Raw genomic sequence first — 57,671 nt, forward strand, 5'->3', positions numbered from 1 at the left:
CAAGTGAATCGAAACAAACTCAAAGAACCGGACAAGACAAAATACCAGATACACCAGGCGGTTTCAGCCGCACTGGTTAAGTCCAAAAACTGGGAAGAGTTTATAAAGGCGGTTTACAAACAGGGAGTGAAAATGCAACCCAAGTTTAAAGGAAATACAAAAGAGATACAGGGAATCTCTTTCGAGAAAAACGGTTATTCTTTTAAGGGTTCGGAGATAGACCGGAAATTCAGTTTCGCCAATCTCGATAAACTAATTAAAAGGAATGCGGAGAAAGCCGCGACCAAAACCGAACGAGTGTCCCGAATCGGACAAGATGGAATAATATACGAATACCTGCAAAAGGAATATACTCCCCCATCCACAGAAAACATTTCTCTCGTATTTGCCGCCCTTATCACCGGGTCGTTTGAACCGTATTATAATAATATGCCGGATGATTCTTTAATCAGAAAGATGAAGATAAAAAAGAAAAAGAAAATAATGAGACTGTAAATATTTAAAATATCTTTGTAATAAAATTTAAAGACACATTAGATTGTTTTTTAAATGTCATTTAAAGCATGATAAAGTATGAAAGTTAAATTAAGTAAAGCTGTAAAAATGTTCTTCGGAAATTCATCATTAGAAATGGTGTACTTCGAGGCGATTGCGAATGCTTTAGATGCAGAAGCCAATAAAATTTCAATTAAAATTTTTACACAGGCATATAATCAACCTGAAACTTTAAAGGTCGAAATAGAAGATAACGGTATCGGATTCACAGATGAAAGATTTAGTAAATTTTGTAATCTATTTGATGTAGAAGAATCTTCACACAAAGGTCTTGGAAGATTGGTATATCTTTGTTATTTTGGGAAAATTTCAGTTCAAAGTTATTTTAACAATGGTTTTTGTAGAAATTTTGAATTTTCTAATGATTTTGATGAAAAATCAACCGTTATAAAAAGTCAATCAACTACAAATGGTACAAAATTTTCCATGTCAAATTACGTATTATCCAGACTTGGACAATATAATTATATTCAGCCCAAATATCTAAAAAACAGAATATTAGAAGAGTTTTACCCTAGATTATACCAATTAAAACAAGAAAATAAAGAAATAACTATTACTATAAATTTAGAAATAGAAAATCAACTTATAACTGAAACCTTATCTACAAATGATATACCAAATCTTGAAAAAATAGAATTAGATTATTCTGTCTCAGCTTTTGATAAAATATATCTATATTATTCTATCGAGGCATCCAATGAACCCTCTATTATAACAGCTATATCTGTAGATAACCGAAGTCAAAAGATTGAGATTATTGCAAAAGAAAATATTCCGTTAGGATATAAAATGATATTTCTTCTTTATTCTGATTGGTTTATTGGAAAAGTAGATCATGCACGTCAAAATCTTGATATTTCAGAATCTGATATGCAACAAATAAAATATAGTTTTAGAAATAAAGTATCCCAATTAATATCTGAGAAAATACCTAAAATTGCAGAAAGTAATAAAAAGGTTAAAATATCATTAATTAGTCGATACCCCCATCTTAATGGATATTTTGAAGAAAACTGTATTGGATTTAGTTCTCGTGTGGAACTATTGAAAAGAGCACAGGATAAGTTCTTTAAAGCTCAAAGAGATATTTTAGATGCTAATTCTCTAACTGAAGAGCAATATAGTAAAGCTTTAGAATTATCATCAAGAACGTTAACAGAATATATACTATTTAGACAACTATCTATTGAAAAATTAAAAAAAATAAACAATAAAAATTTGGAATCAGATATACATAGTCTTATCATTCCTATGAAACAAGAATTTACTAAAGATGATTTTTCAAAAGATTTATATAGGAATAATGCGTGGATATTAGATGACAAATATATGACCTATAGCTCTATTTTAAGTGATAAAGAAATGACTGATGTCGTTAGAGTAATAACAGAAGGAGAAATAATTGAAAAGGATAATGATAGGCCTGACATTGCCATCGTTTTTTCAAATGATCCAAATAAAAATAAAGTTGTTGATGTTGTAATTGTAGAATTAAAGAAAAAAGGATTGACTCATAATGACAATATGAAAGTAATTACCCAATTGGAAACAAGAGCCAGAAGATTGATGAAGTATTATAAAAATAAAATTCAAAGAATATGGTTCTATGGCATAATTGAGTTTAACGATGAAATAGAATTGGCATTATTGGGAGAATATACAGAACTTTATTCTACGGGAAAAATGTTCTATAAAGAAACATCTGTTGCAATACAGAAAGACCCAAAGATAACACTTCCTGTAGGAATCTTCATTATGGATTTAAACTCATTAATAAACGATGCAGATGCAAGAAATTCAACATTTTTGAATATTATAAAAAATAGGATTCTTCAATCTCAATCATAAAAATACGGTTCAAATTAAGAAAATATCGACAGCCATAATATTTATACAATATTAATCTTATGCCCATTAATTCTTTGATATATCTCAAATAAATCTTACTATTTTAAGTGATAGTCAGTTAGTTAAATCAAAATATTGCAAGGCAAGCAAATATAGATTTTGCTTATTCGTGGAGTTAGATAAAACTTATTTGTAAAGCATTGATATACTATTGCTTATATATCTTTTTTTAATATTGACTGCATAAAAAAGATTCCATTTTATTTTGTGGTATATATAAAAACAACTATCTTTGTATCAGTATTCTACATGATGAAAACTACTGCAAAAGGGTTCAAAAAAATTAGTGGGATAAATCATGGGATATGCTTGAAGCAAAAAATATAAAGTTTTAAATATCAGCGTGGTAACTCCTATTGGAGAATCCCAGGCGGATCACAAGTAAATTATCTAAAGCGCTTAAAATCAAGGTTTTAAGCGCTTTTCTTTTGTTCCTATTTTGCCATAAGAAGCCATAAAAAGACATGTTTAAGCCATATTCGGGTACACGTTAGGTACACAAAAGGGCAATTTGAGAAGGTGTACCTGAATGACGCTTATAACTCTGTCAAACAGCCATTTGCGGACATCGTTAACTGATGTTCGTATTTCGTGTCCGATTTTTTTTGTGACGTTTTGGTTTCGAAATGGCTTTAGTCGTTTTTTTTCTGTTTATTGGTGCTACAAGTCTCCTCTTGGCTAGGCATACTTTCGCCACAACGGTAACGCTTGAACATGGTGTTCCGATTGAAACGGTGTCTAAGCTTTTGGGGCATACGGATATAAAAACGACTCAGATTTATGCGAGGATTACCAAACGGAAGATAGAGTCGGATATGAACCGGCTGAAAAAGAAATTGTCCGATTATTCTGAAAAGTGTGTGGTATAGTTTTTGGGGTATATGCTTTAAAGGACAAGAAACGGAAGGGTATCAACTTCGTTTGTATTTTGTTTTATTTTCTCTTTTATTGTGTGTTTTTCTATATCGATTAATAAATTGTATAGAAACTTGGTTTTACAGTATTTAGACGTAATAATCACTTTCATTACTTATAGAAACGAACGAGAAAAGGCGTGTCTCTTGAATATTTAAACAAGTAGGATAAAAAAAGATTTTTGGTTATTGGGCTTCTTTTCGTAGAAATCTTAATATCGATAACGGCATTTTTTTTTGATTTGTATTTTGATTTACCGAAATGATTTGATCGATAAGTTTTATTTTTTTCCTCATATTATATCTCCATGATATAAATTTTATTTTTAGCCATAAATAGGGAAAGTGCTTTGTATAAACATCTTTTGAATTTTTATGAAAAATATAGCTATAACATATTTATGTATAAGCAATACAAAACCAGAACTTCATTATGTTTAGTTCCGGTCACTTTTCTGCAATGTAATCGTAAACGATTTTTGAGATAGTCGCTATTATATCAGCATTTGTTTTATCGTCTTCTTTCGAATCACGTACAAAAACAGTAATGCAATACTGTTTCCCGTCGGGTAACTGCACAAAAGCCAAATCATTATCTCCCGCTTTTATACCTTTAGCGCTTCGGTCGGAACTTCCGGTTTTGTGTCCAATAATCACTTCATTTGGAAGTCCGGCTTTTATTTTATCGTTCCCGGTGGTCGTCTCTATCATGATCTTTTTCAGATAATCCCTATATTCGTTTCTGAACAACTCTTCTTTTAAAAATTTACCTAACAAAAGAACTGCAGAAGATGGTGTAGCCGTATTACTGTATTGCTTTTCGAACGCTTCATGCATCATCGCTTCCGTTGCAATAACAGACATACCCGAAATACCTAATTGCTTAATATAATTATCAACCACTTTTGTTCCACCGATATACCTGAATAGTATATCACACGTATTATTATCACTTAATGATACGGTGTAAAAAAGTAACTTTCGTATTGATATTTTAATATTTCCCAGTGGATATCGGTCCCTTAAAGGGCTGTATGTGTCGGGTAACAAATCTGATTTACGAATGAATATTTCCGTATCGAGAGAAAGATTATTTTTTTGAAGATAATCGAGAACAGCAAGAGCTAATGGAAATTTACAAACACTCATCATCGGATAATTGCCTTTATTTAATTCAAAAAGCCGGTTATTTTCATATAATACAGCAACTCCTACGGTTGCCTTTTTCCCTTCAAGAACAGAATTTATACGTACTTTTAATTCTTTTTCTTTTTTTGAGAAAGCCGTAGTAACAGTAAAAAAAGCAGTTAAAATTCCAATAATAAAATATTTCATAATTATCCGGCATTTTATTGGGGAACAAAAATATGAAAAATTTAATTTTTTCCTTATCAGGATTAAACTATATACATTTTAGTCTGCTTAATGAGTTCTTAAAAACAAAAATCATCCCCATATAGAGACTGATCTAACGGGGATGAAATCGTAAAAATGAATTTGTTCAACAAATTCATTTTTACGGATATACTGATATTGAACTTGATATTTGCAGTTTACATAATAAAACAAGATCTTGTTTTATTACTAAATATTTTCATGAATCCTGTCTTTGACATTAATTTCTTCTTGTTTGCTGATGTGTGCATTTTCAGCAGGATGACCAATTGCTGTAAAACACGGGAACTTATAACCGGCAGGTGTTCCGACAAGAAATTTCACATGTTCTGCCTCTTGTTCAATCGGGATATGTAGGGCGTAGGAAAGACTTTCTGCTGTTGTGGTAAGCAGTATATTTTCTATAGCTGCCCATGCTTGAAGCGAAATAGTTGAGAGAACTTAAACAAGTCGGTTTAAGAGGAGGATATCCATTATGAGAAAAAATGGCAATATCAGATATTCTGATTGTGTGAGCATCTTTTGCTGTTTGGGTATTGCATCCACAAACATAGCATATTCTTAAGAAGATATTGCGTCAGATATAGGTATGAACTGTTCTGCATTTTGCACTTACTTTAAAAGATGCAAAAGAATGACTTTCTCTCAATTTGTGACTCAATACCGTTTGAATACAGCTTGTGAACTTCTAAAATATTCGCAAAAGCATATTTCTGAAATTAAATTTGCTGTAGAGTTTAATGATATACTGGATTTCAGCAGAGTTTTAGAGCACAGAAAAGAATGTCTCTTAAAGAATACAGAAACCTAAAATCATGCTTCGGAGAGCATCTGAAATAGGATAGGTGATAAAGGTGTTTCGATCATGGCTTTTACTTATATTCTTCTTTCAATTATTTCAATTCTGTTTAATAGCAAAAATACCAACAGTGTTAAAAAAAGCCGATCTTTTATAGTATTTGTAAAAGATCGGCTTTAGAGCGGTAAGCGAGACTCGAACTCGTGACCCTCAGCTTGGGAAGCTGATGCTCTACCAACTGAGCTACTACCGCATCTATATTGTAGATGCAAAGGTAGTAAAAATTCTTGTTTTTGCAATATTTTAGTTCTAAAAATTGAATGAATGGTTGCTTGTCTGTATATATAAAAAGTAAATGAGATACGGTGTATATGCGAGAAAGATTTATCTTTGCGGCCGAATCAGTAGTAGTATCGAAATGATAGAATTCAGAGATGTTACATTCATATATGACGGAAAGCCGTTGATAGAACATTTTACCGAGACTATAGAAACTGGGGAAAAAGTTGTATTATATGGGTCTTCGGGGACGGGTAAAAGCACATTATTGGGGGCCATTGCCGGGTTTGTAAGGCCCGACAATGGAGAGATAGCGATAGACGGTAAAATAATGAACGGGGAGAGTATTCAATTGTTTCGGCAACAAATTGCTTGGGTACCGCAAGAGTTCACATTGCCTTATAATACAGTACGTGAAATGATAGATGCACCGTTTCTTTTTAGAATAAATCGCCAGAAAAGACCTTCTCGGCATAAAATTTTAAAAGAGTTTGAAAAACTTGGTCTTGAAGAAATTTTGTACGAAAAAAAAGCAAGTGAAGTCTCTGGCGGGCAACGACAGCGTATTATGATTGTTATTGCCCGTTTACTCGGTAAGGAATATACTTTAGTTGATGAACCTACCTCGGCTCTCGATGAAAATTCTATCGGTTCGTTAATCAATTATATACAAAATTTCGGATCTTCGGAAACGGTAGTTATGGTATCGCATGATAATCGTTTTATTTCTGCTTTCGACCGTAAAATAAAAATAGGGGTGTAAATGAAATGATGAACGCAACGATAGATATCGGTTGGTTACATATGTTTTTGGGAATATTGTTATTGGTGATTCCCACATGGTTTTTGTATTATTTTCGTACCGGTTTGGTGCGAAGTACTCTCGTTGCAGCCTTGCGTATGATTATACAACTTTTTTTTATCGGTTTTTATCTCGAGTATTTGTTTAAATGGAATAATACATTTATAAATCTACTTTGGGTTGTACTTATGACAGGGATAGCCGCCTATACGGTTTTACAGAGAACGAGTCTTCCGAGTCGTAAACTTTTCTTACCGGTAATTATGGCTTTTTTGTGTGCTATAAGCGTTATCGATTTGTACTTTCTGGGTGTTGTAATATGTCTTGATCCACTCTTCGACGCACGTTATTTCATTCCCATCAGCGGTATGATTTTAGGAAATATGTTGTCGTCAAATGTAATTGCCCTGAATGCTTTTTACGGCAGCATCAGGAGAGAAAGGCAACTTTATCTTTATTTACTCGGCAATGGAGCCAGTAGAGGAGAAGCAACAGCTCCTTTTATGCGGGAGGCGCTTATAAAGTCGTTTAATCCGACTGTAGCTTCAATGGCTGTTATGGGACTTATTGCTCTTCCCGGTACGATGACCGGTCAGATTTTGGGAGGTAGTAGCCCTAATGTGGCTATTAAATACCAGATTCTGATTATGATTACGATTTTCTCTTCGTCTCTCATTTCGGTATTACTAACCCTTTGGGCTTCTAAAAGGAGAGCTTTCGATGATTTCGGGCTCGAAAGATAATAGGCGGTATTGTACTGCATTTTATCGGTCATACATACGATATTCTGAATAAAATATATTTTAGGATGTCGGATAAATTAATCGGTTTTTGGTATATTCTTTACACTGTTTTGGCGATGTAATGATCATTTATGATAAAAAATAAAATCAATGAAGATTTTATTTCTCTTAAGTAGAGGCTTAATTCTTTATAAAATCATTAAAAATTGGCATGTTAAATTAACAAAAAACATTAATTAAAATTTGAAAGTTTCCGTGTTTAACGTCGTTTATTGTGATAATACTTATGTCATTCACATTATTCTTTTTACATGGAAAATTTCAATCTGTGTAACGAGTTGGTAAAAATACAAACTCGTTTATTTTTAAAAGCTTTATATATTACTCGTAATCCCGAAAGAGCAAAAGATCTTTTGCAAGAAACAAATCTGAAGATTCTCAATAATGTAGATAGCTATAAATATGATGAAAACTTTATAGGTTGGTGCTTTTCTGTTATGAAAAATGTGCATAACGATATTTTACGAAAAGAAAAACGGATTTTCACTGTTCCGTTAGATGAATCCTTAGATGCCGGATATTGTATGCATTTCGGTTCGGAAATCGATATGGAAATTTTGAATAAAGAGTTGAGTAGTCTTAGCGAAGAAGATCGTTTATTATTAACTTTCAGAATTATGAAAATGAAATATAAAGATATAGCTAAGAAACTCGGTATTCCGGTTGGAACAGTAAAAAGCAGAATGTTCTATCTGAAAACGAAATTGAATTATGTAAAAGAGTGGTTCGAGTAATCATGTAATACCGGAAAAGTAAAACGGGGTAACAGAATTCGCTCTGTTATCCCGTTTTTAATATTATAAAGGTACGATTATTTTTTTGCAGAAGGTTTGGCTATTGCATCCCGCATAGATGTATCTGCCTCTATATTTTTCATTTTATAGTAATCCATAATCCCGAGATTTCCCGACCGAAAAGCTTCAGCCATAGCGCGGGGAACTTCTGCTTCTGCTTCGATTACTTTTGCACGAGCTTCTTGTGCTTTCGCTTTCATTTCTTGTTCGAGTGCAATAGCCATAGCCCGACGTTCTTCTGCTTTAGCTTGAGCAATATTTTTATCGGCTTGAGCCTGATCGATTTGTAATCCCGCACCGATGTTTTTACCTATATCGATGTCTGCGATATCAATAGAGAGTATTTCGAAAGCAGTACCCGAGTCGAGCCCTTTTTTCAACACCAGCTTAGAAATACTGTCCGGATTTTCCAGTACGGTTTTATGAGATTCAGAAGAGCCGATAGACGAGACAATACCTTCTCCCACACGGGCCAAAATCGTATCTTCTCCAGCTCCACCGACTAACTGACGTATGTTTGCACGTACGGTTACACGGGCTTTAGCAATAAGCTGTATTCCGTCTTTTGCTACGGCTACAACAGGGGGGGTATCGATTACTTTAGGATTTACCGACATTTGCACAGCTTCGAATACGTCTCTGCCAGCAAGATCGATTGCTGTTGCCATTTTAAACCCTAGATCGATATTAGCTTTTGATGCAGATACGAGTGCATGAACTACACGTTCTACATGTCCACCTGCCAGATAATGGGCTTCGAGATCGTCTCGGGTAATATCTTTTAATCCGGCTTTATGGGCTTCGATCATAGCTCGTACTATAATTTGGGGCGGTACTTTCCGGATGCGCATCAGGAAGAGTTGCAACAGAGAAATACGGACTCCCGATACACGGGCCGAAATCCAGAGGAGGAAAGGCACGAAGTAAAAGAAAATGACCACAAGGATAATGACCGCGGCCAGAATGACGATGCTGTATTCCATAAAATTTGTTTTTAGATGATTTATAATTATTCTTTAATTTTCTTTCTTACAATGACATTTGTATGTTCTACCCGTTCTACAATAATAGGGGTACCTTCATCGATAAATTCATCTCGGGTTTTTCCTTCGATTCTTTTTTCTCCGATCAGTACGGTACCCATCGGGTTCAACCGGGATAAAGCTATTCCTTCGTCTCCAACGTGTACTGTATCATCTATTTCGGTAGGAACTTTAGAGTCTATATCGGTTTTTAAAGCCATACGGTCGAGACTTTTAGATCGCATAAACCAGATAAGACCAGTTATACAACCGACAATCGAGACAATGATCGTTACATAGCCGGCTGTTTCTCCCATATTGGAGAAGGCATAATATATGGCTCCTCCGAAAAACAAAAGAGAACCTATTCCTGCGATTGTAATACCCGGTAAGAAAAATACTTCGAGGACAACCAGAAATATTGCGGTAAGTATCAGTAAGGTGATAATAAATATATCCATATTGTTCCTTTCTGGGAATTAGCTCTTATCATTTATTTCCCTGCATTTTCAACAGTTGGTTTATTTCTTCCGCACGACTTTTAGCCTCGAAAGATTCGGGTTGCCCGTATAGTTTGAGCAGGGTCGTTTCCAGAGTATTAATCTGTGCAGTGATGTCGTTTTTGTTCCCGCTTTCGGTTACATAACTTTTCCGTAAAGAAGCTAATTTATTTTCTGTATCGGTAATTTGTTTTTGGAGATCTTGGGACTTCAGAAAATAATCGCGGGCCTGTTTGCTCTCAAAATCACTGAGGCGCGTATATACGATTTGATTATTTATAATAAAATGAAATTCGTTTTTCGGTTCTTTTATGACCTGATTTGTTGTTGTGAATATCTTATTCAATAACTGTTTATAGTCGGTACCTTTTACCCAAGTATCTTTTATTGAGGTGATTCTTCCCAAACGACGAGCCATTTCCTCATCTTCTCCCTGATATACGATTTTTTCACTGTTTGGGATAAATATATATAGGACAAGTTTTCCTTCGGGCTGATAACGATCGGAGACAAACCAGCCTACATTATTTATCTCGTCGATGGCCATCATATAATCGTTGAATGGTGAATTAAAGGGCATACCGAGATTTTCGGGATCAAGGTAATTGCCGGTGTTCAGGTTCAATCTCGTAACGAATATGTCGTATCCGCCCAATGATTCATCGCCTGTTGAAGCATAATACAAGGTTACTCCGTCGGATAATACAAATGGATAATTCTGATCGGTAGCGGTGTTTATGTTGGTCGATAATGGAATTTCTTCTCCCCAGCTATCGTTTACGAGACGGCTACGTGAAAATAGGTCATAACCGTTTTGGGCTGTTTTATGTCCGTAAAGTATTTTATCTCCACGTTGGTTTTGATACACCACCGAGTTATTGCATGCACGGTTGTTCCCGAAGAATTGGTTATAATCGAAAAGTTTACCCGATTCGGGACTCAGTTTATAATGTGAAAAAAATGTTGGTTTATCTATGATCATACTGTCTATGATTTGCACTTTTTCCACTCTTCGTAACATTTGTTCTCCTTTTCGGGCCTGTTCCATTCTTTCCGAGATATCGGTTCCAGTTCCTTTTGACCGGCGTAATGCATCCTGATATTTTTCATAATTATCCAGAGCATCTTTAAACCGGTACTGCCGGAAGTAGAGATTTCCCAGATATAGGTAAGCATCCTGTATTTTTTTTGATGCTGCTAATTTCAGATATTTCTCTGACTGATCGTAATATCCTGTTTCATATAGGCATACGCCGTACCATTGATTCAGACTTGCATTAGAAGGATTTCTTTTTATGAGGGATTCGAATATAGGTTTTGCCTCGGCATATTTGCCTTCTTTATATAAAGCTCTTGCCTCTTCCTGACTCTGACCCATCATAACCGGGCTGCTCAATAAACAAAATACAAAAAATACAGATCTTAAATATTTCTTCGACATTTCGAACATCTTTTTTACCGTATTTTACTTTTTACTCATTCAAATATACAAAGTTTTTTTAAACATAATCATTTAATCCGTATTATTTTAAAGAATACCTCTTGTCTGAATTGGTTATCATCAACTTCTGAGTCGAAAATATTACGGGGTATGGGGAATAGTCTTTTTTCATCTATAATGAGAAGATAGTATTTGCGGAGTATTTTCCCATCGGTAAATAGGTCGATGGGGAATGTTTCCCGTTCTTCATTTTCCTCTTTTTTCATTACCGTTACAATTTTTTCTTTATCTATTTCGAGATATTTTTCGGGTAGTACATAACGGTTGTGCGGTATAGTTACGTAAGAAAGATATTTCATCATAATAATTAAGGGAGCCACGAGAAATAACAGTATGAGTGCTACATACAAAAAATCGATATTATACCTTACCAGTATCACCAAAATTCCAATTAAAGCCACGATCCACATCCAACCTCGCAATATCCAGCGTTTAAATAACATGATGAAATAGTCGTTAGCCGGAATCGTAAAGCTTCGGGTAGTTATCATTGGTAACAGGTGTTTAAATTTTGCAATAAAGATAGAAATTTTATATGGGTATAGATCGGTTTGCCGGTAAAATAATGTACTTTTGTAACCTTTTTAATGATATGGAAATCATGCCGCAAAATAAAAATACGCCTGAAGACGATCGTGTGTTGTACAAACTGGGACAGAAAGTCAGGAAGGCAATTTATGATTATGCTCTGATTGAAGACGGAGATCGTATTCTTATCGCACTTTCGGGAGGTAAAGACTCTCTTGCCCTTACCGAATTGCTCGGTCGGCAGATGCGTATTTTTAAGCCTCGTTTTACAGCCATAGCAGCACATATCGGTATGAGTAATATTGCATATGAAAGCGATACTTCTTACCTCGAAGCTCATTGTAAAAAAGTGGAGATACCCTTTATCTATCGTCGGGTTACTTCATTCGACCCGGAAACCGATCGTCGAAAGTCGCCCTGTTTTCTCTGTTCATGGTATCGCAGAAAAGTCTTATTCGATATTGCCAAAGAGCAGAACTGTAATAAAATCGCCCTTGGACATCATCAGGACGATATTTTGCAAACATTACTTATGAATATGACGTTTCAGGGAGCTTTCGGAACCATGCCGCCCCGGCTGGTAATGGATAAATTCGAGATGACTCTTATAAGACCGATGTGCCTTATCCCCGAATCTGAATTGAAAAAGCTTGCTGAATTGCAGAAATATGAAAAGTTGATAAAGAATTGTCCTTACGAAAGTTCGTCGAGTAGGCCTGAAATGAAGGAAGTATTGACTGCTCTTGAAAAAATAAATCCTCAGGTACGAGGGAATATCTGGAAAAGTATGACTCATATACAATCGGCTTATCTTCCAGACCCGATAGGAGAAAAGAAATGATTTTTATACAGTGAAAATCTCCGATGAATGTAGCAGTATAAGAAGATTTACATTACTTTTGCAGCCGAAATAAAAGGTAGAACCAATATTTGATTTTGCCGTCACATTATCTCATTTAATTTAATTGTGAAATAAATATGACCGGGTTATATACGATTTTATTACTTATCGTTTCAAACATATTTATGACATTTGCCTGGTATGGTCATTTAAAGTTGCAGGAAATGAAAGTAATTTCCAATTGGCCTCTTTATGCTGTTATTCTATTTTCTTGGGGAATAGCGTTGGCCGAGTATTCTTGTCAGATTCCCGCTAACCGTATCGGGTTTATCGGAAACGGCGGTCCTTTTAGTCTCATGCAGCTTAAAGTCGTACAAGAAGTAATAACTCTTATTGTTTTTACTATTTTTACTACTGTATTATTTAAGGGGGAGAGTTTGCATTGGAACCATTTTGCTGCTTTTGCCTGCCTCGTGTTGGCTGTTTATTTTGTTTTTATGAAGTAACCTGTTTGGTTTGGCTGACTTGACGTTATAAAAAATAGCAACTTTTTGTGTCGGCATGTACTCTGCTAAGGGTATTCTGCAATAATTTTACTATCCAGACCGATAATACGAAAGGAGCTGTAAGAGTAGTTATTCCCAAATTCATGCCCGTAATTTGTAATCCGATCGATATAAGTATAGAAAGGATTGCGAATATTGCTCCTCGCTTCGTCCGGTCTGCCAGTGCAATACTACAAAGTACAGCGTTATAACCATATACTCCGGTATTAAAAGAGGTGTAATCTGTCCCGATTATCAGTGCTAATGTTAACGGAAGAGCCGCTCCGATAAATGCGTAGGTTGTATCGAGCGTCGAGTTTATCAATATCGCTATTAGAAAGAATATACCGGTTATCAAACTCCCATCTTGAAACATCACTTGTCCCAGATTGAAGCAGAAAGCTGCAAACAAATCTGTTTCTGATGATGCGGGCATGGCAGATGAAGTTATCAGAAGACTTGGATAGAGAAAATAACAACCTGATAATAAGATCCATATAACGATTATAAATGGAGCAGTATATCCGGGAAGCTTACTTTTTCGATTGAATAATCCAGCAATCAAAGTAGATAATCCCGATCCTGCGATGAGTAAAACAATCGAAATCAGATTTATTTTAAAAAAAACTCCTACGGCAATTCCTATAAGGGTGCCATTAAATCCGTATAACCCGTCTCGTATCTCTCTAATAGAATATCCAGCCAGTAAAGCAGTGAGAGTTCCGGTAAGATTTCCAGCTATTGCCAGTATTGCCAGTAACCAAGAGTTACATGCGATACCGGCCAGCATTACGGCTCCCGACCAAGCATTATTTTGCAACATTACTTGACCGATACCCCGGCATATTGTAAATATTCCTTCACGCACAATATTGAATTCGGATACAAAAATATTAAAAACATATGTGAATTTAAAGGGCAAAAAAGCAATAAAATGGTAAGATTATTCTTTCTTATTGTTTTTGGGAGGCTTTGGTGTGTCTTTTTTTTCGGTATTCTCGTGATTGTGGAGAATGTATTTATGGTAATATGCAAGTAGGAGTGAGGTCATGGGCAGCGCGATAATCATCCCGATAACCCCGAGTAATGTTCCCCAGATAGACAGGGAAAGCAGTATTATTGCCGGGTTGAGACCGGTAACATGTCCCATAATACGGGGTACCAGCACTGTGTCTTGTATGAGTTGTACTATGATATAAATACCCATACATATTGCTGCAAGCACCCAAAAATTCTGTCCGTTTTCGGCAGATTGCAAAAGGCATAATAGCAATGCCGGAGGAATGCTGATGAGTTGTAGATATGGAACCATATTGAGCAAGCCGATAAAAAGCCCGAAAATGATGGCAAGCGGCAGCCCCATGATCATAAATCCGATACTGAAAAGTATTCCTACCAGAAAAGCGACTAAGGCTTGTCCTCTGAAATAACGGTTCATGCTTACCTTGATATCGTTGACAATACCTAGAACAGGAGATTTGAATCGTTCGGGAATCAGTGCTTTAAATCCGGCTATTATTTTATCATAATCGAGTAGAATAAAAAAGAGATAAAGTAAAACGATAAACCAGCTTACAATAGCAACGAGACGGGTTACTGATCCTGAAATGAATGTCCATGCTTGTGTAAAACTCGTTTCGATGAGCTTGGACCATTCTTCACGATTAAGCATTCCGGCAATTTTTTTGAAATCGATATTTTCTTTCAGATAGAGTTGCCAGTTATCGGGTAAAAAAGGTAGTTGACGGCTACCGATGATATAATTTGAGATTATTTCGCGCATTTTATCTGTTTCGTCGATGATCGATGGGATGAATATCCACCCGAGCAACGACAGAAAAGCGATAATTGAGAGCAAAGCAATAACGATAGAGAGTGCGTGGTTACGTACATGGCATTTCTTTTTGTAAAATTCGACAAGCGGATAAATGAGATAAGCCAACAACCATGCCACGAGGAAAGGCAGGAGTGCTCCTTTAAGCATCTTAATCAAATAAAATGTACCCACACATCCCGCAATAGTGAACAGAATGCGTATGACGCGGTCGAAAGTATATGGCTGCCGGGATAGGTTCATAAGCTTGTCGTATTTAGATAGGTCGGATGTATTTCGGCTCTATTTTGTGTGTTTTTTATTGTAACAACTTCGGCATAAAGGTTGGTACTCGTCTTTTTCTCCCAGTAGTACCTGTTTTTCGTTTTCGACGAGACGGTGCGAATAATTTGCCAAATGTCCGCATTCTACGCAGATAGCATGTACTTTAGTTACTTCGTCTGCGATAGACATGAGAGTAGGCATCGGGCCGAAAGGCTTTTTTTTAAAGTCCATGTCGAGACCGGCTACGATAACTCGGGTTCCCTGGTCGGCTAATTGATTACAAATGTCTATAATCCCGTTATCAAAAAACTGGGCTTCGTCTATTCCTACGACCTCTACGTCACTCGAAAGTAGTAGGATACTTCCCGAACTTTCTACCGGAGTGGAAGCGATAGAATTACTGTCGTGCGAAACTACGTCTTCTTCTGAATAACGAATGTCTATAGCAGGTTTGAATATTTCTACCCGCTGACGGGCTATTTTAGCGCGTTTGAGTCTGCGTATCAGTTCCTCGGTCTTTCCCGAGAACATTGAGCCGCAGATTACTTCAATACGGCCTCTCCGGTGTGTTTCGTAGTTTTCTTCAGAAAAAAGCATTTTGAATGTCAGGATTTATAATTGTCGTAACAAATGTACATACACTTTTTTTATTCTGAAATGTTTTATGACATAAAATAAAATATACGATCAGAGACTGATGTTTGGCATCCCGGCAAAAAAATGTATATTTGTTTACCTGAAAATGGAAATATGAAAAGAAAAGTTTTTTTATTTTTTATTCTTTTTCTTTGTGTAGTAAAATGTATAGCTGTTACCGGAAAGGCTATGGCCAGTTTGTTACAGCTTCCTGGTCTGAAGCCGGCATCTGTAGGTTATTGTTTGCTTTCGCCTGAGGGTAAAATTATAGATGCTTATGCCGAAGAAAAGGTCTTATTGCCAGCATCGGTACTTAAATTGGTGACAACTTCGACAGTGCTCGAAATGTATGGGCCGGCTCATCGTTTTGTCACACAAGTATCCTATACCGGTGATATTTTTTCCGACGGAGTTTTACATGGTGATCTTGTAATACAGGGGGGAGGGGATCCGATGCTTGGTTCAGAGTTTGGTATTCGACCGGTAGATTCATTTTTACAAGAGTTGGTGATCGCATTAAAAGAAAAAGGAATAAAAAACATAAAAGGCCGAATTTTGGGAGATGACTCGTTGTTCGATAACGAAGGTGTATCTCATAAATGGTTATGGGAAGATCTCGGTAATTATTATGCGGCCGGAAGTTATGGATTGAATTATCGGGATAATCTTTACCGATTGGTTCTTCGATCGGGAAAATCCGGTACTAAACCGTTGATTTTAAAAACGATTCCGGTAATGAAAGAACTCTCTTTTGTGAATTATCTTGTTGCAAAAAACAATAATGCCGATAGTGTGTATATATACGGAGCCCCATTTTCCGACCGACGTTATTTATACGGATCTTTACCGGCAGGGCGTAGTTCGTTTACTGTTAAAGGTGATATACCCGATCCTGCATTTTTTCTGGTAAAGACAATTACTGATGCTTTGGTTGCGAATCATATTTCGGTTTCAGGTGCTCCCGATACTTATCGTCGGTTAGTCGAATCGGGTAAAAAGATACCCGTAGGGGGCGGTATTCCGATTCTTAGGTTCGAGTCCGATCCTCTTTCTCATATTGTTTCTATAACGAATAAACGTAGTAATAATCTTTTTGCTGAAACTCTATTGAGACAGGTTGCATTGAAAAAGTATGATACGGCATCGGCTGGTAAAGGGATTAGTGTACTTTGTGAGTATTGGAAAAGCAAAGGGTTAGATATTTCTGCTTTGCAAATGTATGACGGAAGCGGATTGGCTGTTACAAATCGGATTTCCCCTTTGCTTTTAGCCACTATTTTGAAACAGGAGTCATGCAACGATGATTTTGTTTATTCTCTGCCAGAAGCAGGAGTGGAAGGTACTGTAAAGAATCTGATGAAAAATAGTGGTTTACAGGGAACTCTTTTATTGAAAAGCGGAAGTATGGCTGGAGTGCAATGTTATGCAGGGTATTATATTATTGCAAGTAAACGATATCCGATCGTATTTATGGTAAATAATTTTACTTGTGGCAGAGCTGAGTTGAAGGCGGCTATCGAACGTTTCCTCAAATCGAGTTTATCTTTGTTGTAATTTTTATATTTATAGAATTTTATCGGGTGATTAAAATTATAATATACTCGAAGAATAATAACCGGAATATTATGTTAATTTTGTATTGAAAAAAATATAAAGGATATGTTGCAGAATAATTCTGTACAAAAGATATTGACCGATATCGATGAGCTTCGGGAATTGATGATAGTAATAGAACAAACACCTGGTGCTCCTGAAGTTTTATATAAATTGGCTGCCGAAAAAGCCAATTTAGTAGTGGATGCGATAAAAATGTTGTCTCCTTCTAAGAAAGAGAATATCTCTACTGTTAAACCGGTTATAAAAGAAAAAACGATAGAACCGGATTTTCAATCGGTTCCTGTGATGGATAAATTTTCCGATCCGGAAACAATTACAGTGAATGAGCATTTGGAAAATAATAGTCCGGAGGAGGAGACGCAGCCTCCTTTTATTCTCACAGAGGAAAGTTCGGTTAAAGAGGCTCTGGAAACAGAAATTACGGTTTCAGATGCCGGTAAAGAGTTAGCCGAAATTTCAGAAGAAAAAATTACTGATCCGATACGGCAAATTATAAAGACTGAAGAACGGTCGTCGGTAGCCGAGACGTTGGTATCGGCTGATGTTTCTCTTGATGAGGCGCTACAGCGTCGTCAGGCAAAAGATTTGCGAAAAGCGATGACATTGAATGATAAGTTTCGTTTCAGGAGGGAACTTTTTCTTAATAGTAGCGAAATGATGAACGCAACGATAGACGCTTTGAATGAAATGACCAGTTATGCTGATTCGTGCGCGTTTTTACAAAGCCAGTTTAGCTGGGATCCCGATAACCAGACTGTCAGTGATTTTATGGCTATTCTCGAAAAGAAATTTCTGTAAATAACAACCGTTATGGCAAAATTATATGTGATACCGACTCCGGTGGGTAATCTTGAAGATATGACGATGCGTGCTATACGTGTTTTGAAAGAAGTCGATTGCATATTGGCAGAGGATACACGCACCAGCGGAATACTATTGAAACATTTCGATATAAAAACCCGTATGCAGTCACATCATAAATTTAATGAACATCAGGCAGTATCCGGTATAATAGAACGTATAAAAGGTGGAGAAACGATTGCTCTTATTTCGGATGCCGGTACACCGGCAATATCGGATCCCGGTTTTCTTCTGGTTCGTGAATGCCGTCGGGAAAGTATAGATGTAGAGTGTTTGCCGGGGGCTACGGCTTTTGTCCCAGCCCTTGTTGCATCGGGATTGCCGAATGACCGGTTTTGCTTTGAAGGTTTTTTGCCGCAAAAAAAAGGTCGGGCTACTCGTTTGACCGAATTAGCTTCTGAAAAGCGTACAATCGTATTTTACGAATCACCTTTCAGGTTGGTTAAAACGCTTACGCAGTTTGCCGAGTATTTCGGTGACGACAGAGAAGCGTCGGTTAGTCGTGAAATATCGAAAATATATGAAGAAACAGTTCGTGATACCCTCTCAGGGTTAATATCTCATTTTACCGAGAACGAACCTAAAGGAGAAATTGTTATAGTTGTTGCCGGGATGTCCGGTAAAGAAAAAAATAACGAAAAGACAGAATAAACAGACATTTTAAAACGTAAGATTATGAAAAAGTTCTTTTTATCAGCCTTGACGGCTGCTTCCGTTTTGTTATTCCTGGCTTGTACCAATCAGTCGACCGAGATGAAAAAATTGCAACAGGAGAACGACTCGCTGATTCAGGTAAATGCCCAGACAAAAGCCGATTTTGAAAGTATGTTACAGGTTATGAATGAAGTAGAAGACGGTTTTAAACAAATTAAGGAAGCCGAAAACTACCTCAATGTTCAAAGCAATGCCACTGGTGAAGTGAGTAAGACTACCCGTGAACGACTTACTTCTGATATGCAACTTGTTGCCGAGACTCTAAAAAGTAATAAAGAGAAGCTGGCTCAGCTTCAGTCTCAGTTGAAGAATAGTAAATATCAATCTTCAGAATTGAAAAAAACAATCGATCGTTTAAATACCGAAATAGAGAATAAGACGGCTATGATCGTTACTTTGCAGGAAGAACTCGCTAAACGAGATATACGTATTCAGGAGCTCGATAATGCGGTGAATGATCTTTCTGGAAAGGTTAATACCTTGTCAGAAACTGCCGAGCAGCAGAAAAATACGATTTCTTCTCAGGAAAAAGCATTGAATACAGTATATTATGCTTTTGGAACAGATAAAGAACTTAAAGAACAGAAAATAATTTCTGGCGGTGGTCTTTTTAAAGCGAAAGATGTTTTAAAGGGCGATTTTAATAAGAACTACTTTACGGCGGAAGATATGCGTACATTAAAGACGATTCCTCTCGAAAGTAAAAAAGCTAAATTACTGACCAATCATCCTGCTGGTACTTATACTTTTGTAAAGAATGCCGAGGGAATGCTTACATTCGAGATTACCGATCCGTCTTCATTCTGGAGCCTTTCGAAATATCTTGTGATTAAAGTCGACTGATAAGAAAATATAAATACCGATCGTTAGAGGTGCGGAAATAACGGTAAAATGCTATTTTCGCATCTCTTTCTGTTTAAAAATTTATTTATGTCCGAATATAAAACCGTTTTTCTCGATCTTGACGATACTGTGTGGGATTTTACAACTAATTCGAAAATTGCGTTGGAAGAAATATACAGGTGTTATTCACTCGACCGTTTTTATCCTACTTTCGATTTGTATTATAAAACCTATTCCGAGAAAAATACCGAGCTTTGGAATCTTTATCATCATGGCCGCATGACGAAGGAGATATTGGTTACCGAGCGCTTCAGATATCCATTACAGCTGGTCGGAGTGGATGATACCGAATTGGCTAAGAGGCTCGATAAAGATTATCTTTCGGTATTATCCCGGTTACCCAATCTTGTTATGGGAGCCAGGGAGTTGCTCGATTATTTGGTATCGAAATATACATTAGGAATTATCAGTAATGGATTCAACGAAACACAATACCGTAAAATCGATGCTTCGGGTATAGGGCATTATTTTTCGGAAATCGTGTTATCGGATGAGATTGGCATAAATAAACCCCACCCTGATATTTTTAAAGAAGCTTTGCATAGGATGTCTATCGAAGCTGCAGATGCGATTATGATCGGTGATAATTATGATGCCGATATACGAGGAGCTATGCATTGCGGTATCGACCAGATTTATTTTAATCCTTTGTCGAAACCGATCGAAGAAGAAAAGCCGACCTATGAGGTAACGTCGCTTTTAGAGGTCATGAAAATTTTATAAATTACACCCTATAATTATGGTTACTTATATTATAATCGGTATTACTGTCGTTATTTCTTTTCTTTGTTTCAGTCGTCCGGTCTTGATGATGAAATTGTCGTTTATCCCTTATCGTGTGTTTAAGAATAGAGAGTGGTATCGTATAATTACACATGGGTTTGTACATGCCGATATGATGCACTTGTTGGTGAATATGTTCACATTTTGGTCGTTTGGTACTTATATAGAAAGAGGATTTATACAGATCGGTTTTGGTCAAACGGGTTTTATCGCTCTTTATTTTGGCGGTATGATTGCAGCATCGTTATATGATTTGGTAAAAAAACGCAACGAACCTGCTTATTCATCTATCGGGGCATCGGGTGCGGTATCGGCGGTATTATTCACATCTATCTTTTTCGATCCATGGGGTAAAATATTGTTGTTTGCCGTGTTGCCTGTTCCGGGTATACTTTTTGGTATTTTATATTTGGTATATTGCCAGTATATGGGCAAACAAAATAAAGATCATATCAATCATAACGCTCATTTCTACGGGGCGTTGTACGGTTTTATTTTTCCTATTTTGTTAGAGCCGTCGCTAATTCATGTTTTTCTGGCCCAGGTGAAAAATTTCTGAGCATGACGATTGTTAAAGTTATTATTGGCAAATACTGATCATTTCTCCATTTTTGTTGAAAAAATACCAGTCGTCGCTTTCCCAATAGTGATATTCGCCTCTTGATTCAGGAATTATTTTTTTCTTTCCGTTAAAAGTGACTTTAGTCCGGCCGTCTTTAAAGGGATAAGCAAATGCGTATTTAGGTTCGAGAATGACGTTCCCTAATGTGTCTGCAAAACCGATCATTCCCTTTTCATTAACGATACGGAATACCCCTTCTGCTGCGATATCGGGGCTGTTATCGAATGAGTAAATGGTAAATAGTTCATTGCCATTTTTATCAAAAGCGACAAATCCTTTTTCTTTAAAATAAATGACACTGAAATATGCGTTTCGATATTGGTATCGGGGTATGTTATTAGAGATAGGGATTTGCGTACTGATAGTATCGGAGTTTATTAGTTCGAGTGTTCGGTTCGATTCTGCATTTTCTTTTTTAAAGGCCTCGGTAAGTAGAATAAGTCTATTTTCGTTTTCTACCAGAAGATTGAATATTTTATGTTTATTACTGGCGATTAATTGCCAAACTGTCGCGTCGTTATTACCGGGGATGCCTCTTTGTGTATAACGTTTTCCTGAATAAGTAATAAAAGAACTGGTTTTCCTCTTTGTTTTGAAGTGAGCAATTTCGAGTGAAAAAAATCCGTCACCGCTGTATATTTTGTTATATATGGTAAGTGTATAGCGGGATTCAGCTTGTTTATTCGATGGTATGATACCTTCATAAGTTCGTAGTAGCATTTTGCATGGAGTTTTTTCTTCATGACCTATTGTAATGGAGGTACTGTCGTCGGCTTCTCCTATTATTTGTGTGTTTTTCTTAACATTGCATCCGGTAATGAGAAACAAGAATAGAGGTATTGATATAATGTAGTTCTGTATTTTCATTTTATATAAAAAGTGAAATAATGACGAAAGTATAAAATTTGGAATTCGAAACCAATAGTTATGTATTATTTGTTGACTTTTATATATTTGTTTTTTATAAGAATTTCAAAGTGTTGATAATCTTATAAAAGGGCACAACGAATAATGAATTTCGTTGCACCCTTCCGGTGTATTGTTGTTGAACAGTTTGATTTTTTCAGTTTTTCAAGTCGGGATTGGCTTCGATTGCACTTTGAGGTATTCTCAAAGTATAGCGTGTGTCATGATCTTGAAGAATATAGGTTTGTCCCTCGAGTTCTTTGGTAAGCTGTTCTTGTGTTGTACGTCTTAGATCGTACCAGCGGTGACCTTCCATTGCTAATTCACGTTGGCGTTCTTTTGCAATTTCTTTCAACATCTGATTTTTATCAGCGATGGCACTCAGTCTTGCCGCCTCCGATTCATAATAGGCCGGTTTGAGTCTGTTCTTGATCAGAGTTTTCAGATAATTAGCTGCAATATCAAGATGTCCTTCTGTTGCGGCGGCTTCGGCGGCAATGAGATAAACTTCGCTTCGACGGAATGTAACGCGTTCATCGATGGTAATACATTTATTTACGGTATATCCAGTCCAGTCGTCAAATTTATAGTAAAATGACAATCTCAGGTCATTTTCATTATACAAAGAAATAAGTGCGTTCGATACTGTGAAATCGTATCCGAAATCGCTATCGAGGATACGTTCCATCGACTGTATGGCTTCTTTCGATTTATAATTAACTGGGGTAAGAGCACCTTCTGTGTTCAGATCTTCGAGTTGACTATTGATTTCCAATGCTGCTTTAGCCTGAATTAGTGCATCTGATGCATTTCCTTTATATAAAGCGATGCGAGCTTTCATAACGAGAAGCGATTCGCGTGAAAAACGATAACGAATTTTTTCAGGTTGAGTTTCGGTTATCATATATTTATCGGCATTTTCAAGATCGCTTTCAATCTGATTATATACTTCTTGCATCGTCGATTTCGGGAAACGCTGTTCGATATCGATTTTTGTAGTCAGAGGAACTGTTTTCTGTGTCGCAGCCGTATTTTTGTCATAAACGGGAGCGTACATGTTCAGAAGTTCGAAATACATATAGGCTCGTAATGCATAAGCTTCTCCTAAAATTTGAGCTATCGGTTCGGAATTATCATCGGTCGCCTCAGGGCCGTTAGTTATTATTTCGTTGGTATAAAAAATGATTGTATAAAAATCTACCCATGGAAACTCATACGTTTTCGGATCGGGTGTCACATCATTCCAGATTGCGATATCTTTGTAACTTGAATAAGAAGTAAATCCGAATTCGTCGTAAATTGGCTGTAATTCGTCAGAACGTACTGTAAGAAAACGTTTGTGCGACGGTAATTTCGAATATGCCGAAGTAAGTAAAGCCCTGTATTCGGATGTTTTTTCGGGAATAACCTGTCCTACGGGTTCGATATCGAGGTAGTTGCAGGCGCTCATACCGAGTAAAAGACTGCCGATTATATATTTGTTTATATACTTAATTGTTTTCATTTTCTTTATTTCTTAACAGATTAAAAGGAAAGATTTACACCTACTGAAAATGTTCTGGCCAAAGGTTGTGCATAAAGACTTCCGTAGAGTTCGGGATCGAAATACCCTTTATAATTCGTACCGAATACAAAAGGATTACGAGCTTCTACATTCACTCTGGCAGAAGAAATAAATGTTTTCTTCAGAATCGATTGAGGAAGTGTGTATCCCAGTCTTATACTGCTCACACGGAGATAGCTGATGTCTTTTACCCAAAAATCGAGATACCGGAATGAATTGCCGGGATCCATTCCGTTGATCCAGTCGTAGGCATATTTGGCATTGCCAGTACTTCCGCTTCCCAATAATGCGGGATATTTTCCTCCGGGATTCTGTGGTGACCAGGCATTCAGGATTTCTTTTGTGTAATTCATACCCGGATCAACTTTAGTCGGGTCATAAAATGCATCAGCTCTTACGGTTTGTTTAATATTGAAACTACAAGAGATCGTAAGATCGAAATCCCGGTAATTGAATCTGTTGATAAATCCTCCGCTGAATTTCGGGTCGTTATCTCCGGCATAAGTGAAAAGTTTTCGGTATTCATCTGCCGAAAGCCCAGATTCTACCGTGCCCCACATTCCTTCTTTCAGATCGAAGAATTCGGTATAAGAAACTTTTTTTCCGTCTTTCCAGAACATGGGTAAACCTTGCTCGTCGAGGCCTGCTGTTTTCAGTGCGAATACAGCATTCACAGGGTATCCCTCTAATGAGGGAGTATAGGAATTTTCTTTGATGTTGATGCGTTCTACTTTGCTGATATTGCGGGAAATATTAAAGTCGGTGCTCCATCTGAAATGTCGGTTTTGTATATTTATCGTCGAAAGGGAAATTTCGAATCCTTTATTGGTTACCCGAGCCCAGTTCATATTGGTATAAATGAAGCCGTTTTCCTGAGGTAGCGTGCGTAAACCGATGAGGTCTCGGCTGTCTCGGTAATATCCTTCAGCTGTTATATTTATTCTTCCGTCTAATATACCGAAATCGAGACCTACGTTATAATTGGCTGTTTTTTCCCAGCGTAATTTCTGATTAGGAGGAGAAGTAACCGTAATGACTTGTTCGTTGTTATCCGGCAGAATCGTGGTATTATTCCATTCTCCCATAACGTAAGGGGATGTATTTTTGTCGATATTACCTTGCAGGCCATAGGAAGCCCGAAGCTTCAGATTCGAGAGCCAATTAACGTCTTGTAAAAATTCCTCTCTGTTGATATTCCAGGCTGCGGAAGCCGACCATAAAGGAAGGTATCGGTATTTGGGGTCTACACCAAACAAATTTGAACCGTCGAAGCGAACGCTTCCGAAAGCCGTATATCGGTTATCGTATGTATAGGAGAATGTTCCGTAATAAGACAAGAATCGGTTTTCGACAAAGCCTTTTTTGTATTGCTGATATAGGGCATTGTTTTTTTCGGTACTGGTTGCAGGAAATACAATCGGTTGGGTAGTCAGGGTTCTTTCGTCGAACCCGAAACCTTTGGTATGTATCTGCGTATTTTGATTTCCCCGCATTTCTATACCTATCATAACATCAAAATCATGTTTTTGTAGAAATGATTTCTGATACTGAGCTTGTGTACGCCAGTTATACTGGAAAAAATCGGTATTCCAGTTTTGAATGATTCCGCCCTCAGGTAAGAAATACTTGAGTGAATTATCTTCTTTATCGGTATAACGGGTTTTTTCACGGTATTTTCTTGTGAAATAGGTTTCTTTAGCTGCGAATTTTTCGGTACCGGTTTTATCGAGCTGTAATCCCAGTTGCGATTCTATCTTAAGTCCTCGTATAATTTTGTATTCGAGGTTGAAGACCGATTTAAACGAACTGTTTTTTAGTTCGTAATTCGTATTTTTCGATTCTTCAATGAAATTAAAAGGTACATACCGGTCGCTGTAACCATCTATATCAGGATCATAAACATATTGTCCCGATGCATCGTAAACCGTAAGGTATGGATTTACATTACGGGTGTAACGTGCCGGGTTGGTGAAAGCGTCGGTATCTGAAATATAAGATGAACGTTTGCTCTGGTTTCCGAATAAACCGATGCTGAACGTAAGGTCTTTGGTAATTTTGATGCCGGTATTCATACTTAGGTTGAAACGATCGAAGCCGGTGCCTTTTGTCGTTCCTTGTTCGTTATAGTATCCGGCTGAAAAATAGTAATTTATTCGGTCGGTACCTCCGGATATACTGAGACCGTATTGTTGGTTGATAGCGGTTCGGTACAGGAGGTCACCCCAGTTGTCACCGGAGAACCGTAATGCGTTTATTTCTTTTTGAGCATCTGCGGGTAGAGATGCAAAGTTTCCGTCGTAATTGCCGAGTACGCCGTATTTTTTCAGAATGCGTCCTATATCTCCTTTTTCTGTCCGGTATTGTAATTCGGGATTGGCTGCGAGAGCGAGTTCGAAGTTTACTTTTTCATTAGCATTCATCAGGTTCAAACGATCGAAATCGGGTTTGGTAGAAATGAACGTTGCGGCATTTACATTTACTTTCAAGCTACCTGCTTTTCCTTTTTTAGTGGTAATAACGATAACTCCGTTTGCGGCACGGGCTCCGTATATGGCTGTAGCTGCAGCGTCTTTAAGTATGGTAATATCTTGTATATCATCGGGGTTGAGACCGGCGATAGAAGAATTGGTCAGATTGTCTATATTATCTTTGTCGGAAAAGTTGCTGGGAATATCTTCCTGTTCGAGCGGCATCCCGTCTACGACCCATAATGGATCGACGGTTCCCGAAAGAGATGCGGTTCCGCGAATACGTATTCGATTGGCTCCACCGGGAGAACCGGAAAGGGGAGTAGAGACTAAACCTGCAATCTGTCCTTCGAGAAGTTGGTCGATTCCCGAAACGCCGATCTGTTGTATCTCGTCTGCATCGATTTTGGCAATCGAAGATGTTAATTTTCGGCGTTCGATACGTTGGTATCCGGTTACGACTACATCGTTAAGTTGATGGATGTCGGTACCGAGTTTTATCCGGAAATTATCTTTACCGGAAATGTTTACTTTTTCCGATTTATACCCTAAATAGCTTACAATGACGTGTTTTACTCCTGCCGGTAACTTAAACGAAAAATGTCCGTCGATGTCAGCGACAGCACCCTGTGGGGTATAATCTTTGTATTCTTTGGCTTCAGGGTCGATAAACACAGTTGCTCCTGTTAGCGGTTCGTTTGTTTGTGCGTCGGTAATCGTCCCGGTAATCGTGCGGGTATCGATTTGTGACCACGATAAAGCAGGAGTGAAAACAAAAAGCAAAAAAAGAAGATGTTTCATTGTTTTGTGGTTTAAGTCTTGTTATTATTTCCGGCTCCGGCATTTACACAATAAATGATCCCAATGCAGGCATTGTGTCTGTATTAGAATTTAGATTATATTGTATAAATCGGTTGGAAATGAACGGAAACTCAAATGATGCCGTTAATAATTTTGGTAATACTCTTGTTTGTAAATTGATAAAAATTGTCTTTTTTAGATTTTCATTATCTCGTATGCAATATATTTATCCGAAGGCAAAAATAGATAAAAAATAAATATGCAGGATGTCCTTTTGCCGTATTTTAGTGTTTTTTATTGGTTTTAGTAGTGTAAAAAAATAAAATCAACGACTTTAAGGTCGTATTTAATGATTTTTTAGTCCATAATGAAAGCTATCTGATTTTTTTTATATAAGTATTTTTATCTTGAAATTATCGGTATTTCAGTTGATTCTATAACTTTAGAGGCAGAGGCATGGAAAGAAATTTTCATTGTGGTATTAGGCGTCAGGGTGCCTCTTTTAAATGTTTTTGCCAAAATGAAGATCAGCGGTTTTCCGTTGAGTGAAGCGGTGAGTATGCTTTCTGTCGGGGTGCCCGGTTCTTAAGGGTGGGTGGCCATATACCGGCACGTCCATCTTGTAATAAAAAACGGATTTCCCGCTAAGAGCCTCGTCGGCGATACCGTTCCGCCAGACGATGTGGCTTTTGAGCTTGCCGTTGGGGTAATAGTAGATAAACGTTCCGTTTGGCTCTCCCGGTCGTTATACACCATTATGTCGTGGGGTGTTTCGTCGTTATAGTAAGACTCAATGATCCCCGGCTTGGGAATGCCTTTTTTGAAGCGCCATACCAGATAATGGTCCCCGAAGCAGACTTTGCGGTATCCCCGAACGGGGTTGCTCTTCGTCTGCATTTTTGTTATAATACCACCATGTTGTGCTTTTATCTGTGTCGATCGTTCGCGTGTAGACGTTGCAAACGGTTTTTTGAGCCGTGGCTCTAAAACAAGAATTCCCAATATGATCGAAATCAGTAGTTTTTTCATCTACTTCAAATAATTAAGTTATGGTCTAGAAATATTAAAGATACAAATTTTTCATTTATAGCAGACGGTTGTCTTGATATCCATATTCTTTCGAATCTGATTTTTCGAAATGTTCTTTTGGTTTTTAGTCCTTATAATGATAAATATAAATAAAATATAATAAAACTATACTATTATGGATTAAATAAAGAATAAATATAGGATTTTATGTATATTTTGTGAATTCCTAAAATGTTGAACCAGGCGGAAACCGCATCACTTTTCGAGGTACACGTGATAAGAAAGAATAAAGGATTTTGTAAAATAACAGAAAAATGAAAACAACCCATTGGCTTACGGCGATTATTTTGATCTCACTTTTAATGAGTATGGATTTCAGGATCACGACGGGCTTTACATTTTCAGCGACTATCATATTTTCACGCAGTACCGTCCCGATCTCGATCTGGTTTTCAAGGTGAAAGACCGAAAAGTACTCCTCGACTCCCTTGACATGGTTCCTAACTTTTACCACGCAAATCAGTATGTATTTTTCGGCAGTCCGGCCAGTTTTACTTGGCTCAAGCTCAACGATAAACCGTTTTTGTTCCAGTTGGTGCGAACATACGGATATGTCAAAGATAAGGAGCTGTTGAAGTGGGTGCTTGACAATACGGAACATAAGAAAGACTGGTTGAGGGAACGGGTAAATAATTTTCTGGCATTCAGTGGTATCCTGACCCATCGCGATTACGAGGGCCAACTGCATTTTAACAGCGAGGTACTGGAACTGTACGACGAATCGCCGGATGACTATTGGTTGGCTAACGTGTCCGAGTATCTGGACTATATAGCGTACGAGGGTTCGTACGAAGGTTGCATGATACCAGACGAGGGTTATGAGCAATTCTCGGAAAACCGGGCTTTGATTTTCTGGACTTTTGCCGAACAGGCGGAAGTCGTAGCCCGGTTGTTATATTGGACAGATCTTCACATGCAGGACCATGAGAAAACGAATATGGCGGCGTTCTACATGGTGGCCCGGAACCGCGATGAATACGACGCTGAGTTTAAACGCAAAAACTATTACGGAATCGAGGGATTCGAGGAGTTGTGGGAGCGGGCCAAGATCAGCGGGCAGGGAACTTCCGAATTAACCGTAGATTAAAAGTCTGTTTTTTTGCGGCCTGAAAGCGAAGCTTGCTTTATTTAGGGGTGATATTGTTTTCGTTAATAAGGAATGTAATTGAGTAAACCGTATGTATACGGTATAAATATAGTGCCTCGGAAGCGTTGTTATCGAAGCCTTCGTAGCGTCGATTTGCTCATAGTCTCATTTTTTATCCTTATCTTTGTACACACTTATTGAAATCATGAGGAGGGAAACATTATGCCATTAAACATTCCGGCAGAATTACCTGCAGTAGAGCTGCTGAAAACCGAGAATATATTTGTAATGGATGACCGGCAGGCGTCTGCTCAGGACATACGTCCTTTACGTATCGTTATTCTGAATTTGATGCCTTTGAAAATTACTACGGAAACCGATTTGATAAGGTTACTGTCGAATACCCCGTTACAGGTAGAAATCGATCTGCTTAAAGCATCGGAACACACTCCGAAAAATACGCCCATAGAGCATATGCTGGCGTTTTACAAAGATTTTGATGAAATAAGAGATGAGACTTATGATGGTATGATTATCACGGGAGCACCAGTTGAGCTGATTGCTTATGAAGAGGTAGATTACTGGAAAGAAATCGAGGTTATTTTCGATTGGGCCCGTTCTCATGTTACATCGACCTTGTATATTTGCTGGGCAGCACAGGCCGGTTTGTATCATTTTTATGGGGTTCCTAAATACTCTCTCCCTAAAAAAATGTTCGGAGTTTTCAGACATACGGTAAACGATTCGCAAAACCCGATTTTCAGGGGATTCGATGATGAATTTTATGTTCCCCACAGTCGTCATACCGAAATAAGAAAAGAAGATATATTGAAAGTAAAGGATCTTACACTATTGTCCGAATCAGAAGAGTCGGGGGTTTATATCGTAATGGCACGAGGTGGACGTGAGTTTTTTATTACTGGTCATTCCGAATATTCTCCATTAACACTCGATACGGAATATCGGCGTGATTTGGGGAAAGGATTGCCCATTGATCTTCCGCGTAATTATTATCTGGATGATGATCCTGGCAAAGGACCTATAGTCAAATGGAGGGGACATGCTAATCTGCTGTTTTCCAATTGGCTCAATTATTTTGTCTATCAGCAAACACCTTACGACATACGAGATATCAGATGATCGGACAACGATATATCGAATTACTTTCGCCCGCTAAAAATGCCGAGATAGGAATTGGGGCGATCAACCATGGGGCTGATGCAGTGTATATAGGTGCTCCACGTTTCGGTGCTCGTTCGGCAGCGGGTAACAGTATTGGTGATATCGAACGTTTATCTCGTTATGCTCATCTTTTCGGAGCAAAAGTTTATGTCGCGTTAAATACGATTTTGCGGGATGAGGAACTGGAGGAGGCTCGTCGCATTGTTTACGATTTGTATCATGCCGGAGCTGATGCCCTAATTGTTCAGGATATGGGACTATTGCAGCTCGATCTTCCTCCGATACCCCTTCATGCCAGTACACAAACCGATAATCGTACGCCTGAAAAAGTAAAATTTTTAGAGGCGGTCGGTTTTTCTCAGGTGGTTCTTGCCCGAGAGTTGTCGATTGACAAAATAAGAGAAATACATGATGTAACCGATGTTCCGTTGGAGTTCTTTATACATGGAGCTCTCTGTGTATCATATAGCGGACAATGTTATCTGAGCCATGCTTTAAGCGGGCGCAGTGCTAACCGGGGCGAATGCGCGCAGTATTGCCGGTTGCCTTATACATTGACTGATGCCTCGGGACGTGTTTGGGCAAAAGATAGGCATTTGCTTTCGTTGAAAGACCTTAATTTAAGCGATCGTTTAGAACAGTTACTTGATGCCGGAGTATCTTCGTTGAAGATTGAAGGGCGTTTGAAAGATATTTCTTATGTGAAAAATATAACGGCGTATTATCGACGTAAATTAGATGAAATTTTTAGTCGTAGATTCGAATACCAGCCTTCCTCTGTGGGCTGTGTCGCATTAAATTTCGACCCGAATCCGGCCAAGAGTTTTAATCGGGGTTTTACTCGTTATTATGTTGATGGTCGTACTCCCGATCCGGTATCTTTTCCCGATACTCCTAAATCGATAGGAGAGCCGGTAGGTATAGTAAAAAGTATTTTGGGTAATTCTATAGTCGTATCGGGGACAGCGTCTTTTTCCAATGGTGATGGCTTTTGTTTCCGTAACGATAAAGGTATTTTCGAGGGATTCAGAATAAACCGGGCGGAAGGGAATCGTATATTTCCTTCCGAAATGCCTTGTATTCACCCGAAGACTGTATTATATCGAAATTATGATCAGGCATTTGAAAAAATACTATCCCGCAAATCTGCAGAAAGAACGATACGAGTCGATATAAGGTTATATAGAATACCTTTTGGTCTTGCTCTCGAAATGACTGATGAAACGGGTCTGTCAGCCGTGGTAACTCGTAAGTGTGTCCTTGAGCCGGCCCGAACTCCGCAAGAAGAAAATCAACGTAAACAGTTATCAAAATTGGGCGATACAGTTTTTCGTGCAGAAAATATAGTGATTGAGACTGGTATCCCGATATTTATACCTTCATCCTTGTTGGCTGATATGCGACGAGATGTTGTTGAAAAACTGATTAGTGTGAGGTTATTATCGCATCGGAGTGAAAAGCGACGAGAAAGGAAAAAGGATCTTATTTTCTCCCATGAAAATCTTACTTATTTGGGAAATGTGGCAAATCGAGAGGCAGTATCTTTTTATAAACAGTATGGTGTAAAGAATGTTGAGCCGGCTTATGAAATAATGCCGGTAAAGGATGTTCCGCTAATGTTTACCCGATATTGTATAAAATATATGATGGGTTGGTGTCCCAAACAAGGGAAAAAAGGAGAATTGCCTGTTGAACCCTTGAGATTATCCTATAAGGAGATCGATTTACAGCTTGAATTCGATTGTAAAAGTTGCGGAATGCGTATATATAAAGCTTCTGATTTCTGAGTTTTATATAATTTTGATGAATAGAAAAGGTTTTACCGAGTTCCCAATTTGTTAATCTTTTAAAAAAGAGGAGTTCGGCTTATTTTTTTTTGAAAAACTTTCTTCTTATCAGTAGAATACAAGCACATAATTTCGTATTTTTGCATTTTGAGAATGCTAAAATTATATATATGTCTGAAAACAAGAGAATTAAGACCGCATTAGTTTCGGTATATCACAAGGATGGTTTGGATGAGATTTTGAAGAAATTGCAGAGTGAAGGAGTAGAGTTTATTTCTACCGGAGGTACGCAATCATTTATAGAATCTTTGGGAATTCCTTGCCGTTCGGTAGAGAGCCTTACAGGTTATCCTTCGATATTGGGAGGCAGGGTAAAAACTTTACATCCGAAAGTTTTCGGCGGTATATTGTGCCGTCGGGAGATAGAGGATGATTTACAGCAGATTTCACAATATGAAATTCCTGAAATCGATTTGGTAATTGTCGATTTGTATCCTTTTGAAGAAACAGTGGCTTCGGGTGCTGATGAAAGTGCAATTATTGAAAAAATAGATATAGGCGGTATCTCTTTGATACGTGCAGCCGCAAAAAATTTTAAAGATGTGATTATCGTAGCATCTAAGGCTCAGTACGGACCTTTAATGGATCTACTTAACGAAAAAGGGGCGGAGTCTACGATCGAAGATCGAAAATGGTTTGCCAAAGAAGCTTTTGCCGTTTCTTCGGGTTATGATACCGCTATATTCAATTATTTCGATAACGGAGCAGGTAGTTATTTCCGTATGGCTAAAGATAATGCCAAAGTATTGCGTTATGGTGAGAACCCTCATCAAAAAGGTTATTTCTTTGGTAACTTTGATGAAATGTTCGAGCAATTACAGGGAAAGGAAATTTCGTATAATAATCTGCTTGATATAGATGCAGCCGTGTCTCTTATATCTGAATTCGACGATCTTACATTTGCTATCTTAAAGCATAATAATGCGTGCGGTATCGCTTCTCGGCCTACGATGTTGGAAGCCTGGAAAGCGGCATTGGCTGGAGATCCCGTATCGGCATTCGGTGGAGTTTTGGTAACTAACGGAGTTGTGGATAAAGAAACTGCAGAAGAGATAAATAAATTGTTTTTCGAAGTAATTATTGCTCCAGACTATGATATGTCGGCTATCGAGATACTGACACAAAAGAAAAATCGGATAATCCTGATACAGAAAGATTCGAATTTACAGGAAAAGCAGGTTCGTTCTTTACTCAATGGGGTTCTTATGCAGGATCGTGATTTACATCGGGAAATTCCCGAAGAGTTGAAACCGGTTACCGAAAAAATGGTAAATGCCGATCAGATTGAGGATTTGTTATTTGCGAATAAAATCGTTAAGCATAGCAAATCGAATGCGATTGTGCTGGCTAAAGGTAAACAACTGTACGCAAGCGGAGTCGGTCAAACCTCTCGGGTAGATGCGTTGAAACAGGCGATAGAAAAAGCGAAATCTTTCGGTTTCGATTTGAATGGTGCTGTTATGGCATCTGATGCTTTTTTCCCATTTCCCGATTGTGTAGAGATTGCTCATAAAGAAGGTATAGATACAGTAATACAGCCCGGCGGATCGGTGAAAGATAATCTTTCGATCGATTATTGCAACGAAAATGGAGTTGCGATGGTAATGACCGGATTCCGCCATTTTAAACATTAAAAGACCGGAATTTCCTGATACCGGCAAAATGAATTAATTTATAACAGAAAAATAAAATGGGATTATTTTCTTTTACACAAGAGATTGCTATCGATTTGGGAACCGCTAATACCATTATCATGCACAACGGTAAAATGGTTGTTGACGAGCCTTCGGTAGTCGCCCTCGACAAACGTACAGATAAGCTGTTGGCTGTTGGAGAAAAAGCTCGTCAGATGCATGGTAAAACCCATGAAAACATAAGAACCATACGCCCGTTAAGAGATGGTGTGATTGCAGATTTTTATGCTGCAGAACAAATGATACGAGGTATGGTGAAAATGGTGAGTTCCAAAAGCCCTTGGTTTGCTCCTTCGTTGCGTATGGTTGTAGGGATTCCTTCGGGAAGTACCGAAGTCGAAATTCGTGCCGTAAGGGATTCATCGGAACATGCCGGCGGCCGTGACGTATATATGATTTATGAACCGATGGCTGCTGCGATAGGTATAGGGCTGGATGTTGAGGCTCCTGAAGGGAATATGATTGTGGATATAGGAGGTGGTTCTACCGAAATTGCTGTTATTTCTCTCGGAGGAATCGTTTCTAATAATTCGATTCGTATTGCCGGAGACGATCTTACAGCCGATATACAGGAATATATGCGTCGTCAGCACAATGTGAAGGTGGGTGAACGTACAGCCGAAATGATAAAAATAAATGTAGGTTCGGCTCTTACCGAACTTGAAAATCCTCCCGAAGATTATATTGTACACGGACCGAATCAAATGACCGCGTTGCCGATGGAAGTTCCTGTTTCCTATCAGGAGATTTCTCATTGTATAGAGAAGTCGATTTCGAAGATTGAAGCGGCCGTGTTGAGCGCCCTCGAACAGACTCCCCCCGAATTATATGCCGATGTCGTACGTAATGGAATATACTTGGCCGGAGGAGGAGCTTTGCTGAGAGGTCTCGATAAACGTCTGACCGATAAGATCGGCATACCTTTCCATATTGCAGAAGATCCTTTGCATGCAGTGGCTAAGGGTACGGGCATCGCACTAAAGAATATCGATAAATTTTCTTTCCTCATACGTTAAGGGAAAGAGGGTGTTACTGGAATTTTATATTTTACGAGTTACAGGTTATACTTTTAGCGGACGGAATAACCTGTAACTCGTAGTAATTACCATAGCAAGCATTTGTTTTATGCGTAAACTGATATATTTCTTGATAAAGCATAGTCCCTGGCTGGTGTACATATTTTATGTTATCATTTGTCTGGTATTGCTTTTCAGATTCAATCCTTACCAGCAGAGTGTATTTTTCAGTTCGGCTAATGATTTGGCTGGAGAACTATATTCGGTAAAGGGGAATATTACCGGGTATTTCGGTTTACGGGAAATCAATCTCGATTTGCAAAAACGGAACGGTGCTCTCGAAATGGAAGTCGCAAATTTAAGAGATAAAATACGATCGCTTGAAGGGGACTCTATGTCTGTGCGGCGTGAAGCCGATTCGGTATATAATGATTATGATTTTGTGATCGCTCAGGTGGCAGATAACAGTGTAACGAAATCGCAGAATTATATTACGTTGAATAAGGGTTGTAAAGACGGCGTTCATCCCGAAATGGGAGTGGTGGATCAAAATGGAGTTGTCGGCATTGTAAATGTAGTTTCGGATCATCATGCACAGGTTATTTCTTTGTTGAATCCGAAATTAAGGCTCAGTTGCAAGGTAAAAGGTAGTGGTTATTTCGGTTCTCTCGTATGGGATGGAAACGATGCCCGATATGCTATATTGGAAGAATTGCCACGCCATGTTAATTTTGAAAAAGGCGATACGATTGTTACCAGCGGTTACTCTGCTGTTTTCCCGGAAGGGATAATGGTAGGAACCGTTTCTGATTTCTCGAAACAGAAAAATGATAATTTTTATGCATTGAAAGTGAAATTATCGACCGATTTTTTCCGTTTAAATGATGTACGTATTATAGAAATAAAAGATCAGAAAGAACGAAAATCATTAGAAAAAGCCGTACAGAATGACTAAAACGATATTGACATACGTTTTCTCTTTTGTTTTCCTGGTTGTGTTACAGGTAGTTGTGCTAAAGGATATGGCTCTGTTGGGTTATGCCACACCTTTTCTTTATATCTGGTTTATTTTGCGTTTGCCTTCTCTTATGCCTACTAATACAGTAATGACAATCTCTTTTATAATGGGTCTTATGATCGATATATTTTGCAATACTCCAGGGATGAATGCTTTAGCCGCGACGACACTTGCATTCGTACGCAAACCTTTGATAAATGTGATATTGCCTCATACCGATGAGGCGGTTTCGGTCATACCCTCTTCCCGTTCGTTTGGTTTCGGATACTTTATCAGTTATGTCGCCTGTTCGGTATCGGTATTTTGTTTTGTGTTGTTTACGATCGAGGCTTTCCAGTTCTTTAATCCATTGAAGTTATTGATAAGAATGTTATCGAGTGCGGCTTTTACATTCCTGCTTATATGGGCAATCGATAGTTTAAATCCTAAGAAGAAGTGAAAAACGATTACAATCTCGAGAAGCGGAAGTTTGTTATCGGTGGCACTATGCTACTGGTTGGATTGATATATCTCATACGATTGTTTTTGTTGCAAGTTCCTGATAACGATTATAAGACTTTTGCCGACAGCAATGCATTTTTAAAAAAAATACAATACCCTTCGCGCGGTCTTATTTATGACCGCAACGATAAACTGCTTGTATATAACCAGCCGGCGTATGATATAATGATGATTATGCGTGAGGTACAACCTTTCGATACACTCGATTTTTGTAATACGATAGGAATAACAAAAGAGCAGTTTCACCGCCGTATCGCTATGGTAAAAGATCGGCGTCTCAATCCTGGTTATTCGGCTTATACACCTCAAACGTTTATTTCACAACTCTCTGCACAGGATTATGGCAGGTTGCAGGAGAAACTATATAAATTTCCCGGTTTTTTTATCCAGAATCGTATGTTGCGTCAATATACTTATAACAGTGGGGCCAATATATTGGGAAATATACGGGAAGTATCGCTTCGCGATATAGAAAATGACGATTATTACATTCGCGGAGATTATACCGGAGACCTTGGAGTAGAGAAGTCTTACGAAAAGTATCTTCGTGGAGAGAAGGGGGTGGAAATTCTCTTACGCGATGCTCACGGACGTATAAAAGGTCGTTTTGAGAACGGTATATATGACGAATCTCCTGTTTCTGGAAAAAATCTGAAACTGTCAATCGATGTAGAATTACAGGAATACGGGGAGAAGCTGATGAAAAACAAGATCGGAGCCATTGTGGCTATAGAGCCTTCGACAGGTGAAGTGCTGGCTTTGGTATCGAGTCCGGGTTATGATCCTTCTTCCCTGATCGGGCGGGAACGAGGCAAGAATTATCTGGCTTTAAACCGTAATCCGTATAAACCGTTGTATGATAGAGCGATTATGGCGACTTATCCTCCCGGTTCTACATTTAAACCTACACAGGGCCTTATCTATCTGCAAGAGGGAATAATTTCTACAGGAACGATGTATCCTTGTTATCATGGGTTTATATCCGGCCGTTTAAGGGTAGGGTGCCACGTGCATGAGTCCCCTTTAAGTCTTTTACCGGCAATACGTACATCTTGTAACGCTTATTTCTGTTATGGATTGAAATCTATGCTCGATAACAGACAAAAATATCGAAGTACATCGGAGGCATTCGAAATCTGGAAAGATTATATGGTTTCGATGGGCTACGGATACCGGTTGGGAATAGATCTTCCCGGAGAGAGTCGCGGATTTATTCCCAATAGTAATTATTATAGTAAGATTTATGGTGAAAACAGGTGGCGCGCGTTAACGATTATTTCGATCGCGATAGGGCAAGGGGAAATACTAGCTACCCCATTGCAAATAGCGAATCTTTCGGCAACGATTGCTAATAGGGGATATTTTTATACCCCCCACGTTGTAAAAGAGATACAGGATAATAACCTCGACAAAGCATTTACCACCAAGCATTACACGAAGGTAGACCCTCAGTATTACGAAGCCATGGTAGAGGGAATGCGTATGGCCGTGACAGGAGGAACATGCCGGATGGGAGCAATTCCGGGTATCGAGATGTGTGGGAAAACAGGTACCGCACAAAATCCTCATGGTAAAGACCATTCGGCGTTTATGGGATTTGCACCGATGAATAATCCTAAGATTGCCATTTGTGTCTATGTAGAAAATGCCGGATTTGGAGCGACTTATGGTGTGCCTATCGGAAGTCTTATGATTGAGAAATACCTGAAAGGGAAAATTTCACCAGAACGGGAGTGGATCGAACAAAATATGTTAAAAGCTAACACAATTATATTCAGTGGGATCAAGGGAAATTAATATATGGAAATCTATCGATTGGTTTACGGTAATACTGTATACTGTTTTGATTTTTGCCGGATGGATAAGTATCTATGCGGCAAGTTATGATTTCGACAATGCGAGTATTTTCGATTTTGCTGAACGTTCGGGTAAACAATTGTTATGGATTGGTTTGGCGTTTTGTATCGCATTTGTAATTTTAATGCTTGATGCGCGCATGTACGAAGCGCTTGCTTATTTTATATATATTCTTCTGATGCTTTTACTTGTAGCTACGATTTTTTTAGCTGAAGATACTAAAGGTTCGAGATCGTGGCTTAAATTAGGACCGGTGAGTCTGCAAGCAGCCGAGTTTGCTAAATTTGCCACGGCATTGGCTTTAGCCCGATTAATCAGTTCCTATAATTTTATACTCACAAAGCCAGTTAATTTTTTGAAGACCTGCTTGTTGATATTGTTGCCGATAATGCTTATCATATTACAAAAAGAAACCGGTACTGCGCTGGTTTATGCTGCACTTGTTTTTATGCTTTATCGGGAGGGGATGTCGGGTTTCGTACTCTTCGGGGGATTATGCGCTATCATTTATTTTATTGTAGGTATCAAATATTCCGATATGTTTATGGGTGTTACGTCGGTAGGAGAATTCTCGGTGTTGGCACTTATTATTTTGGTAATGATCGGGATGTTGTTAGTCAATTATAAAGATTGGCTCGTTGCGCGTAATGCACTTATTATTACTGCTGTTACTGCAATTATTTGTTACATTGTATCTCTTTTAGGTATTTCTATAAATTGGGTGTATGTACTATTAGCCGATGTTGTAATAATTGCGATATATCTTCTGTTTGTTTATTTGCAGATGCGGATACATTCTTTGCTCATGATTGTAAGTTTTGCTCTGATATCAGTCATATTTTTATTTTCGGTAAATTATGTATTTACTAATATACTGGAACCTCATCAGCAAATGCGTATCAAAGTTGCTTTCGGAATGGAACAAGATTTGCGTGGTGCGGGATATAATGTAAATCAGTCGAAAATAGCAATCGGTTCGGGCGGATTATTAGGGAAAGGCTTTTTGAACGGAACTCAAACAAAACTAAAATATGTACCCGAACAGGATACCGATTTTATTTTTTGTACGATCGGTGAAGAAGAAGGCTTTTTAGGAACATCATTGGTCGTAATACTATTTTTGACGCTTATATTCAGGATCATATATATTGCCGAAAGGCAGCGTACCGCTTTCGGGCGTGTGTACGGTTATTGCGTAGCCAGTATTTTGTTTTTCCATTTGGCGATAAATGTCGGTATGGTAATCGGACTTTGTCCGGTGATCGGTATTCCTTTACCGTTTTTCAGTTACGGAGGTTCTTCTCTTTGGGGATTTACTATCTTGCTTTTTATCTTATTGCGTATTGATGTAGGACGGCTTGAAAAATACTGATGTATTTTATTTCAGGTATGTTTTTTTACTCTGAAAGATTAGGTATTCCGGTAAAATGGTAAGATATTCGAAATTTGAGGTCTATAGCGAATTTTATAAAAAAATAGCAGACAATATTTATACTTTCTGCTATCTGATTATAATGAGGCCATTGCTTGTGGAGCATAGCGGACTCGAACCGCTCACCTCAACACTGCCAGTGTTGCGCTCTAGCCAGATGAGCTAATGCCCCGTTGTTTTTTGCAGTGCAAAGATACGATCATTTTTGAAAAAATGCAACGGTATCGCAAACTTTTTTTAAATTTGTATTTGGTAGGTAAAAATGATTGAAAGAATAAATAGCGACGGTTATGATTATTTATAATACGACATATCAGGTTGATAAAGAAACAATAGACGAATTTATCCTTTGGTTAAAAGAAAATTACATCCCCAGGGCTATGATTAGGGGTGAGTTGAGCGAGCCTCAGTTATGTAAAGTAATTACACCGGATGATTATGAGGGTAGTAGCTTTTCTCTTCAATTTCATGTAAAGGATACCCGAATATTATCTCTTTGGTATGAGAAGGTGGGTAAGATATTGCAAGAAGAGTTGGTTACTTGTTTCGGTGAGAAAGTGGTCGGATTTAATACTTTACTTGAGATTATTGCGTAAAAATGGAAAAGGAACGTATAATTATTGGCATAGACCCGGGTACGAATGTGATGGGTTACGGTATTCTCAGAGTACTCGATAACAAGCCTCAATTAATGGCGATGGGAGTATTGCAATTAAATAAATTCGATAATCACTATCTCCGTTTAAATCGTATTTTCGAACGTGTTTTGGGTCTTATCGATCAGTATTTGCCGGATGAGATGGCGATAGAAGCTCCTTTTTTCGGTAAAAATGTACAGTCTATGCTAAAACTGGGGCGAGCTCAGGGTGTTGCGATGGCGGCGGCATTATCGCGGGATATTCCTATTGCCGAGTACGCTCCTTTGAAAATAAAGATGTCGATTACCGGTAACGGCGGGGCTTCGAAAGAACAAGTTGCCGATATGCTGAAAAGAATGCTGCACATTCCCGAGGAAAATATGTTGCCGCAACTGGATGCTACCGACGGATTGGCAGCTGCGCTATGTCATTTTTTTCAGACCAACCGCCCTCAGTCCGAAAAAACATATACGAGCTGGAAAGATTATATGGCTAAAAATCCCGGTAAAGTAAAAAAGTAAGAAATATTGTAATGTAAGTCGTAAAAAAGATAAGTTATTTTTTACGACCTACATTTGTTTTTACTGATAGAATACGTAAAAGATAAAAATTTCGATTAGTTTTCGGTTATCTTAAACATATTTATATCTTCATCGGTTAAGATATCCAATAGTTTCTTTTCTTTCCATTTACCGGCAAATTCCATTATCACAAACATATTATCGAACTTTATAAGAAGAACCATTTTATTGATTGTTTTTCTCTTTCCTTTGCTAAAGGCTGAATATTGAATATTATCTTTATGAAAACGTAATAAATTATCGTATTTACTTAAAAGTTTCTTTAATAGAGCTTCGTTATTTATCCGGTTTGTCTCTTCTCTTACAGGATCGAGCTCACCTGATTTTATATTATTGGATATAGTATCGCCATTGTTCGAAATGATTGTATTGGTTATGTTATATTGTACATTATTCATGTCTTTTATACCTGCTGGAAGGGATTCTTCGGAAAATAATGAACCGAATGGATCATCGTCAGGTAACATTGCGAAAAAAATATCCAGCTCATCGGTATTTTCATAAAGATAGCGTGTTTTTGTATATTCATCTTCACTCATTTCTTCCTTAGTGATACCGTTCAATAATGAATCTTTATCAGTAATGTGCTGATATAGAGCAGGACTTATTCCTTGTTGTTTTTCATGGAACGTTTTAGCAATTCCTTTCGCGGAAAGGGTAATTGCGGATAGGAGAAATACAATTGAAACCATAAGTAGCTTTTTCATATTCGAATAATTTAAAGTTTATAAGATTATTTATTTTTTTGGTTCGGGATATTTTTCAGGTATTTCATCCCTTCGATATTCGACTTATCTGCTAATTGTCTTAGCATAGATAAATTTAATTTTCCGGCAATGCTTATCAATGTGATATTATCGTTCGATTCTATAAAAATAATAAGTTCACTGATATAATTTTGTTTGCCGTGGGTATATATCGATACGGTTTCGCCATCCTTTTGCATTAATAAAATTCTCTCTGCATTATTTATCGCTTTTTTTATCAAGTTTTTGTTATGGCTCGTCCGTTTAATACCGCTTGCCATAGAAATATTATTGATATCTTTCAGTATAGCAGCGATTTTTTTATCTTCATCGGTAGTTACCGCAGCATTTGCCGCAGCTTTTAATAACTTTTCGCCTAAACTTATAATAGTTAGATTCTGGGTATCTGCGTGATCCAAAAAAAAATTTACAGCATTCTGTGCTTGTAGTGATAATGGGAATAAGAGCAATAATATAAAAAATAATTTTTTCATACCTGTAATTTTATTAATTGGTATCTGTATTTTTACTTATAAATTTCAGGCCATTTAACTCTTTGGTTATTCTTGTTTCTGCTTCGTTTATTTTCGATGAAGAGAAATAGAGAATATTTCGGGCAGTATCGAATGCTTCTTGTTGGGTCATTTCATTTACCGGAGAATTGTTCTTTATATTAAGTGTTATGAGTAATAATCCGATAGCGGCAAAAGAGATAGCTCCGGACCAAATGAGCGTACGCTTTTTTTTATTTTTTTTGTTCTGCAGCTCAATTTTTTCGAATATTTTCCGGTCAAACTCATCCGATAGCGAGACTCTCTGTATATTATCTGCTGCCGAGAACCAGTTTCCGATATCGTGAGGAAATGATTCATGAGAAGTATTTTTAGCAAAATACGATCGTAAAATCTTTTCCTCTTCGATATCGGTTTTACATTCCCAATATTTATTAATGAGTATTTTTATGTCTTGGTCGTTCATTCTGATTGAATTTTTCGTACATTTCTTTTATTTTTTTACGAGCTCTATATAACGTTACTTTTACCTGATCTTCTGAAATATGCATTTGTTCTGATATTTGCTTATATGAAAGCTCTTCGAATTCACGTAACCGGATAACTTCTTGCTGGATTTCCGGTAATTTCCTGATAATTTTCTGAACCATTCGTTCTGTTTCTTTTTGTTCTATTCGGTCTTCCGGAGAAGGGCTTTTGTCTTGGGCATCAAGTCTTATTTCTTCTGTTTTATATCTGTTTTGCAAAGAGCGCATACGGTCTATGGTAAAATTACGAACGAGGGTCATGCAATAGTGCTCGAAATTATCTATCATCGACCAATTTGCTCTAATATCCCACATACGCATCATTACATCCTGAACGATATCTTCGGCATCTTTCTCAGAAAAAGTCATATAAAATGCCTTTCTGAAAAGCTTCTGTTTTAATGAAAGAATATTTTCTTTGAAAAATAGGATGCTTGTCATACTGATTCCAACCTTTTGCGGTTCTGATCGCTCTGGTTCTGTTTCTGTTTGTTTATTATAAAGACGGAACAGTTCTTAAAATGTTACATCTTGTGTCGAAAAAATCTTCTTTTGAATAAATAAGCTGAATATACTCCTTTATTTTTTATTTTTGTAAGTTGAAATTAAGAGGAAATAAATGAAAATAGAAGAAATTATCAGAAATCGTATCTTAATCCTCGATGGGGCAATGGGTACGATGATTCAGAAATATAATCTTACCGAGAACGATTACCGAGGATCGCTTTTTTCTGACATTCCGGCTCAGCTAAAAGGCAATAACGATTTATTGTGTCTTACACGTCCTCAAATAATACGGGAAATACATGAAAAATATCTTCTGGCGGGGGCTGATATTATCGAGACGAATACCTTCAACGCGACATCTGTTTCGATGGCCGATTACGGAATGCAACCTTATGTTACCGAAATAAATAAGGCTGCCGCTCGAATTGCCCGTGAAATTGCGGATGAATATACGGGACGAGATCCTTTAAAACCTCGTTTTGTGGCGGGGTCGGTAGGGCCTACCAATAAGACTTGTTCTATGTCACCTGATGTAAATAATCCTGCGTACAGGACTTTGACTTATGATGAATTGGCTTCTGCTTATACTGAACAAATTGTCGCCCTTTTAGAGGGAAAGATCGATTTGTTGCTGATTGAAACTATTTTCGACACATTAAATGCCAAAGCGGCTCTATATGCTGCCGATGTTGCCATGAGGTCGACAGGTATTCAGGTTCCGGTTATGTTATCGGTAACGTTGGCCGATTCGGGCGGTCGTACACTTTCTGGCCAAACTCTCGAAGCTTTTATAGCTTCGGTGCAGCATTTCGGTGTATTCTCTATCGGTCTTAATTGTTCTTTCGGTGCTAAAGATATGAAACCTTATCTGAAACAGCTCTCGGCTATGGCTCCGTGTTACGTAAGCGCATATCCTAATGCGGGTCTTCCTAACCGATTCGGACAATACGATGAGACTCCTGAAAAAATGGCGGGTCAAATAAAAGAATATATCGACGAGCGTCTGGTAAATATTATCGGGGGGTGTTGTGGTACTACGCCCGATCATATTGCATGTTATTCGTCTTTGATAGAAAGGGCGGAGATACGTATGCCGGCTCTACCTCCCGATTGTTTATGGTTATCGGGGCTGGAAAGGTTGGAAGTAAAACCTGAAAATAATTTTGTAAATGTAGGAGAGCGGTGCAATGTGGCGGGATCTCGTAAATTTTTACGTCTGATTAACGAGAAAAAGTATGAGGAAGCTCTGGAGATTGCCCGTTCACAGGTTGAGAACGGGGCGCAGGTGATCGATATAAATATGGATGATGCCATGCTCGATGCCAAGGCAGAAATGGTTAATTTTTTGAATCTGATTGCTTCTGAGCCCGAAATTACAAGGGTACCGGTCATGATCGATTCTTCTAAATGGGAAGTGATCGAGGCTGGATTAAAATGTGTGCAAGGAAAGCCGATTGTGAATTCTATTAGCCTGAAAGAAGGGGAAGCCGTATTCCTCGAACATGCTTTGTCTGTAAAACGTTTGGGTGCAGCGGTCGTTGTAATGGCTTTCGATGAAAAAGGACAGGCTGATACTTTTGCTCGTAAAATTGAAGTGTGTCACCGGGCGTATAACCTGCTTACTAAAAGGATTGGTTTCGATCCGCAGGATATTATTTTCGATCCGAATGTATTGGCTATAGCGACGGGTATAGATGAACATGTGAATTATGCCGTAGATTTTATCGAAGCTACTGCTTGGATAAAAAAGAATCTGCCGGGAGCGAAAGTGAGCGGTGGAGTTAGTAATCTTTCATTTTCATTCAGGGGCAATAATTACATACGAGAAGCGATGCATTCTGTTTTTTTGTATCATGCTATACGTAATGGTATGGATATGGGTATTGTTAATCCTTCTACTGCAATAACGTATGACGATATTCCGGCCGATGTATTGGAAATTGTTGAAGATGTCGTTCTTAACAGGCGTTCTGATGCTACCGAAAGGATTATAGAATTGGCCGATAGATTAAAAGGTGAAACCGATAAAACTGCGAAAAAAGAAAAAAAAGACGAACGTGCCGGAATGACTCTCGATGAACGTTTGGAATATGCTTTGATTAAGGGGCATTCGGATGGCCTTGAAATAGATCTCGAAGAGGCGATGAAGGTGTACGGAAAAGCGGTTAAGATTATCGACGGGCCTTTAATGAGCGGTATGAATAAGGTTGGAGAGTTATTTGGGGCGGGAAAAATGTTCTTACCTCAGGTTGTGAAGACTGCTCGTACGATGAAACGCGCGGTTGCGATATTGCAGCCTTATATCGAAGCTGAAAAAGATGCATCTGCATCGTCTAAAGCCGGTAAGTATTTACTCGCTACGGTAAAAGGCGATGTTCATGATATTGGTAAAAATATTGTCGGTGTCGTACTCTCATGTAATAATTACGATGTTATCGATTTAGGAGTTATGGTTCCTACCGAGAAGATTGTGGAAACAGCTATACGTGAGAAAGTCGACTATGTGGGATTAAGCGGACTTATTACTCCTTCTCTCGAGGAAATGTGTAATGTCGCCGACGAGATGGAAAGAGCTGGTTTGCATGTACCTCTTATGATCGGAGGGGCTACTACATCTAAATTACATACGGCGGTTAAAATCGCTCCCCGTTATAGCGGACCGGTTATTCATGTAAAAGATGCATCGCAGAATCCTTTGGTAGCGTCTCAATTAGCCAGTGAAAAAACTCGTCGGTTTTATCTTGATAAACTTAAGGAAGAGCAGGATCGGTTAAGACGTACGGTAGAGGATCCTGTGAAACTTATTCCTTTATCGGAAGCTTGTAATAAAGCGATAGTAATTGATTGGCAGGCATATACTCCGGTAAAACCGCCGGTTCCCGGAAAAGTTTTTCATCTGAAATTTTCGGTACAAGAAGTTCGAAAATATATTAACTGGATATATTTTTTTAATGTATGGCGTATAAACGGAAAATTTACATCTGTTTCGGGAATCGACGCTTGTGAACATTGTAAAGTAAATTGGTTGGCATCTTTTCCTGAGGAAGATCGTGCGAAAGCTGCCGAAGCCATGCAGTTATATAAAGAGGCTAATCGTTTACTCGATAAACTCGAGATAGATGAATATGTTGCTATGGAAGCTGTATACGGAATTTTTGAAGCGGTTTCGAAAGATAGTGTGATTTCATTGAGAGGGACGGATGGGAGAGAAGTAATTATCCCATGTCTCAGACAACAGATTGAAAAGAAAAATACAGAGGCTGCGTATTACTCATTAGCCGATTTTGTCAGGCCGTCGGAGAAGGGAGAATCGGACTATGTCGGTGCTTTTGCAGTAACGTCAGGGCAGGCGGTTGAAGAACGCATAAGCTATTATAATAAACAAGGTGACAGTTATAATGCCTTGTTGTTGCAATCTTTATCAGATCGTTTATCCGAGGCTGCGACAGAATTGTTGCATTATAAGGTGAGAAAAGAATTGTGGGGGTATACACCGGATGAAGAGGGAGATCCTGCCGAATTATTAAAAGAGCATTATCAGGGGATACGGCCGGCAATTGCCTATCCTTCATTACCTGATCAGTCGTTAAGTTTCGAGTTGGGAAAGCTGATTCCCTATTCTCAGATAGGCGTATCTCTTACCGAAAACGGAGCGATGTCTCCGGCTTCAACAGTATCGGGATTAATGATTGCTCATCCGCAATCGGTTTATTTTCATATCGGTAAAATCGATGAAGAACAGCGTAAATGGTATGCGGGGCATCGCAGAATGACGGTAGAAGAATCCCTTAAATGGTTATCTGTGTGAATTCAGGAGGTTATTTTTCTTTTAATATCGCTTGTTTTTTACCGAAATATTCGGCAACGCTTTGATTGGTCCAGTGATGCCTGTGGGTCGTTATATGGATATGAAAAAGCATATCGGGTTTTACAGTAAATAAATTTACTGTAATAGATTTCATATGGCTTTCATACAGTTTTATTCCTTCTTTTTGCTGGTGGTCGTACTCTTGTGTTTCTCTTGTAAATAATTTATTTACAACTATTTAAAAAGAAGAGTGTATTTCGATAAGCGGAGTTAAAAGCAGAGTAATAATAAGAAGCAGGGTAAGGGATTTATGACGTATTGTAAAATCGACTATTTTGCTTATAAAATAAGCGGAAATTTAAGCAGGCAGCCGATGAGTATGAGGGAAAGCCTGTAAATAAAACTGTAAAATATGCATCCGTTACACCAATAGAAAGCCTGAGAAGGTTTTGTATCGTAATAGTGAGTGAACTGCATGATACCAAAGCCAGCTATATTTGTCGGCTTTCAGACAGTCGATATTAATTATTTTAAACACAAACAGGTAAGAAAAGCAGAGAACCCCAATGATGATGACGGGTACGATGCGATACCATGCCATATCGAATACTGCCGGTTGTAAGAATATTAAAAAAATACTGTTGTAAGTACCTTACCAATGTTGATAGTTTTCTTTCACGCTTTCCCATGCCGCTTTCATAACCGGAAAAATTTGATGGCTGTTTTTTTATGCTATGTGGGTTGTAAGACCGAAGATGAAATCCTCTGCCCATAGGTAATTATACTTTCCGGTCATTATTAAAAGAGTGATCTATAGAATAAGTATAATAATAGAAATGAATGTAGAAATCTTTAAAAAATTATTAGTAGGTAATATCTTCATTTTCAATTATAAATTCCTGAATAAAACAACAAACTTAATAAATACATTCTACTGTTAAACTTTAAAAGGAATTTTTTGTTATATAAATATTAAGTAAAAATATGAGACAATGAGTAGTAAATGGTATTTATGGGCATTTTTGTTCATCGTTCCTGTTAATTTATCGGCTGGTGAACTTACCGATCGGATTATTTCACAATTAGAACAGTTAAAGTCATATAAAGGAAATGCATCTTTCGAAGTGACATTGCCAATGACAGATGAAGATGTGCATTATGATTTATTATTGGCTGGAATGGTCGTACCTGACGATTCTTTATCTTCTTATAAATATTATATCGAAATAGAATCGGATACACATCCTTCGGTATCTGGTAATTTTTTGGCTTATTTTTATGGCAATTATTATAATTTCTCTAATGGTCGTTTGCGTGAATATCACGCTGTGGAGAATGTTTCTCCTTTTCAAATACGCTATTCGGGCAATTATGAAATTCCCGGAGTACACCAATCGGGAATTTTTCCGGGAGAACTTCCTTTTGAAATACTTACACAATTGAAGAAATTAAAAGATAATCCGGAGGTAACTATTATAGAATATCCTGATACTTTGGTAGAAGGTATTCGTTCAAATGCACTCACTGTCGAGGAATGGGGGAAAGGAGAATTATTGAGGTCGGCCCTTTATGCTTTTGATAAAAAAACGGGATTACCTGTATATAAAGAGATAGAAAATAATCCGGGACATTTAGGATCTCAAACCATAACGACTTATTATAAAGAATCGGAAGCCGGCTATCGGTTTCCACCCGATTATTTTACCGAAGATCGGCTTTTGCGGGATAAAAATCAGGCGATGACTTTATATCGTGAAAGTAATTTTAAAGTACATAGTCTGAAGGGGCGTGAGTTGCCTTCGTTTTCACTTCCGTATTTAAGGCGTGAAGGCAGGCTTTCATCCGAAGATATAAAGGGTATAAAGACTGTTTTATTATTTCTCGATACACAAGGTAGTTTTTGTACAGAAGCTCTACACTCTATCGATGTGTTAGATCAGGGCGGTTCTTGCCAGTATGTGGTGATTATGAAAGAACCTGCATCGGATATATTGAAACAATGGTTGATCGAAAGAAATTTTTCCGGAATGGTTTTGAGCAATGGAAATGCAATTGCAGGTAAGTTGGGTATAACAGGTTATCCGGTGCTTATCGTTACCGACGAACAGGGTATTGTGAAAGAGGTGAGTACAGGGTATGATCCCGAATGGGCATTTAAAATAAGAAAAGCCTTGAATATCTGAACTTTTTAATTCATAAACCTGTTTTTACTTTAATATTTATCTAAAAATAAATGTATCTTTGTTTGTATTTAAAAGTAAAATAAGATGGCGCAAATAAAATTTAAAGGTTCCCCGGTAAGTACCAATGGTAATTTACCGAAAGTAGGTAGTAAAGCCCCGTGTTTTACATTGGTTAAATCCGATTTGAGTGATTTGAGTTGTTGTGATCTGAAAGGAAAACGAATCGTGTTGAATATTTTTCCCAGTCTCGATACTACGGTATGTGCGACTTCGGTACGCAAGTTTAATCAACTTGCTACCCAGTTCGATAATACGGTCGTTATTGCTGTATCTAAAGATCTTCCTTTTGCTCAAAGTCGCTTTTGTACGACAGAAGGTATCGAAAATGTAATACCGGCATCGGCATTCAGAGCTACGAATTTTGTACAGCAGTATGGCGTTGAAATGATCGATGGCCCTTTAGCTGGACTTCTTGCGAGAGCTGTGGTTGTTATCGATGAAGACTTTAATATCATATACGAAGAGTTAGTACCAGAGATTACTCAAGAGCCTAATTACCAGGCTGTAATCGATGTGTTGAAAAAATAAGGAATTCTAAGTTTTGGTTGATAAAAGTTGTATAATTATCCTATATCAGGATGATTATGCAACTTTTTTTATTCCCTGTTTTTATATAATCTTTTTATATATAGGTGCATATTATCGTAATTCCTATAAAGCATTTTATCCTATTCCGTGAATTAATGATTTATAAATAGGATAGTCAAATCATTATTTTCCCCCTGTAAATCAGAAAATGGATACTAAAACATGCTAAATGCGTTCATTTTCTATAATAAAACTGATCAATAATTGTTTATGTCGTATATTTAAAATCATTATTTTTAGAGCATGGATAGTTAGATGAATGAAAATTTTCTAATATATACAGATGTTTCTTGTATTCCGGCAAAGGAATATCAAATGTATCTGGAAGAAGGATTTAGTGGAATTTGTACAGGAGGAACAGCGGTGTTAGAGGTCTTTTCTGTACGGCGTCAGATAAATGTCAATGATCTGATAAACATCTTACCATTACAAATGGTTTCCATTCATAGCAAAAGTGAAGACTTTTCGATGACTTTTTTTAAAGTCGATAAAAATATGTTTTTCGATGTCATGAGTGGAATAGGGAAAATTACACCTCATTTCTTTTTTTGTATGCGTAAAAATTTTCTTTTCCATTTAGATGTGAAAGATGCTGAAAGGTACCTCGGTTTTTGCAAAGTTCTCGGTTTTCGCAGTATCAATGATGATCCCGATTTTCGACGAGAAACGATATTGCATCTATTGAGAATATATTATTGGGATTTCTATATATATTTCAAGAAAGAAGCGATTGATAATAATTCTTTAATTAATTCTAATAAAGAAAAATTGGCATTTTCGTTTGCAATGTATGTTTTCGAATATCACATGCAGCATAGAAGCATTGCCTTTTATGCCGATAAATTATGCATATCTCCTTTATACCTGACAAAAGTCGTTCAAGAAGTTTATGGACAGTCGGCACACGAAATGATAACGGATTATGTGATTGTAGAAATTAAAAAAATGCTGAGGAACACAAATCTGGCAATAAAAGACATATTAAAACAATCCGGTTTTTCCAATCAATCATCATTAAGCCGTTTTTTTCGACGTTATACGGGAATGTCTCCTTCTGAATACCGAAAGAAGATACATGTCATCATTTAAAGTAACTATTTTACAAACAATTATGAGATCACTATAAATAATGTTTAAATATTATTTGTTAGAGATGCAATAAATACTTTAAACGATAAATTGTCATTATGCTTTATAAATATAAAGTTTATATATGAAATATTATTAATCATATTCAATAGTAAATTATAAAATGAGTTTTGAAAAAGAAATGTCTGATTTGATCGAAGAACAAATTTTTTTTGCGGAAAGAGTGTATTTTCATTTACCGATAGGAATGGAAATTTATGATGCGAATGGGGTGCTACGCAAGATAAACAATCAGGCAAAAAATATGTATGGAGTCGATGACATAAATATGGTAATAGATAAAATAAATTTATTCGATAGCCCATATATGGATGAGGAACTGGAAAAAAAAATAAAATCGGGTGAAGATATCGTTTTAGAGTTTGAATATGATTTTGACCGGGTTAATAAGGAATATTTTGCGACTCATAATCAAAATTCGATGATTTATGAAGTTAAAGTAGTTTCTATAAAAAACAAAAAGGACATAATTGTAGGATATATGTTGCTTACAAATGATGTTACCAATACAAAAGAAGCTGAATATAGGACCGAAGAAAGTAAAAGAAATTTGGAAATGGCTATGGAAGCCGCGAATATGTCCTCTTGGGTATATGATGTTTATAAAAAGGAATTTGGTTCTTTACACGGAGAAGCTATTGTTAAAGAATATATGACAATGGAGGAACTGCAGAAAATGCTGCATCCTCAGGATCGTGTATCCTTGTCTGAAATTTTTACGCGATTGATTAATAAAGAAATAGAACAGGGGTGTATTACAGTGCGGGTATTTAACGAACAAGAAATGCAATACCGCTATTATGAAAGTCGGATGCGCTTGTCTGACGAACATAGGGGAAAGTTACTGATTGTAGGCACTCAACTCGATGTTACCGAGAAGATACAAATGGCAAAAAATACGAAAGATCTGATCAATAAACGTGCACTTGCCATGAAAGTGAGTAATATTGTTCATTGGGATTTCGATGTTCGTACTCAAAAATTCGAATCTTACAATGACCCGGTAAATGATTACGCTTTCGATAAATTATTAACTATAGAGGAATATTTGGCCGTTATTCATTCCGAAGATCGGTCTTTTGCGTTCGATGGTATCCAATCTATGCTTTCTGGTAAAGACCTTAAAGTCGATTTTTCTTGTCGTATTCAAACAAAATACGATCATTCATGGCAGTATTGTAATATCATAGGTGTTCCGTTCGAATATAATGATGAGGGTGAGGTAATACGGTTTACGGGTTTTAGACAAAATATTTCGAAGTTACACAATTTAAATGAAGAGCTAAGGGAACGGAATTATAAAATGGAACTTACGTTTAAAACAGTCGGGATGTCTTATTGGGATTTTGATGTAGAAAGTGTCCAATTCCGAGCTTTTAACGATCCGGTAAACGATTTTCATCCAGATAAACCGATATTGCCGGAAGACTATCTGAATGCGGCTCATCCAGATGATACTGATGCTGTACGGGATAATATAGAGTGCATGACTCAAGGAAAGATTAAGGATTTTAGTTTTCAATACCGTTCGAGGACTAAGTGGAACCAAGATTGGCAAACGCTTATCATTACGGGAATTCCGGTTGAAAGGAATAAAAAAGGCCAAATAATTCGATATACAGGCATAGCATTTAATAATACAAAATGGGAAAAAATGGCTCAGGAGTTGAAAGATCTTAAAGAAAAGGCAGAACTTTCAGATCGGCTTAAATCGGCATTCCTTGCGAATATGAGTCATGAGATACGTACGCCGTTAAATGCTATTGTCGGTTTTTCAGAATTAATGGTTAATTGTGACAATCAGGCCGAAAAGGATGAATATATGAGTATTATTGAGTCGAATAATGAGCTCTTATTACGTTTGATAAATGATATTCTCGATCTTTCGAAAATAGAATCGGGAATACTTGAAAGAAAAAGGGAAAGATTCGATTTGTCGAAAGTATGTAATGAATTATATACAATGATATTGCCGAAAATTACAAATCCTAATGTAAGAGTAGAAGTGAATGATAATTACTCCGATTGTTGGGTATTTCTTGACAGAAGCCGGCTTAAGCAAGTTTGGATGAATTATCTTATCAATGCGGTGAAATGTACACATTCTGGTTATATAAAATTAGGGTATTGGGAAGAGGATAACGGTATTCGGATTTTTGTTGAAGATTCGGGAACTGGTATTCCGGATGAATTGCAGGAAAGAGTATTCGGGAGATTTCAAAAACTCAATGATTTCGCACAGGGAACCGGTCTCGGATTAGCTATAACAAAAGCAATTGTTGAGGCAGCCGGAGGAAAAGTCGGCTTTACTTCAACTTTTGGTGTCGGGTCTACTTTCTGGGCATGGTTACCTTGCGAAGTAAAATTTACGAATAATATTGAAAATAGTGAAACGAAGAATCTGAGAAAAGATTCCTTCTTTACCGATACTGCTCCGAAAAATCTAAAAATTTTAGTTGCCGAAGATAATGAAAGTAATTATTTATTGGTAAAACGTATTTTAAAAGATTACGATCTCACCCATGTCGTAAATGGTATAGAGGCTATTCGGAAAGTTCTTGATGAAAAATTCGATCTTGTAATAATGGATTTGAAAATGCCTATCATGGGAGGGTTGGAGGCTACTCGTAAAATACGAGAGTTTAATCCCCGTATTCCTATCGTAGCACTTACGGCGAATGCATTCGAATCGGATAGAGTAGATGCAATGGAAGCTGGTTGTAATGCATTTCTGACTAAGCCGGTGAAAAAGGAACAATTACTTGAATTATTTTCTTGAAAAAAAATCCACTGTAAATCTTTTCTAAAGATTTTTTATGATAGGTGTCTGTAAAGTGCCTCCAAAAGTCTTATCAAAACTAATGGAGTGCACTTTTTATTTTATTCAAAAGATATTCTGAAAAATGATATTTTATTTTGTAATCGGTTGCGGAGTATCAGATGTATCTTTAGCATTTTTTTCCGAATCTCCTTTATTTAAGTAAATAGTTTGTGTGGGGAATGCGAAATTAAGTCCTGCATCGTTAAAAGATTCAAGAATGGCCATATTCATATCCGAGGACACTTTTAATATATCGCCTCCCTTTATGATATAATAATAATAAGTGATGACTAAGGCCGAGTCGGTATAATCGGTAAAATTAGGCGTGATATCCGAGGGATTGGTCGATACATTATCCACTTTTTGAGGTAGAGCCTTTAAAATATTTAAAGCCTTTTTCATTTTCTCGGGAGGTGTATCATATGTCAATCCGAGTTTTACAGTTATCCTACGCATGGGCTCGGAAGAAATGTTGATGATAGAAGCATCGGTAATTTTATAATTCGGTAAAGTCGTGATGCGCCTGTCGTAACCTAATATTTTTGTGCTACGGACGCCTACATCGACAACGGTTCCTTCGAGATTGTCTACCCGAATCGTATCTCCTATGCTGAAAGGTTTGTCGGTAAAGATGGTAAAAGCTCCAAAAATATTTTTAACCGTATCCTGTGCAGCTAAAGCAAATGCAATACCGCCGATACCCAGCGTGCCTAATAATGCACTGATATTTACACCCACATTACTGAGAGCCATTACAATACCGATGATCCAGACGATTACCAGAATCGTTCTTTTGACGACTGGCATCATTTTGTTGGTATTTCCGTCAGATCTGCGTCCCCAATATTCTTGTAATAATCCCCCGAATAATCGGGCGAAAAACCAGGTAATATTCAGTACGATCAATATTCGATAAGAATTATCGACGATTTTTACAAAATTGTCGGGATAAACCAGTTTATGAATAGCAATCCAGATACCTAATAACAAGATCGCGAATTTGATAGGTGGCACGATAGAATAAAAAACGATATCGTCCAAATGATTTGAAGTACGGCTGATAAATGGTGTAATAACTTTCTTACTGAATAATGTCAGTAATTTTACAATGACAATTGCTCCTAAAATAAAAAGAAATGAAATTCCCCAGGTTGCTAAGGAATTCCCCAGTATCTCCTTTTCTAACATATTTCCGGTATTTTTTATTTTTTCTATTATAAAACCTGAAATACGGGTTTTGTTTAGCGATTAACATTAGAAAAGAATATGAGATATTATTTTTCTTTGTATGGGTTAATATGTCTATTTTATTTTATGAGGGTAGTAAGTTTTTCTGATAATTTTTCTTCATGGCTGAATCTGCTGATAATTTTCCCTTTTTTATCGATTAAAATCATTTGTGGAATATCAATAAGTCCGTATTGTCGGGCTATATTCCCATCCCATCCTTGAAGGTCAGACATTTGTGGCCAACTCATATTTAAACGTGTAATTCCTTTTTCCCAAGAATTTTTATCTTGGTCGAGTGAAATTCCTATAATTTCGAGATCATTGTAGAGTTTTTTATATAGTTTTACCAATTCCGCTATATCTCTATAGCAGGGAACAGACCAGCTCGACCAAAAATTAAGAAGAACATAATTCTTTTTACCCACATATTCAGATAATTTCATTTTTTCCCCTTTCGGAGTTATTCCTTGAACATCGGTATATTTTTCTCCTGGTTGAGTGTGTACATAAGCTCTGATTTGTTCCAGTCTTTTGTGGATGATACTGTCATTTCTTAAGGAGTCGGGAATGGCTTTTATGATCTTCTTTTGGTAACTTAAAGGGCAGGATATGTCTTCATAATGTTTATATAGGGTCTGACCAAATGTATTGTTTATGTTTTTAATAATTGTACGGGTAATGAGGTCGTTTATTTTTCTTTCGTTTTTCTGCTTTTTTCTATTTAGTTTTCTGTTTTCTTTTTTATATTGTTTGTAAGATAAGTTTCCTTTTTCCATCGATTGGTATATCGACTCGCGCTCATCGAAAAGAGCTATCTTTTTTATAATATAAGACTGATATAAATCTGTCAGGCGGCTTCCTGTAACCCGGTAATTATTTTGAGAGATTTCTATATTTAAGTTATTGGTATCTGTAAAAAACGGAATATTTATTATATTTTCCCCGCAATTGTCGAATAACTTTAAAATAACAATTTCATCTTTTTGTTCTATTTTACAGCTTATACAGAAAGTACCGTTGTCAATATTTGATTTTCCTATAATTGTAACCGGATTACAGGAAAATACCGATAATCTGGCTTCACCTGTTTGAATATTTCCCGATATGCTTCCGGTAATTATTATGTTTTTAAAGATCTGTCCGTTGGTGATGAATATTATTGACGTTAAAAAAAATATCGATAGGACGTATTTCTTAAAATTAACTTTTTGACTTACGCTGTAATTCATTGTATTTATAGTCTGGTTGTTCATAGAGTAAATGTTTTGGGGAATAGATAAAATGATTAAGTTATAAGAATGAAAGGATTTATTTTCTACTGAATATCCTTTATTTTTTTTACATGATTATTGATTGAAAAAGTATATGTTAAAGCCATTTATATGGTATTTGATTAATTAATTTCAACAAACATAAGAATTTATACTTACTAAATCAAATATATATGTTGTTTATCTAAATGTATAATGTAGTTGTGTGGTTTAATGATAATGTCTGTTTATTTTACACAATCTCTTATTAGATAGGTTTTATTTTTAATCTACAACTCGTTAAAAAGGGATGCAGTTTCTATATTTTAAAAATAAATCTTGAGAAAAGTTGTAAATGAAATGATTTCTGATTATTAAGAATTTTATTTTTTTAATATTGAATTTAATGTAAAAAATTACCCCCTTAAACATTCGTTTTAAGGGGGTATTTTTTTTAGTTGTCCTGGAAGGATTCGAACCCTCACAAGCGGAACCAGAATCCGATGTGCTACCGTTACACCACAGGACAATCACTTTTTTTGATTGCGATGCAAAGGTGCTATTTTTTTTGTTCGTAATGAAATTTTGCGCTGTTTTTTTCTATTCAATTAAGGTTTTTTTACAAGTTTATTTTCCTTCTTGAGGCAGTACAGATTCAATCTCTTGGTACGATTTATGCATTAATTCCTGAATATCATGTCCTTGTCCGTCGATAGGAAAAATGGGCTTATGAATAGTAAGGATCATTTTTCCCGGGGTAATTAAGTATGAGTTACGGGGTAAAACTTTAAATGAGCCGTCAATGGTGAGTGGAACTACAGGTAGATTGAGGTCTATTGCCAATTGATAAGCTCCTTTTTTGAAACGGTGAAGTTTCCCGTCGGTTGTACGCGAACCTTCGGGAAATACGACTACCGACATCCCGTCTTGTAAGGTTTTTTCAGCTTGTACGAGGGTTTCATGTATACTCTTGGGACCAGACCGGTCTACAAATATATGCCCGGCTGCTTCACAGGCTTTTCCCACGAATGGTATTTTTCGCAGACTCTTTTTCATCAGCCATTTAAAATTATGTCCTAAATAACCGTATATCAGAAAAATATCGTATGCGCCTTGATGATTGGCTACGAAAACATAGGATGTTTTTTTATCGATATTTTTCCGACCGCGAACTTCTACTTTAACT

General features: G+C 37.3%; 49 protein-coding genes, 3 tRNA genes and 3 pseudogenes (1 of these 55 running past the window's edge). 32 read left to right on the forward strand and 23 right to left on the reverse strand.

Annotated elements, in window-relative coordinates; translation table 11 throughout:
- The 3 genes and pseudogenes from NMU02_RS03450 to NMU02_RS03460 form a co-directional block, all read left to right on the forward strand.
- Positions 1-495, forward strand: a pseudogene (locus NMU02_RS03450) (hypothetical protein); the annotation flags it as partial.
- 78 nt (positions 496-573) lie between these two features.
- Positions 574-2,406, forward strand: a complete 1,833-nt coding sequence (locus NMU02_RS03455) for an ATP-binding protein (protein WP_255025832.1) — start codon at positions 574-576, stop codon at positions 2,404-2,406.
- A 734-nt stretch (positions 2,407-3,140) separates the two neighbouring features.
- A pseudogene (locus NMU02_RS03460) lies at positions 3,141-3,335 on the forward strand (tyrosine-type recombinase/integrase); the annotation flags it as partial.
- Between the two features lie 492 nt (positions 3,336-3,827).
- Here NMU02_RS03460 and bla read toward each other — a convergent pair.
- Complete coding sequence (gene bla / locus NMU02_RS03465) at positions 3,828-4,715, reverse strand: class A beta-lactamase, subclass A2 (protein ID WP_255025833.1); 888 nt, start codon at positions 4,713-4,715, stop codon at positions 3,828-3,830.
- A gap of 625 nt (positions 4,716-5,340) precedes the next feature.
- Here bla and NMU02_RS03470 point away from each other — a divergent pair.
- A pseudogene (locus tag NMU02_RS03470) lies at positions 5,341-5,586 on the forward strand (helix-turn-helix domain-containing protein); the annotation flags it as partial.
- Between the two features lie 168 nt (positions 5,587-5,754).
- Here NMU02_RS03470 and NMU02_RS03475 read toward each other — a convergent pair.
- A tRNA-Gly gene (locus tag NMU02_RS03475) sits at positions 5,755-5,827 on the reverse strand.
- Between the two features lie 102 nt (positions 5,828-5,929).
- Between NMU02_RS03475 and NMU02_RS03480 the strand changes: the two genes are divergently transcribed.
- The 3 genes from NMU02_RS03480 (at position 5,930) to NMU02_RS03490 (ending at position 8,192) form a co-directional block, all read left to right on the forward strand.
- Positions 5,930-6,616, forward strand: coding sequence for an ABC transporter ATP-binding protein (locus tag NMU02_RS03480; RefSeq protein WP_255025837.1), 687 nt, complete (start codon positions 5,930-5,932; stop codon positions 6,614-6,616).
- 8 nt (positions 6,617-6,624) lie between these two features.
- Positions 6,625-7,398, forward strand: a complete 774-nt coding sequence (locus NMU02_RS03485) for an ABC transporter permease (RefSeq protein ID WP_255026199.1) — start codon at positions 6,625-6,627, stop codon at positions 7,396-7,398.
- A gap of 311 nt (positions 7,399-7,709) precedes the next feature.
- The gene (locus NMU02_RS03490) at positions 7,710-8,192 is read left to right on the forward strand and encodes an RNA polymerase sigma factor (RefSeq protein ID WP_255025838.1); all 483 of its coding nucleotides are present in this window, start codon (positions 7,710-7,712) and stop codon (positions 8,190-8,192) included.
- A 77-nt stretch (positions 8,193-8,269) separates the two neighbouring features.
- Here NMU02_RS03490 and floA read toward each other — a convergent pair whose 3' ends face one another.
- The 4 genes from floA to NMU02_RS03510 form a co-directional block, all read right to left on the reverse strand.
- On the reverse strand, positions 8,270-9,235 hold the full coding sequence (gene floA, locus NMU02_RS03495; RefSeq protein ID WP_255025839.1) for a flotillin-like protein FloA: 966 nt from the start codon (positions 9,233-9,235) through the stop codon (positions 8,270-8,272).
- A 26-nt stretch (positions 9,236-9,261) separates the two neighbouring features.
- Positions 9,262-9,735 (reverse strand): NfeD family protein, encoded by a 474-nt coding sequence (locus NMU02_RS03500; protein WP_255025841.1) that lies wholly within the window; start codon positions 9,733-9,735, stop codon positions 9,262-9,264.
- A 28-nt stretch (positions 9,736-9,763) separates the two neighbouring features.
- Positions 9,764-11,215 (reverse strand): tetratricopeptide repeat protein, encoded by a 1,452-nt coding sequence (locus NMU02_RS03505; protein WP_255025842.1) that lies wholly within the window; start codon positions 11,213-11,215, stop codon positions 9,764-9,766.
- 68 nt (positions 11,216-11,283) lie between these two features.
- Positions 11,284-11,766: a hypothetical protein gene (locus NMU02_RS03510; protein WP_255025844.1), complete on the reverse strand. Its 483-nt coding sequence runs from the start codon at positions 11,764-11,766 to the stop codon at positions 11,284-11,286.
- A 110-nt stretch (positions 11,767-11,876) separates the two neighbouring features.
- Between NMU02_RS03510 and NMU02_RS03515 the strand changes: the two genes are divergently transcribed.
- Positions 11,877-12,644, forward strand: coding sequence for an adenine nucleotide alpha hydrolase family protein (locus NMU02_RS03515; RefSeq protein WP_255026201.1), 768 nt, complete (start codon positions 11,877-11,879; stop codon positions 12,642-12,644).
- A 137-nt stretch (positions 12,645-12,781) separates the two neighbouring features.
- A complete protein-coding gene (locus NMU02_RS03520) occupies positions 12,782-13,150 on the forward strand; it encodes a DMT family protein (protein WP_255025846.1) in 369 nt (122 codons plus the stop codon).
- A 25-nt stretch (positions 13,151-13,175) separates the two neighbouring features.
- Here NMU02_RS03520 and NMU02_RS03525 read toward each other — a convergent pair whose 3' ends face one another.
- The 3 genes from NMU02_RS03525 to NMU02_RS03535 all read right to left on the reverse strand — a co-directional run bounded on the left by NMU02_RS03525 (position 13,176) and on the right by NMU02_RS03535 (position 15,884).
- A complete protein-coding gene (locus NMU02_RS03525; RefSeq protein ID WP_255025847.1) occupies positions 13,176-14,057 on the reverse strand; it encodes an urea transporter in 882 nt (293 codons plus the stop codon).
- A gap of 75 nt (positions 14,058-14,132) precedes the next feature.
- A complete protein-coding gene (locus NMU02_RS03530) occupies positions 14,133-15,266 on the reverse strand; it encodes an AI-2E family transporter (protein WP_255025848.1) in 1,134 nt (377 codons plus the stop codon).
- Positions 15,267-15,305: 39 nt separating this feature from the next.
- Positions 15,306-15,884: a thymidine kinase gene (locus NMU02_RS03535; RefSeq protein WP_255025849.1), complete on the reverse strand. Its 579-nt coding sequence runs from the start codon at positions 15,882-15,884 to the stop codon at positions 15,306-15,308.
- Between the two features lie 153 nt (positions 15,885-16,037).
- Between NMU02_RS03535 and dacB the strand changes: the two genes are divergently transcribed.
- The 6 genes from dacB (at position 16,038) to NMU02_RS03565 (ending at position 21,360) form a co-directional block, all read left to right on the forward strand.
- Positions 16,038-17,477, forward strand: a complete 1,440-nt coding sequence (dacB, locus tag NMU02_RS03540) for a D-alanyl-D-alanine carboxypeptidase/D-alanyl-D-alanine endopeptidase (RefSeq protein WP_255025850.1) — start codon at positions 16,038-16,040, stop codon at positions 17,475-17,477.
- 105 nt (positions 17,478-17,582) lie between these two features.
- Positions 17,583-18,338, forward strand: a complete 756-nt coding sequence (locus NMU02_RS03545; RefSeq protein ID WP_255025851.1) for a DUF8457 domain-containing protein — start codon at positions 17,583-17,585, stop codon at positions 18,336-18,338.
- 12 nt (positions 18,339-18,350) lie between these two features.
- Positions 18,351-19,052, forward strand: coding sequence for a 16S rRNA (cytidine(1402)-2'-O)-methyltransferase (gene rsmI, locus NMU02_RS03550; protein WP_255025853.1), 702 nt, complete (start codon positions 18,351-18,353; stop codon positions 19,050-19,052).
- Positions 19,053-19,076: 24 nt separating this feature from the next.
- Positions 19,077-19,958 carry a Cbp1 family collagen-binding glycoprotein adhesin gene (locus tag NMU02_RS03555; protein ID WP_255025854.1) on the forward strand — a complete coding sequence of 294 codons (882 nt, stop codon included), beginning with the start codon at positions 19,077-19,079 and terminating at the stop codon, positions 19,956-19,958.
- 87 nt (positions 19,959-20,045) lie between these two features.
- The gene (locus NMU02_RS03560) at positions 20,046-20,741 is read left to right on the forward strand and encodes a YjjG family noncanonical pyrimidine nucleotidase (RefSeq protein WP_255025855.1); all 696 of its coding nucleotides are present in this window, start codon (positions 20,046-20,048) and stop codon (positions 20,739-20,741) included.
- Positions 20,742-20,757: 16 nt separating this feature from the next.
- The gene (locus NMU02_RS03565) at positions 20,758-21,360 is read left to right on the forward strand and encodes a rhomboid family intramembrane serine protease (protein ID WP_255025856.1); all 603 of its coding nucleotides are present in this window, start codon (positions 20,758-20,760) and stop codon (positions 21,358-21,360) included.
- 21 nt (positions 21,361-21,381) lie between these two features.
- Here the strand turns inward: NMU02_RS03565 and NMU02_RS03570 are convergent, their stop codons facing one another.
- The 4 genes from NMU02_RS03570 to NMU02_RS03585 all read right to left on the reverse strand — a co-directional run bounded on the left by NMU02_RS03570 (position 21,382) and on the right by NMU02_RS03585 (position 28,191).
- The gene (locus tag NMU02_RS03570; RefSeq protein WP_255025857.1) at positions 21,382-22,290 is read right to left on the reverse strand and encodes a WG repeat-containing protein; all 909 of its coding nucleotides are present in this window, start codon (positions 22,288-22,290) and stop codon (positions 21,382-21,384) included.
- A 196-nt stretch (positions 22,291-22,486) separates the two neighbouring features.
- A complete protein-coding gene (locus tag NMU02_RS03575; RefSeq protein WP_255025858.1) occupies positions 22,487-23,833 on the reverse strand; it encodes a RagB/SusD family nutrient uptake outer membrane protein in 1,347 nt (448 codons plus the stop codon).
- Positions 23,834-23,853: 20 nt separating this feature from the next.
- Complete coding sequence (locus tag NMU02_RS03580; RefSeq protein WP_255025860.1) at positions 23,854-27,162, reverse strand: SusC/RagA family TonB-linked outer membrane protein; 3,309 nt, start codon at positions 27,160-27,162, stop codon at positions 23,854-23,856.
- A 585-nt stretch (positions 27,163-27,747) separates the two neighbouring features.
- Entirely contained in the window at positions 27,748-28,191 is a 444-nt protein-coding gene (locus NMU02_RS03585; RefSeq protein ID WP_255025866.1) for a hypothetical protein, read from the reverse strand.
- A gap of 328 nt (positions 28,192-28,519) precedes the next feature.
- On the opposite strand from NMU02_RS03585, the gene NMU02_RS03590 reads away from it, so the two are divergent.
- The 9 genes from NMU02_RS03590 to rodA all read left to right on the forward strand — a co-directional run bounded on the left by NMU02_RS03590 (position 28,520) and on the right by rodA (position 39,825).
- Positions 28,520-29,338, forward strand: a complete 819-nt coding sequence (locus NMU02_RS03590) for a hypothetical protein (protein ID WP_255025867.1) — start codon at positions 28,520-28,522, stop codon at positions 29,336-29,338.
- 222 nt (positions 29,339-29,560) lie between these two features.
- Positions 29,561-30,478, forward strand: a complete 918-nt coding sequence (metA, locus tag NMU02_RS03595) for a homoserine O-acetyltransferase MetA (protein WP_255025868.1) — start codon at positions 29,561-29,563, stop codon at positions 30,476-30,478.
- Positions 30,475-32,307, forward strand: a complete 1,833-nt coding sequence (locus tag NMU02_RS03600) for a peptidase U32 family protein (protein ID WP_255025869.1) — start codon at positions 30,475-30,477, stop codon at positions 32,305-32,307. The genes metA and NMU02_RS03600 overlap by 4 nt, the downstream gene beginning before the upstream one ends.
- 170 nt (positions 32,308-32,477) lie before the next feature.
- Positions 32,478-34,001 carry a bifunctional phosphoribosylaminoimidazolecarboxamide formyltransferase/IMP cyclohydrolase gene (purH, locus tag NMU02_RS03605; protein WP_255025871.1) on the forward strand — a complete coding sequence of 508 codons (1,524 nt, stop codon included), beginning with the start codon at positions 32,478-32,480 and terminating at the stop codon, positions 33,999-34,001.
- A gap of 56 nt (positions 34,002-34,057) precedes the next feature.
- Entirely contained in the window at positions 34,058-35,077 is a 1,020-nt protein-coding gene (locus NMU02_RS03610) for a rod shape-determining protein (RefSeq protein WP_255025872.1), read from the forward strand.
- A gap of 109 nt (positions 35,078-35,186) precedes the next feature.
- A complete protein-coding gene (mreC, locus tag NMU02_RS03615) occupies positions 35,187-36,032 on the forward strand; it encodes a rod shape-determining protein MreC (protein ID WP_255025873.1) in 846 nt (281 codons plus the stop codon).
- Entirely contained in the window at positions 36,025-36,534 is a 510-nt protein-coding gene (mreD, locus tag NMU02_RS03620; RefSeq protein WP_255025875.1) for a rod shape-determining protein MreD, read from the forward strand. The genes mreC and mreD overlap by 8 nt, the downstream gene beginning before the upstream one ends.
- Positions 36,531-38,393, forward strand: a complete 1,863-nt coding sequence (locus tag NMU02_RS03625) for a penicillin-binding transpeptidase domain-containing protein (RefSeq protein ID WP_255025876.1) — start codon at positions 36,531-36,533, stop codon at positions 38,391-38,393. The genes mreD and NMU02_RS03625 overlap by 4 nt, the downstream gene beginning before the upstream one ends.
- Positions 38,374-39,825 (forward strand): rod shape-determining protein RodA, encoded by a 1,452-nt coding sequence (gene rodA / locus NMU02_RS03630; protein ID WP_255025877.1) that lies wholly within the window; start codon positions 38,374-38,376, stop codon positions 39,823-39,825. The genes NMU02_RS03625 and rodA overlap by 20 nt, the downstream gene beginning before the upstream one ends.
- 158 nt (positions 39,826-39,983) lie before the next feature.
- On the opposite strand, the gene NMU02_RS03635 is transcribed toward rodA, so the two are convergent.
- Positions 39,984-40,057: transfer RNA gene (locus NMU02_RS03635), tRNA-Ala, on the reverse strand.
- Between the two features lie 118 nt (positions 40,058-40,175).
- Here NMU02_RS03635 and NMU02_RS03640 point away from each other — a divergent pair.
- Both NMU02_RS03640 and ruvC read left to right on the forward strand, forming a co-directional pair.
- The gene (locus tag NMU02_RS03640) at positions 40,176-40,481 is read left to right on the forward strand and encodes a DUF4286 family protein (protein ID WP_255025878.1); all 306 of its coding nucleotides are present in this window, start codon (positions 40,176-40,178) and stop codon (positions 40,479-40,481) included.
- Positions 40,482-40,483: 2 nt separating this feature from the next.
- Positions 40,484-41,044, forward strand: coding sequence for a crossover junction endodeoxyribonuclease RuvC (gene ruvC / locus NMU02_RS03645; protein WP_255025879.1), 561 nt, complete (start codon positions 40,484-40,486; stop codon positions 41,042-41,044).
- Between the two features lie 95 nt (positions 41,045-41,139).
- On the opposite strand, the gene NMU02_RS03650 is transcribed toward ruvC, so the two are convergent.
- The 4 genes from NMU02_RS03650 to NMU02_RS03665 are packed head-to-tail and all read right to left on the reverse strand — an operon-like array spanning position 41,140 to position 43,330.
- A complete protein-coding gene (locus tag NMU02_RS03650; RefSeq protein WP_255025880.1) occupies positions 41,140-41,811 on the reverse strand; it encodes a hypothetical protein in 672 nt (223 codons plus the stop codon).
- Between the two features lie 26 nt (positions 41,812-41,837).
- Positions 41,838-42,344, reverse strand: a complete 507-nt coding sequence (locus NMU02_RS03655) for a DUF4252 domain-containing protein (protein ID WP_255025881.1) — start codon at positions 42,342-42,344, stop codon at positions 41,838-41,840.
- A gap of 13 nt (positions 42,345-42,357) precedes the next feature.
- Complete coding sequence (locus NMU02_RS03660; RefSeq protein ID WP_255025882.1) at positions 42,358-42,828, reverse strand: PG0215 family putative anti-sigma factor; 471 nt, start codon at positions 42,826-42,828, stop codon at positions 42,358-42,360.
- Positions 42,797-43,330 (reverse strand): GFO_1088 family ECF-type sigma factor, encoded by a 534-nt coding sequence (locus tag NMU02_RS03665; protein ID WP_255025884.1) that lies wholly within the window; start codon positions 43,328-43,330, stop codon positions 42,797-42,799. The genes NMU02_RS03660 and NMU02_RS03665 overlap by 32 nt, the downstream gene beginning before the upstream one ends.
- Positions 43,331-43,508: 178 nt before the next feature.
- Between NMU02_RS03665 and metH the strand changes: the two genes are divergently transcribed.
- On the forward strand, positions 43,509-47,204 hold the full coding sequence (metH, locus tag NMU02_RS03670) for a methionine synthase (protein WP_255025885.1): 3,696 nt from the start codon (positions 43,509-43,511) through the stop codon (positions 47,202-47,204).
- Between the two features lie 10 nt (positions 47,205-47,214).
- On the opposite strand, the gene NMU02_RS03675 is transcribed toward metH, so the two are convergent.
- Positions 47,215-47,358 (reverse strand): hypothetical protein, encoded by a 144-nt coding sequence (locus tag NMU02_RS03675; protein ID WP_255025887.1) that lies wholly within the window; start codon positions 47,356-47,358, stop codon positions 47,215-47,217.
- 321 nt (positions 47,359-47,679) lie between these two features.
- Here NMU02_RS03675 and NMU02_RS03680 point away from each other — a divergent pair, with 321 nt between their 5' ends.
- The 5 genes from NMU02_RS03680 (at position 47,680) to NMU02_RS03700 (ending at position 53,963) form a co-directional block, all read left to right on the forward strand.
- Complete coding sequence (locus NMU02_RS03680) at positions 47,680-47,826, forward strand: hypothetical protein (RefSeq protein WP_255025890.1); 147 nt, start codon at positions 47,680-47,682, stop codon at positions 47,824-47,826.
- A 370-nt stretch (positions 47,827-48,196) separates the two neighbouring features.
- Complete coding sequence (locus NMU02_RS03685; protein WP_255025891.1) at positions 48,197-49,387, forward strand: TlpA family protein disulfide reductase; 1,191 nt, start codon at positions 48,197-48,199, stop codon at positions 49,385-49,387.
- Positions 49,388-49,471: 84 nt separating this feature from the next.
- Positions 49,472-49,975, forward strand: a complete 504-nt coding sequence (gene tpx / locus NMU02_RS03690) for a thiol peroxidase (protein WP_255025892.1) — start codon at positions 49,472-49,474, stop codon at positions 49,973-49,975.
- A 315-nt stretch (positions 49,976-50,290) separates the two neighbouring features.
- On the forward strand, positions 50,291-51,124 hold the full coding sequence (locus NMU02_RS03695; RefSeq protein ID WP_255025893.1) for a helix-turn-helix domain-containing protein: 834 nt from the start codon (positions 50,291-50,293) through the stop codon (positions 51,122-51,124).
- 163 nt (positions 51,125-51,287) lie between these two features.
- Complete coding sequence (locus NMU02_RS03700; RefSeq protein WP_255025898.1) at positions 51,288-53,963, forward strand: PAS domain-containing hybrid sensor histidine kinase/response regulator; 2,676 nt, start codon at positions 51,288-51,290, stop codon at positions 53,961-53,963.
- Between the two features lie 132 nt (positions 53,964-54,095).
- Here NMU02_RS03700 and NMU02_RS03705 read toward each other — a convergent pair whose 3' ends face one another.
- The 4 genes from NMU02_RS03705 to NMU02_RS03720 all read right to left on the reverse strand — a co-directional run.
- Positions 54,096-55,193 carry a mechanosensitive ion channel family protein gene (locus tag NMU02_RS03705; RefSeq protein ID WP_255025899.1) on the reverse strand — a complete coding sequence of 366 codons (1,098 nt, stop codon included), beginning with the start codon at positions 55,191-55,193 and terminating at the stop codon, positions 54,096-54,098.
- A 119-nt stretch (positions 55,194-55,312) separates the two neighbouring features.
- Complete coding sequence (locus tag NMU02_RS03710) at positions 55,313-56,488, reverse strand: TlpA family protein disulfide reductase (protein ID WP_255025900.1); 1,176 nt, start codon at positions 56,486-56,488, stop codon at positions 55,313-55,315.
- Positions 56,489-56,943: 455 nt separating this feature from the next.
- Positions 56,944-57,014 (reverse strand) — tRNA-Gln (locus NMU02_RS03715).
- 98 nt (positions 57,015-57,112) lie between these two features.
- A protein-coding gene (locus tag NMU02_RS03720) for a lysophospholipid acyltransferase family protein (RefSeq protein WP_255025902.1) crosses the window boundary here: on the reverse strand, positions 57,113-57,671 show its 3' portion. 170 nt of this gene lie beyond the right edge of the window; 559 of the gene's 729 nt are visible here — the last part of the coding sequence; the start codon falls outside the window, past its right edge; the stop codon is at positions 57,113-57,115.

Source organism: Coprobacter tertius, from assembly GCF_024330105.1.
Taxonomy (GTDB): Bacteria; Bacteroidota; Bacteroidia; order Bacteroidales; family Coprobacteraceae; genus Coprobacter; species Coprobacter tertius.

What these genes read in the sequence shown, in the direction of transcription:
- NMU02_RS03480 (WP_255025837.1), top strand. Translation starts at nt 5,930, where the DNA reads ATGAGATACGGTGTATATGCGAGAAAGATTTATCTTTGCGGCCGAATC.
- NMU02_RS03610 (WP_255025872.1), top strand. Translation starts at nt 34,058, where the DNA reads ATGGGATTATTTTCTTTTACACAAGAGATTGCTATCGATTTGGGAACC.
- NMU02_RS03580 (WP_255025860.1), bottom strand. Translation starts at nt 27,162, where the DNA reads ATGAAACATCTTCTTTTTTTGCTTTTTGTTTTCACTCCTGCTTTATCG.
- NMU02_RS03560 (WP_255025855.1), top strand. Translation starts at nt 20,046, where the DNA reads ATGTCCGAATATAAAACCGTTTTTCTCGATCTTGACGATACTGTGTGG.
- NMU02_RS03665 (WP_255025884.1), bottom strand. Translation starts at nt 43,330, where the DNA reads ATGACAAGCATCCTATTTTTCAAAGAAAATATTCTTTCATTAAAACAG.
- NMU02_RS03700 (WP_255025898.1), top strand. Translation starts at nt 51,288, where the DNA reads ATGAGTTTTGAAAAAGAAATGTCTGATTTGATCGAAGAACAAATTTTT.
- NMU02_RS03520 (WP_255025846.1), top strand. Translation starts at nt 12,782, where the DNA reads ATGACCGGGTTATATACGATTTTATTACTTATCGTTTCAAACATATTT.
- bla (WP_255025833.1), bottom strand. Translation starts at nt 4,715, where the DNA reads ATGAAATATTTTATTATTGGAATTTTAACTGCTTTTTTTACTGTTACT.
- NMU02_RS03530 (WP_255025848.1), bottom strand. Translation starts at nt 15,266, where the DNA reads ATGAACCTATCCCGGCAGCCATATACTTTCGACCGCGTCATACGCATT.
- NMU02_RS03545 (WP_255025851.1), top strand. Translation starts at nt 17,583, where the DNA reads ATGTTGCAGAATAATTCTGTACAAAAGATATTGACCGATATCGATGAG.
- NMU02_RS03685 (WP_255025891.1), top strand. Translation starts at nt 48,197, where the DNA reads ATGAGTAGTAAATGGTATTTATGGGCATTTTTGTTCATCGTTCCTGTT.
- mreC (WP_255025873.1), top strand. Translation starts at nt 35,187, where the DNA reads ATGCGTAAACTGATATATTTCTTGATAAAGCATAGTCCCTGGCTGGTG.
- NMU02_RS03490 (WP_255025838.1), top strand. Translation starts at nt 7,710, where the DNA reads ATGGAAAATTTCAATCTGTGTAACGAGTTGGTAAAAATACAAACTCGT.
- NMU02_RS03710 (WP_255025900.1), bottom strand. Translation starts at nt 56,488, where the DNA reads ATGAACAACCAGACTATAAATACAATGAATTACAGCGTAAGTCAAAAA.
- NMU02_RS03680 (WP_255025890.1), top strand. Translation starts at nt 47,680, where the DNA reads ATGATACCAAAGCCAGCTATATTTGTCGGCTTTCAGACAGTCGATATT.
- purH (WP_255025871.1), top strand. Translation starts at nt 32,478, where the DNA reads ATGTCTGAAAACAAGAGAATTAAGACCGCATTAGTTTCGGTATATCAC.
- dacB (WP_255025850.1), top strand. Translation starts at nt 16,038, where the DNA reads ATGAAAAGAAAAGTTTTTTTATTTTTTATTCTTTTTCTTTGTGTAGTA.
- ruvC (WP_255025879.1), top strand. Translation starts at nt 40,484, where the DNA reads ATGGAAAAGGAACGTATAATTATTGGCATAGACCCGGGTACGAATGTG.
- NMU02_RS03585 (WP_255025866.1), bottom strand. Translation starts at nt 28,191, where the DNA reads ATGAAAAAACTACTGATTTCGATCATATTGGGAATTCTTGTTTTAGAG.
- NMU02_RS03675 (WP_255025887.1), bottom strand. Translation starts at nt 47,358, where the DNA reads ATGAAATCTATTACAGTAAATTTATTTACTGTAAAACCCGATATGCTT.
- NMU02_RS03655 (WP_255025881.1), bottom strand. Translation starts at nt 42,344, where the DNA reads ATGAAAAAATTATTTTTTATATTATTGCTCTTATTCCCATTATCACTA.
- floA (WP_255025839.1), bottom strand. Translation starts at nt 9,235, where the DNA reads ATGGAATACAGCATCGTCATTCTGGCCGCGGTCATTATCCTTGTGGTC.
- NMU02_RS03660 (WP_255025882.1), bottom strand. Translation starts at nt 42,828, where the DNA reads ATGAACGACCAAGACATAAAAATACTCATTAATAAATATTGGGAATGT.
- mreD (WP_255025875.1), top strand. Translation starts at nt 36,025, where the DNA reads ATGACTAAAACGATATTGACATACGTTTTCTCTTTTGTTTTCCTGGTT.
- NMU02_RS03640 (WP_255025878.1), top strand. Translation starts at nt 40,176, where the DNA reads ATGATTATTTATAATACGACATATCAGGTTGATAAAGAAACAATAGAC.
- NMU02_RS03565 (WP_255025856.1), top strand. Translation starts at nt 20,758, where the DNA reads ATGGTTACTTATATTATAATCGGTATTACTGTCGTTATTTCTTTTCTT.
- NMU02_RS03600 (WP_255025869.1), top strand. Translation starts at nt 30,475, where the DNA reads ATGATCGGACAACGATATATCGAATTACTTTCGCCCGCTAAAAATGCC.
- metA (WP_255025868.1), top strand. Translation starts at nt 29,561, where the DNA reads ATGCCATTAAACATTCCGGCAGAATTACCTGCAGTAGAGCTGCTGAAA.
- NMU02_RS03510 (WP_255025844.1), bottom strand. Translation starts at nt 11,766, where the DNA reads ATGATAACTACCCGAAGCTTTACGATTCCGGCTAACGACTATTTCATC.
- NMU02_RS03695 (WP_255025893.1), top strand. Translation starts at nt 50,291, where the DNA reads ATGAATGAAAATTTTCTAATATATACAGATGTTTCTTGTATTCCGGCA.
- NMU02_RS03555 (WP_255025854.1), top strand. Translation starts at nt 19,077, where the DNA reads ATGAAAAAGTTCTTTTTATCAGCCTTGACGGCTGCTTCCGTTTTGTTA.
- NMU02_RS03650 (WP_255025880.1), bottom strand. Translation starts at nt 41,811, where the DNA reads ATGAAAAAGCTACTTATGGTTTCAATTGTATTTCTCCTATCCGCAATT.
- NMU02_RS03575 (WP_255025858.1), bottom strand. Translation starts at nt 23,833, where the DNA reads ATGAAAACAATTAAGTATATAAACAAATATATAATCGGCAGTCTTTTA.
- NMU02_RS03500 (WP_255025841.1), bottom strand. Translation starts at nt 9,735, where the DNA reads ATGGATATATTTATTATCACCTTACTGATACTTACCGCAATATTTCTG.
- rsmI (WP_255025853.1), top strand. Translation starts at nt 18,351, where the DNA reads ATGGCAAAATTATATGTGATACCGACTCCGGTGGGTAATCTTGAAGAT.
- NMU02_RS03505 (WP_255025842.1), bottom strand. Translation starts at nt 11,215, where the DNA reads ATGTCGAAGAAATATTTAAGATCTGTATTTTTTGTATTTTGTTTATTG.
- NMU02_RS03515 (WP_255026201.1), top strand. Translation starts at nt 11,877, where the DNA reads ATGCCGCAAAATAAAAATACGCCTGAAGACGATCGTGTGTTGTACAAA.
- metH (WP_255025885.1), top strand. Translation starts at nt 43,509, where the DNA reads ATGAAAATAGAAGAAATTATCAGAAATCGTATCTTAATCCTCGATGGG.
- NMU02_RS03570 (WP_255025857.1), bottom strand. Translation starts at nt 22,290, where the DNA reads ATGAAAATACAGAACTACATTATATCAATACCTCTATTCTTGTTTCTC.
- NMU02_RS03455 (WP_255025832.1), top strand. Translation starts at nt 574, where the DNA reads ATGAAAGTTAAATTAAGTAAAGCTGTAAAAATGTTCTTCGGAAATTCA.
- NMU02_RS03485 (WP_255026199.1), top strand. Translation starts at nt 6,625, where the DNA reads ATGAACGCAACGATAGATATCGGTTGGTTACATATGTTTTTGGGAATA.
- tpx (WP_255025892.1), top strand. Translation starts at nt 49,472, where the DNA reads ATGGCGCAAATAAAATTTAAAGGTTCCCCGGTAAGTACCAATGGTAAT.
- NMU02_RS03705 (WP_255025899.1), bottom strand. Translation starts at nt 55,193, where the DNA reads ATGTTAGAAAAGGAGATACTGGGGAATTCCTTAGCAACCTGGGGAATT.
- NMU02_RS03535 (WP_255025849.1), bottom strand. Translation starts at nt 15,884, where the DNA reads ATGCTTTTTTCTGAAGAAAACTACGAAACACACCGGAGAGGCCGTATT.